The sequence below is a fragment of the Gammaproteobacteria bacterium genome (assembly GCA_022450155.1).
Classification (GTDB): Bacteria; Pseudomonadota; Gammaproteobacteria; order Arenicellales; family UBA868; genus REDSEA-S09-B13.
The window spans coordinates 1-57,671 of record JAKUQR010000019.1; the positions used below are offsets into that span (position 1 = coordinate 1).

Annotated in this window: 57 protein-coding genes and 2 tRNA genes; 15 read left to right on the forward strand and 44 right to left on the reverse strand. The window is 49.2% G+C overall.

Going from position 1 to position 57,671, the window contains the following annotated elements; translation table 11 throughout:
* Both MK323_10765 and MK323_10770 read right to left on the reverse strand, forming a co-directional pair.
* Positions 1–383: alpha-L-glutamate ligase (locus tag MK323_10765; GenBank protein ID MCH2482635.1), on the reverse strand; the 383-nt coding region annotated here is incomplete at its 3' end.
* Positions 380–535: a hypothetical protein gene (locus tag MK323_10770; protein ID MCH2482636.1), complete on the reverse strand. Its 156-nt coding sequence runs from the start codon at positions 533–535 to the stop codon at positions 380–382. The genes MK323_10770 and MK323_10765, both read right to left, overlap by 4 nt.
* A gap of 513 nt (positions 536–1,048) precedes the next feature.
* On the opposite strand from MK323_10770, the gene MK323_10775 reads away from it, so the two are divergent.
* The 4 genes from MK323_10775 (at position 1,049) to MK323_10790 (ending at position 5,587) form a co-directional block, all read left to right on the forward strand.
* Positions 1,049–1,897 carry a universal stress protein gene (locus MK323_10775; protein MCH2482637.1) on the forward strand — a complete coding sequence of 283 codons (849 nt, stop codon included), beginning with the start codon at positions 1,049–1,051 and terminating at the stop codon, positions 1,895–1,897.
* A gap of 10 nt (positions 1,898–1,907) precedes the next feature.
* The gene (locus MK323_10780; protein ID MCH2482638.1) at positions 1,908–2,834 is read left to right on the forward strand and encodes a HisA/HisF-related TIM barrel protein; all 927 of its coding nucleotides are present in this window, start codon (positions 1,908–1,910) and stop codon (positions 2,832–2,834) included.
* Between the two features lie 589 nt (positions 2,835–3,423).
* The gene (locus MK323_10785) at positions 3,424–4,824 is read left to right on the forward strand and encodes a Glu/Leu/Phe/Val dehydrogenase (GenBank protein ID MCH2482639.1); all 1,401 of its coding nucleotides are present in this window, start codon (positions 3,424–3,426) and stop codon (positions 4,822–4,824) included.
* 358 nt (positions 4,825–5,182) lie between these two features.
* Positions 5,183–5,587, forward strand: coding sequence for a hypothetical protein (locus MK323_10790; protein MCH2482640.1), 405 nt, complete (start codon positions 5,183–5,185; stop codon positions 5,585–5,587).
* Between the two features lie 382 nt (positions 5,588–5,969).
* On the opposite strand, the gene MK323_10795 is transcribed toward MK323_10790, so the two are convergent.
* Together MK323_10795 and MK323_10800 are read right to left on the reverse strand one after the other, a co-directional pair.
* Positions 5,970–7,004 carry an inorganic phosphate transporter gene (locus MK323_10795; protein ID MCH2482641.1) on the reverse strand — a complete coding sequence of 345 codons (1,035 nt, stop codon included), beginning with the start codon at positions 7,002–7,004 and terminating at the stop codon, positions 5,970–5,972.
* Positions 7,005–7,015: 11 nt separating this feature from the next.
* Positions 7,016–7,651 carry a DUF47 family protein gene (locus MK323_10800; protein MCH2482642.1) on the reverse strand — a complete coding sequence of 212 codons (636 nt, stop codon included), beginning with the start codon at positions 7,649–7,651 and terminating at the stop codon, positions 7,016–7,018.
* A 522-nt stretch (positions 7,652–8,173) separates the two neighbouring features.
* Between MK323_10800 and MK323_10805 the strand changes: the two genes are divergently transcribed.
* Positions 8,174–9,178, forward strand: a complete 1,005-nt coding sequence (locus tag MK323_10805; GenBank protein MCH2482643.1) for a TIGR03842 family LLM class F420-dependent oxidoreductase — start codon at positions 8,174–8,176, stop codon at positions 9,176–9,178.
* Between the two features lie 373 nt (positions 9,179–9,551).
* On the opposite strand, the gene MK323_10810 is transcribed toward MK323_10805, so the two are convergent.
* Positions 9,552–10,961 carry an MFS transporter gene (locus MK323_10810; protein MCH2482644.1) on the reverse strand — a complete coding sequence of 470 codons (1,410 nt, stop codon included), beginning with the start codon at positions 10,959–10,961 and terminating at the stop codon, positions 9,552–9,554.
* Between the two features lie 41 nt (positions 10,962–11,002).
* Here MK323_10810 and MK323_10815 point away from each other — a divergent pair, with 41 nt between their 5' ends.
* Entirely contained in the window at positions 11,003–11,548 is a 546-nt protein-coding gene (locus MK323_10815; GenBank protein MCH2482645.1) for a gamma-glutamylcyclotransferase, read from the forward strand.
* Between the two features lie 36 nt (positions 11,549–11,584).
* On the opposite strand, the gene MK323_10820 is transcribed toward MK323_10815, so the two are convergent.
* The 3 genes from MK323_10820 to MK323_10830 form a co-directional block, all read right to left on the reverse strand.
* Entirely contained in the window at positions 11,585–11,890 is a 306-nt protein-coding gene (locus MK323_10820) for an antibiotic biosynthesis monooxygenase (protein MCH2482646.1), read from the reverse strand.
* Between the two features lie 58 nt (positions 11,891–11,948).
* Positions 11,949–12,725: an SDR family oxidoreductase gene (locus tag MK323_10825; GenBank protein MCH2482647.1), complete on the reverse strand. Its 777-nt coding sequence runs from the start codon at positions 12,723–12,725 to the stop codon at positions 11,949–11,951.
* A gap of 98 nt (positions 12,726–12,823) precedes the next feature.
* On the reverse strand, positions 12,824–14,266 hold the full coding sequence (locus MK323_10830; protein MCH2482648.1) for an amidohydrolase family protein: 1,443 nt from the start codon (positions 14,264–14,266) through the stop codon (positions 12,824–12,826).
* A 199-nt stretch (positions 14,267–14,465) separates the two neighbouring features.
* On the opposite strand from MK323_10830, the gene MK323_10835 reads away from it, so the two are divergent.
* Positions 14,466–15,347, forward strand: a complete 882-nt coding sequence (locus tag MK323_10835) for a 3-keto-5-aminohexanoate cleavage protein (GenBank protein ID MCH2482649.1) — start codon at positions 14,466–14,468, stop codon at positions 15,345–15,347.
* Positions 15,348–15,776: 429 nt separating this feature from the next.
* Here the strand turns inward: MK323_10835 and MK323_10840 are convergent, their stop codons facing one another.
* Complete coding sequence (locus MK323_10840) at positions 15,777–16,544, reverse strand: SDR family oxidoreductase (protein ID MCH2482650.1); 768 nt, start codon at positions 16,542–16,544, stop codon at positions 15,777–15,779.
* A gap of 268 nt (positions 16,545–16,812) precedes the next feature.
* Between MK323_10840 and MK323_10845 the strand changes: the two genes are divergently transcribed.
* Both MK323_10845 and MK323_10850 read left to right on the forward strand, forming a co-directional pair.
* The gene (locus MK323_10845; GenBank protein ID MCH2482651.1) at positions 16,813–17,724 is read left to right on the forward strand and encodes a polysaccharide lyase; all 912 of its coding nucleotides are present in this window, start codon (positions 16,813–16,815) and stop codon (positions 17,722–17,724) included.
* A gap of 36 nt (positions 17,725–17,760) precedes the next feature.
* Entirely contained in the window at positions 17,761–18,342 is a 582-nt protein-coding gene (locus MK323_10850; protein ID MCH2482652.1) for a hypoxanthine phosphoribosyltransferase, read from the forward strand.
* Between the two features lie 13 nt (positions 18,343–18,355).
* Here the strand turns inward: MK323_10850 and MK323_10855 are convergent, their stop codons facing one another.
* Together MK323_10855 and MK323_10860 are read right to left on the reverse strand one after the other, a co-directional pair.
* Positions 18,356–20,614, reverse strand: a complete 2,259-nt coding sequence (locus tag MK323_10855) for an ATP-binding protein (GenBank protein ID MCH2482653.1) — start codon at positions 20,612–20,614, stop codon at positions 18,356–18,358.
* Positions 20,599–21,291, reverse strand: a complete 693-nt coding sequence (locus tag MK323_10860) for a response regulator (GenBank protein MCH2482654.1) — start codon at positions 21,289–21,291, stop codon at positions 20,599–20,601. The genes MK323_10855 and MK323_10860 overlap by 16 nt, the downstream gene beginning before the upstream one ends.
* A 197-nt stretch (positions 21,292–21,488) precedes the next feature.
* On the opposite strand from MK323_10860, the gene MK323_10865 reads away from it, so the two are divergent.
* On the forward strand, positions 21,489–21,719 hold the full coding sequence (locus MK323_10865; protein MCH2482655.1) for a hypothetical protein: 231 nt from the start codon (positions 21,489–21,491) through the stop codon (positions 21,717–21,719).
* Positions 21,720–21,753: 34 nt separating this feature from the next.
* Here MK323_10865 and MK323_10870 read toward each other — a convergent pair whose 3' ends face one another.
* The 10 genes from MK323_10870 to rpmF form a co-directional block, all read right to left on the reverse strand.
* Entirely contained in the window at positions 21,754–22,278 is a 525-nt protein-coding gene (locus MK323_10870) for a polymer-forming cytoskeletal protein (GenBank protein MCH2482656.1), read from the reverse strand.
* A 217-nt stretch (positions 22,279–22,495) separates the two neighbouring features.
* The gene (locus tag MK323_10875) at positions 22,496–23,281 is read right to left on the reverse strand and encodes a TatD family hydrolase (GenBank protein MCH2482657.1); all 786 of its coding nucleotides are present in this window, start codon (positions 23,279–23,281) and stop codon (positions 22,496–22,498) included.
* 6 nt (positions 23,282–23,287) lie between these two features.
* On the reverse strand, positions 23,288–24,340 hold the full coding sequence (locus tag MK323_10880) for a hypothetical protein (protein ID MCH2482658.1): 1,053 nt from the start codon (positions 24,338–24,340) through the stop codon (positions 23,288–23,290).
* Complete coding sequence (gene tmk, locus MK323_10885) at positions 24,330–24,995, reverse strand: dTMP kinase (protein MCH2482659.1); 666 nt, start codon at positions 24,993–24,995, stop codon at positions 24,330–24,332. The genes MK323_10880 and tmk overlap by 11 nt, the downstream gene beginning before the upstream one ends.
* Entirely contained in the window at positions 24,976–25,980 is a 1,005-nt protein-coding gene (gene mltG / locus MK323_10890; protein ID MCH2482660.1) for an endolytic transglycosylase MltG, read from the reverse strand. The genes tmk and mltG overlap by 20 nt, the downstream gene beginning before the upstream one ends.
* 96 nt (positions 25,981–26,076) lie before the next feature.
* Complete coding sequence (fabF, locus tag MK323_10895; protein MCH2482661.1) at positions 26,077–27,318, reverse strand: beta-ketoacyl-ACP synthase II; 1,242 nt, start codon at positions 27,316–27,318, stop codon at positions 26,077–26,079.
* A gap of 80 nt (positions 27,319–27,398) precedes the next feature.
* Positions 27,399–27,638: an acyl carrier protein gene (acpP, locus tag MK323_10900; GenBank protein MCH2482662.1), complete on the reverse strand. Its 240-nt coding sequence runs from the start codon at positions 27,636–27,638 to the stop codon at positions 27,399–27,401.
* Positions 27,639–27,881: 243 nt separating this feature from the next.
* Entirely contained in the window at positions 27,882–28,616 is a 735-nt protein-coding gene (fabG, locus tag MK323_10905) for a 3-oxoacyl-ACP reductase FabG (protein ID MCH2482663.1), read from the reverse strand.
* An 82-nt stretch (positions 28,617–28,698) separates the two neighbouring features.
* A complete protein-coding gene (gene plsX, locus MK323_10910; GenBank protein ID MCH2482664.1) occupies positions 28,699–29,715 on the reverse strand; it encodes a phosphate acyltransferase PlsX in 1,017 nt (338 codons plus the stop codon).
* Positions 29,716–29,785: 70 nt separating this feature from the next.
* Positions 29,786–29,971, reverse strand: a complete 186-nt coding sequence (gene rpmF, locus MK323_10915; protein ID MCH2482665.1) for a 50S ribosomal protein L32 — start codon at positions 29,969–29,971, stop codon at positions 29,786–29,788.
* 184 nt (positions 29,972–30,155) lie between these two features.
* On the opposite strand from rpmF, the gene MK323_10920 reads away from it, so the two are divergent.
* Positions 30,156–30,704 (forward strand): Maf family nucleotide pyrophosphatase, encoded by a 549-nt coding sequence (locus MK323_10920; protein MCH2482666.1) that lies wholly within the window; start codon positions 30,156–30,158, stop codon positions 30,702–30,704.
* On the opposite strand, the gene MK323_10925 is transcribed toward MK323_10920, so the two are convergent.
* Both MK323_10925 and MK323_10930 read right to left on the reverse strand, forming a co-directional pair.
* Positions 30,696–31,115 (reverse strand): Rieske 2Fe-2S domain-containing protein, encoded by a 420-nt coding sequence (locus tag MK323_10925; GenBank protein MCH2482667.1) that lies wholly within the window; start codon positions 31,113–31,115, stop codon positions 30,696–30,698. The genes MK323_10920 and MK323_10925 overlap by 9 nt on opposite strands.
* A 74-nt stretch (positions 31,116–31,189) precedes the next feature.
* Positions 31,190–32,161, reverse strand: a complete 972-nt coding sequence (locus MK323_10930; GenBank protein MCH2482668.1) for an RluA family pseudouridine synthase — start codon at positions 32,159–32,161, stop codon at positions 31,190–31,192.
* Between the two features lie 563 nt (positions 32,162–32,724).
* Between MK323_10930 and MK323_10935 the strand changes: the two genes are divergently transcribed.
* Positions 32,725–34,872 carry an Rne/Rng family ribonuclease gene (locus MK323_10935; protein MCH2482669.1) on the forward strand — a complete coding sequence of 716 codons (2,148 nt, stop codon included), beginning with the start codon at positions 32,725–32,727 and terminating at the stop codon, positions 34,870–34,872.
* Positions 34,873–34,901: 29 nt separating this feature from the next.
* Here the strand turns inward: MK323_10935 and rlmD are convergent, their stop codons facing one another.
* The 4 genes from rlmD to MK323_10955 form a co-directional block, all read right to left on the reverse strand.
* Positions 34,902–36,203: a 23S rRNA (uracil(1939)-C(5))-methyltransferase RlmD gene (gene rlmD, locus MK323_10940; protein MCH2482670.1), complete on the reverse strand. Its 1,302-nt coding sequence runs from the start codon at positions 36,201–36,203 to the stop codon at positions 34,902–34,904.
* On the reverse strand, positions 36,200–37,006 hold the full coding sequence (locus tag MK323_10945) for a 3'-5' exonuclease (GenBank protein MCH2482671.1): 807 nt from the start codon (positions 37,004–37,006) through the stop codon (positions 36,200–36,202). The genes rlmD and MK323_10945 overlap by 4 nt, the downstream gene beginning before the upstream one ends.
* A gap of 67 nt (positions 37,007–37,073) precedes the next feature.
* On the reverse strand, positions 37,074–38,147 hold the full coding sequence (gene thrC / locus MK323_10950) for a threonine synthase (protein ID MCH2482672.1): 1,074 nt from the start codon (positions 38,145–38,147) through the stop codon (positions 37,074–37,076).
* Positions 38,144–39,472 (reverse strand): homoserine dehydrogenase, encoded by a 1,329-nt coding sequence (locus MK323_10955; protein ID MCH2482673.1) that lies wholly within the window; start codon positions 39,470–39,472, stop codon positions 38,144–38,146. The genes thrC and MK323_10955 overlap by 4 nt, the downstream gene beginning before the upstream one ends.
* Positions 39,473–39,678: 206 nt before the next feature.
* On the opposite strand from MK323_10955, the gene MK323_10960 reads away from it, so the two are divergent.
* Entirely contained in the window at positions 39,679–40,020 is a 342-nt protein-coding gene (locus tag MK323_10960) for an MTH938/NDUFAF3 family protein (protein MCH2482674.1), read from the forward strand.
* A gap of 18 nt (positions 40,021–40,038) precedes the next feature.
* Here MK323_10960 and MK323_10965 read toward each other — a convergent pair whose 3' ends face one another.
* From MK323_10965 to surE, 3 genes are read right to left on the reverse strand one after another with little or no spacing between them, the layout of a single operon-like run.
* Positions 40,039–40,815 (reverse strand): peptidoglycan DD-metalloendopeptidase family protein, encoded by a 777-nt coding sequence (locus MK323_10965; GenBank protein MCH2482675.1) that lies wholly within the window; start codon positions 40,813–40,815, stop codon positions 40,039–40,041.
* A 7-nt stretch (positions 40,816–40,822) separates the two neighbouring features.
* Complete coding sequence (locus tag MK323_10970) at positions 40,823–41,398, reverse strand: DedA family protein (protein MCH2482676.1); 576 nt, start codon at positions 41,396–41,398, stop codon at positions 40,823–40,825.
* Positions 41,399–41,411: 13 nt separating this feature from the next.
* Entirely contained in the window at positions 41,412–42,170 is a 759-nt protein-coding gene (gene surE, locus MK323_10975) for a 5'/3'-nucleotidase SurE (GenBank protein MCH2482677.1), read from the reverse strand.
* 153 nt (positions 42,171–42,323) lie between these two features.
* On the opposite strand from surE, the gene MK323_10980 reads away from it, so the two are divergent.
* A complete protein-coding gene (locus tag MK323_10980; protein MCH2482678.1) occupies positions 42,324–43,508 on the forward strand; it encodes a cation diffusion facilitator family transporter in 1,185 nt (394 codons plus the stop codon).
* Positions 43,509–43,556: 48 nt separating this feature from the next.
* Here the strand turns inward: MK323_10980 and MK323_10985 are convergent, their stop codons facing one another.
* Entirely contained in the window at positions 43,557–44,786 is a 1,230-nt protein-coding gene (locus tag MK323_10985) for a hemolysin family protein (GenBank protein ID MCH2482679.1), read from the reverse strand.
* Here MK323_10985 and MK323_10990 point away from each other — a divergent pair.
* The gene (locus MK323_10990) at positions 44,671–44,952 is read left to right on the forward strand and encodes a hypothetical protein (GenBank protein ID MCH2482680.1); all 282 of its coding nucleotides are present in this window, start codon (positions 44,671–44,673) and stop codon (positions 44,950–44,952) included. The two genes, MK323_10985 and MK323_10990, sit on opposite strands and share 116 nt — an antisense overlap.
* A gap of 496 nt (positions 44,953–45,448) precedes the next feature.
* On the opposite strand, the gene MK323_10995 is transcribed toward MK323_10990, so the two are convergent.
* The 13 genes from MK323_10995 to uvrB all read right to left on the reverse strand — a co-directional run bounded on the left by MK323_10995 (position 45,449) and on the right by uvrB (position 57,303).
* Entirely contained in the window at positions 45,449–46,510 is a 1,062-nt protein-coding gene (locus tag MK323_10995; protein ID MCH2482681.1) for a branched-chain amino acid aminotransferase, read from the reverse strand.
* A 44-nt stretch (positions 46,511–46,554) separates the two neighbouring features.
* Complete coding sequence (locus MK323_11000) at positions 46,555–47,064, reverse strand: YtfJ family protein (protein MCH2482682.1); 510 nt, start codon at positions 47,062–47,064, stop codon at positions 46,555–46,557.
* Between the two features lie 558 nt (positions 47,065–47,622).
* Positions 47,623–47,699 (reverse strand) — tRNA-Pro (locus MK323_11005).
* Positions 47,700–47,719: 20 nt separating this feature from the next.
* Positions 47,720–48,073, reverse strand: coding sequence for a MerR family transcriptional regulator (locus MK323_11010; GenBank protein ID MCH2482683.1), 354 nt, complete (start codon positions 48,071–48,073; stop codon positions 47,720–47,722).
* 2 nt (positions 48,074–48,075) lie between these two features.
* A complete protein-coding gene (locus tag MK323_11015; protein MCH2482684.1) occupies positions 48,076–48,402 on the reverse strand; it encodes an integration host factor subunit alpha in 327 nt (108 codons plus the stop codon).
* 24 nt (positions 48,403–48,426) lie between these two features.
* A complete protein-coding gene (gene pheT, locus MK323_11020) occupies positions 48,427–50,817 on the reverse strand; it encodes a phenylalanine--tRNA ligase subunit beta (protein MCH2482685.1) in 2,391 nt (796 codons plus the stop codon).
* A gap of 19 nt (positions 50,818–50,836) precedes the next feature.
* Positions 50,837–51,838 carry a phenylalanine--tRNA ligase subunit alpha gene (gene pheS / locus MK323_11025; GenBank protein MCH2482686.1) on the reverse strand — a complete coding sequence of 334 codons (1,002 nt, stop codon included), beginning with the start codon at positions 51,836–51,838 and terminating at the stop codon, positions 50,837–50,839.
* A gap of 120 nt (positions 51,839–51,958) precedes the next feature.
* A complete protein-coding gene (rplT, locus tag MK323_11030) occupies positions 51,959–52,318 on the reverse strand; it encodes a 50S ribosomal protein L20 (GenBank protein ID MCH2482687.1) in 360 nt (119 codons plus the stop codon).
* A 24-nt stretch (positions 52,319–52,342) separates the two neighbouring features.
* On the reverse strand, positions 52,343–52,540 hold the full coding sequence (rpmI, locus tag MK323_11035) for a 50S ribosomal protein L35 (GenBank protein ID MCH2482688.1): 198 nt from the start codon (positions 52,538–52,540) through the stop codon (positions 52,343–52,345).
* Positions 52,541–52,567: 27 nt separating this feature from the next.
* Positions 52,568–53,083, reverse strand: coding sequence for a translation initiation factor IF-3 (infC, locus tag MK323_11040; protein MCH2482689.1), 516 nt, complete (start codon positions 53,081–53,083; stop codon positions 52,568–52,570).
* Positions 53,084–53,111: 28 nt separating this feature from the next.
* Positions 53,112–55,016 (reverse strand): threonine--tRNA ligase, encoded by a 1,905-nt coding sequence (gene thrS, locus MK323_11045; GenBank protein ID MCH2482690.1) that lies wholly within the window; start codon positions 55,014–55,016, stop codon positions 53,112–53,114.
* A gap of 102 nt (positions 55,017–55,118) precedes the next feature.
* Positions 55,119–55,193, reverse strand: a tRNA-Val gene (locus tag MK323_11050).
* Between the two features lie 58 nt (positions 55,194–55,251).
* Positions 55,252–57,303, reverse strand: a complete 2,052-nt coding sequence (gene uvrB / locus MK323_11055) for an excinuclease ABC subunit UvrB (GenBank protein MCH2482691.1) — start codon at positions 57,301–57,303, stop codon at positions 55,252–55,254.
* Positions 57,304–57,671 lie beyond the last annotated feature (368 nt).

Below are 57,671 nucleotides of genomic sequence, written 5' to 3' on the forward strand. Positions count from 1 at the left end.
CTCAGGCTCAATGCCCGGAGTTCCTCTACATCACGCGCCGCTCGGGTGTGGGGGACCCGGATAGCCGAAGCTTTCAGTGCCTGGTACTGACGCAACTTGCTGAGTTCCAGATCGAGCGCCCGGCTCCCGTTGACTACCCGCCGACCGTGATGCTCCAACCAGCACAGCACACCCGCTGTATATTCAGGGATACTGCGATGTCCTCGTGTATGCGCTGAAGCACTCATGCGGCTATAGAAGACACCTTCCGGTGGGGTGTCTTCCAGATCGAGACTTACCCTCGCCATGTGCCACTCTTCAAATGGCAGTCCTTCGCTCTGGAAAGCCTCCCTAAACGGCGGCATCCAGTCATCGTTCTCGTGAATGACGTAGACCTTATTCACGAATATAACGACCCGTTCGAAATCATGTGAATCTCGTCTTCGGGCAGTTCTTCGCGTAGAAAGCGAGTGACCTGGTCGCGAAACTGTTCGGTACGCTCCGTCAGGAGCGATCTATCTTTCAGGGAATAGGTATACATCGGAATAACAATCATCACTGATAGCTAAAAGAGTCGATATTCTAGCAAATAATTTTTAGAAATCCCTACAATAAAGTAAATAATTATTTTATTCTTACTTTTCTCAGAACTATTAGAATATTTTTCCTATTTAGTTGATTCTCGAGAACCTTTGTTGTTGTTCTATGCGATCGATCAACTCCTTTCCCAGGAGCCCCGGTTGATGGGGAACGTCAACAGGGAGGCAAATATTTCAGGAAGACAGTCGAGCCCGCAGAAGGCTGTGATTGGGGGGGAAACGGGGTAGCGAATTATCTGTAGGTGATCCTGGTTCCTTAGATCGGTGCTGAACGAATTATTTTAAATCAGTGGCTTACAGTTCAATACTTACTTTCCTTCTATAGACCTCTCGCTAAGCGCTATGTTCTTTCGAACCCACTAGACCGTCCTTCACCGACAGAGATTCCGCTAGAGTTTGAATGCCACATAGATCGGTGAGATACTGCTTATCGAGGAATCAACCGGTGTAGTACCGGTCATCAGGAGTCGATGTACAAGACAATTCTGCTACCGTTTTATCACTGTGTTCCTACCGCTGTTGAAATTGACGCAGCGCAGCTAATCGCTCGTCGTTACAGTAGCTACATAGAGGGCTTTTTTGTCCCACACCTGATTCGCACGGTTGTCGGCGTAGGCATTGTGGCGCACAGTGCCCAATCAATAGATACGGATAAGCAAACGGAACAACTGGCGAGTGAGGCGCGTCAATGCTTTTTCAATCTTCTTGACGAACGAGGTATTCCAGTCGGTACGATAGATGATACGGAGACCCGAGTAAGAGGGCATTGGGAGGAGAGCAATCAGGTCTCTGATACGATTATCGGGAAAAACGTACGCTTGTTTAATCTTGCAATCGTACGTCGCAATTTGGACGACAAGGGGTCATTCTGGCAGAGGGCTTCTGAAGCGGTGCTCTTCGAAGGCGGCAGACCACTGCTGCTGGTCAGTGACACCATCCTCGAGACCCTTGGGAAAAATATTGTTTTAGCCTGGAACGGCAGTATTGAAGCGGCCAGAAGCCTCACCGCAAGTGCGCCACTTCTGGAAGAAGCAGAACGGGTTGTTGTCCTGACCGTAGAAGGCGCGACCGTGCAGGGTCCCAGCGGTGCTGAGGTTACCGACCATTTACGGGCTCGGGGTATTGCCGCCTTTGAACAAACTATTGACAGGGAAAACAACACCATCGGTCGAGCAATTCTAGATTTTGCCATAAGTGCGGATGCGGATATGCTGGTCAAAGGCGCATTCACTCATTCGAGGTTGCGACAACTGATATTTGGAGGAGCGACTCGGGAAATCATGCAACACTCGACGCTACCGGTGCTCATGTGTCATTAAATAGTGGCTTATGATTATCTATCCTGATATAGAAATACAAAACGGGCAATCAGTCAGTCTAGCCCGTGGCCGCAAAGAAGAGCCCACGGTTTTTGATATCTCACCGCTTGACGCCGCAGAGGAGTTCCAGAATGCCGGTGCCGAATGGCTTCACGTGGTTGATATTGATGGCGTCTTCCGGGGCAGGGGATACAATTCGGACCTAATCTGCGAAATCATCGACAATGCAGATATACCTGTGCAGGTTGCCGGTGGTATCCGCACTGAACATCATGTCGACTGGTGGTTTGAACACGGGGCCTCCCGTATCGTACTGGGCACCGCGGCGATCAAGGATACTCAATTGCTACGACGTGTCTGCCATCAATATCCCGGCAGAATCGTTGTCAGCATTGATGTGAGAAACGGGTTTGTCTTGATCGATGGCTGGCAGACCCAGACTTCCTTTCAGCCAATTGAGCTGGGAAAAAGCTTTGAGAGTATAGGTGTAGCCGCAGTAATCTATACAGACATTGAACGATTTGAAAATCACCCTGAGAGCAGCTTAGCCGGGACCAGCGAGATGGGGACAGCACTGGAGCTCCCAATTATATCCTCGGGTACGGTTCATTCCCTTGATGATGTCTCCTTCTTGCGCTTCCTACCCAATATCGACGGGGTAATTACCGGCAAGGCGTTGTTTACCGGAGCAGTCAGCCTCAAAGATGCTATCGCTATTGCGGGTGGGCCTGGGGTCGATGCGTCACTGGCCGAGGAAGGTGTGAAACCACCCTCGCTGGCAGACACCACAGGTCAGAAGGAGGGCGATCATCGGAGTGATTACAAGACAATGGGCCAGGAACTGCTGGACCTACATCAGGCCTATTCCAAAGGGGCGATGACTGTTGAGGAATACGAAAGTGCGAAGCTCAGCATCTTGAGAAACTTTGGAGAATAATCTTTATAGGAATGATGAGGTTTGATTGAATAATGGAATTGCAGATTCGAGACCAATCTACCCTTATCCGTCGTGCCGTTTCCCTCGATTTTCGATATAGAGTTGGCCAAATAAGAGTTGGAAAGCGCTCGCTCATCCGTACTCCAGTCAGAAACTCCGCTCATAGGAAGTTGCCTTATCTCGATACCTGTGAGTTCAATCTTTCCACCAAATTCTCCGCCCTTAAATCCATGTCATGGATCTCGCAGACCTGGCAGAAAAGGCTGCATGATCTGCGGTTTTAGGGGGCCATTGCGAGTAGGATATAGATCCGTACTTGTAAGAGTTTCTACGAGTCAGAAAGTGTGGCCCGGTAGAATCAGTGGGACTGAAAATTCCTCGGCCAAATGGCTGTGCCGATTCGGCTCCGGTCCCGGACACCAGTCAATACACTGACAATAAATTAGAAATATAATGACTAGTCCTAATGAAGGGGGCGAGTTCTTCACTTGTGGTGCAATATTAACAATGAGTCTACTCATTCCGACTCAAATTCACACTCACCTAACAGGTTGGTGACATCGGCACAGCTCGTCGAGCAAGGATAAATATGAGCAAAGAATCCTTTCTTTCTTCGGTGGAGACGAATTTTGACCACGCAGCGGGCCTGCTTGGACTTTCAGACGATCTGGCCGAAAAGATTAAGATTGCTAATTCGACCTATGTCGTGCGCTTTGGAGTGAGACTGCGGGGCGGACTGCAAAGCCTAACGGGATACCGCACTGTCCATTCTGAACATTTTGAACCGGTTAAGGGCGGTATTCGCTACGCACCTTTTGTCGATCAAAACGAGGTGGAAGCACTGGCAGCGTTGATGACTTATAAATGCGCGCTGATGGAGATTCCTTTTGGCGGTGCGAAGGGTGCGCTTGTGATTGATCCAAGGAAATGGGAAACACAGGAATTAGAGCAGATCACCCGGCGCTTCACCCAGGAGTTGGCGAAACGTGATCTGATCAGTCCCTCCCAGAACGTGCCTGCCCCGGATGTGGGTACAGGTGAGCGTGAGATGGCCTGGATAGCGGATGAATATAAAAGACTGAACCCCGCTGATTTGAACGCATGGGCTTGTGTTACAGGCAAGCCCCTTGGCAAGGGCGGTATCGCCGGTCGGACTGAGGCAACCGGGCGCGGCGTGCAATACACTCTGCAGGAGTTTTTTCGTCATACCGGAGATGTAAAGAAAACTGGTCTCTCTGCAGGGCTTGGCGGTAAGCGAGTGATTGTTCAAGGACTCGGAAACGTTGGTTACCATGCAGCGCTCTTTCTAAGCCAACAGGATGGCTGTCGCATCACTCATGTTTTAGAAAGAGATGGCACGATCGTGGATTCTGAAGGGATAGATATCGCTGCACTACACGAACACATGATTGAGATAGGCAGTATTGAGAGTTATCCCGGCTTTATCGATAGTGGCCCCGAAATGCTGGAGGCAGAAGCCGATATTTTAATTCCAGCTGCAATGGAAGGTGTAATTGACGAAACCAACGCCTCACGAATTCGAACGCCGCTGATTATTGAGGCGGCCAATGGTCCGATTACAGCTGGCGGCGATGCGATCTTAAGAAATAACGGTGTGGTCATCATTCCTGATTTCTGTGCCAATGCCGGGGGAGTAACGGTCAGTTATTTCGAATGGATCAAGAACCTCACCCATATTCGCTTTGGCCGAATGCAGCGACGTCAACAAGAAAGTCAGTTCGAGAGGTTGATTGCGGGAGTAGAGTCGATGACCGGCAAACCGTTCCCGGAGACTGATCGCAATGCAGTACTGAGCGGGGCCACGGAGATCAATCTCGTCCGCTCAGGATTGGAAGATACGATGCGTGGAGCCTACGACGCAATTAGTGAGACCTGGAACCATAAAGACAATGTTCCTGATCTTCGAACCGCAGCGATGATGATCGCGGTTAAGCGAATTGCCCACAGTTATATTTCAATCGGGATTTGATTGGGGAATGCAGTAGATAGCTTCAACTTTGTCCTAACACATTTCAAAATTAACTTGCTTTAATTGGCCGATGTGTAGATGTATTCGGGCATTGTTTCATGCAAGTTCGATGTATCTGTATAGCCCCTCAAGGCGTCCAGGTCGACATCACCAAAATCTAACAAGCCCATTAACTATGGTAGCTGAAACCTTTGTCCCGTGGCCATTGACTTCTATATATGATAGTCCTGCTGTGAGTTTTGGCTAGTACATTATTTTGTAGCCGTAAAACATCTGTTAATTTGACGGCAACACGTCAATGACCATGACGAGTTTTCAGTTCACAACTAGCAAGTTGCTACTTAAAGGAGGAAGAATCATGTTGGGCGAGAAAGTTGGATCTATTCAAGCGACTACGACCGTAAAGACACTACCCGCGGTGGACTCCAGACCCGTATTTGAAGTATCGGCTCAAGGCGCTGGAAAGCTGGGAGATGGTGACGTCACGATGATGGCAACATATTCGGCCAATGTGTTGGCGGATGGTAGTCTTTATGGAGAGTGTCCAAATTCGAGCGCCATAATAGCGCAAGATGGTGTTGGTACATTTCGAGCAACAGGAGCTGGTGCGTTTACTGCGGACGGTGGATCGACATTCAGAGGTATGGCTTATGTTCAATCCGCGGCACCGTCGTTAGCTGGCCTTAACGGTAAAGCGCTTGTTTACGACTGGGATGTCGATGCGAGTGGAAACGCAACGTGGGAACTTTGGGAGTGGAACTAGTTCTCGACCCGTACTACTTTGTAATAATCACCGATTAACCGTACAGGTATTTGCTACCCGGTTAATTTCCAAATAAAGGCGGCCGGTAGGGTGTTTCCTACTGGCCGCTTCGTTCTATAGGCGGTCCAGGATGTCGCTAGATTACAGTGCCTAGTCCAGGTGGGTGATTATGGATTGTAATGACTTAATTGCACAGATCCTGAAAAAAGAAGGCGTCGAGTGGTTGGCTTGCTTTCCGAGCAACCCTTTAATTGAGGCTGTGGCAAAGCACAACGTTTGAATCAGGAAGGCAGGACGGTTCTAATCGATGTGCACTCGGATATGGAGAGCCGTCGTTCCCGCTGGGACTAACGCCGAAGGGGTTTGGCTACACAGAGTCACTTCAAAGTATCGATTGGACAGATATCAGGACAGCAAGGCACAACATTCCCGCACAGATGGGTGTGACCAGCCAGCCTAAAACAATACCACCAACCAGATGCCAGCGAATGCTGGATGCGCCACGCAATAAACCAATCCCTATGACAGCGCCGACTATGGCCTGAGAGCTGGATACTGGAACGAGCGGGATCTGGGGTAATCCTGCAGCATCAAGCCAGGAGGCTAAACTTTTAGAGGTAAACAAGATAAGCACGATGGCATGCGAGACGACCGCAACCCAGGCGGTTAACGGTGAAAGCTGAAATAAGTTCCTACCTACCGTGAGCATGACACGGCGGCCATACGTAACCACGCCGACTACGATAGCCAAAGCCCCGATCAGAAACAGAACCTGAGTTGAGTCCAATAAGAGCACGGAACCAAATCCAATGGATGGTGGTTGAACAACATGAATGAACGGACCCATTACATTTGCAATGTTGTTTGCACCCAGGCTGTATGCGCCAAACGCCCCAGCGACCAGCAAAGCCCAACGAATAGTGGCATCCTGTACAAAAAGCCGTAAGTTCAGAATCCGCATGGTGGCAGCTAAAGGCGGCAGCAAGGCGGCAGCGATCAGCCCCGCAAGCAAGGGACAGAATATCCATGATGCGATGATTGTTTTGAGAATATCGGAGTCGGTCTCAATACCTTGAAAAATATTCCAGCCAACCAATGCGCCAACAATCGCTTGGCTTGTCGAAACAGGTAACCCGAACCGGGTCATGATGAACACCGTAAAACCAGCGGAGACTACGGCTATGAATGCATGTAACGATTGATCAATCTCAGACAGCTTGCTGAGCGTCTCAGCAGGTCCAGCTCCACTAATTACCGAACCCAGAACTACAAACAAACTGCATACCAACGCCGCCGTGGCAAACCGTACCATTTTGGTACCGACAGCCGTGCCGAACACATTAGCTGCGTCATTCGCACCCAACGCCCAGCCCAGAAACAAACCACCGGAGAGTATTACAAATGTGGAAATGTCCACAGGATAAGGTGTCAGATGCGACGTTTAATGGCGCTTATAGCCAGCTGGTCAGCGATATCCTCCGACTGATTGGCAAGTTCGTCGAAGTGTTCGACAAAATAGCGTAGTTGCATTTTCTGACTGAGATCCAGATCACTATCGAATATTCTACGTTGCAAAGGACTACTGACTTCATCGGCTTTCGTTTCCAGCAGAGCGACTTCTCTTGCAAGATCAGCTACGGATTCATGATCTTCGAAAAAGTTACGAGCTGTGAAGACCACCTTATCAACGCAATCAATGGTTATGTCGATAAGTTCAATGTAGGTTGCCCTGAGCTTATCTGGGATTTCAGGTTGTTGAATTGATAATCGAAAAAGGTTTGCTTTGCAGGTGTTAGTCAGTTTATCCATATTTTCAATCAGCCAGATTACGTCACTCCGAAGGTCAGGAATCAAGGTGCGCTCGTAAAGCTCCGTTTCAATTTGTCGGCGCAGTTCATCACCTTCGCGCTCGGTAGTCTGAATCTTATTCATAAATTCTTCGAATTGGGTATCGACGCCTTCGGCCAGGTAGACCTTAAAAGCAATCGAAAAAAGCTCTGTTGATTCGGTGACTTTATCCAGAAACTCTTCGATCTGAATCTCCAGTCTCTTTGTTCGACTCAATAACTTTGTGTTTTTAAAAAACATTTAATCATCAATGCCATGAATTATTTTTGTCCATCTTACCCCTGTAGTGGAAAAGTGACAGCAGTTTAGAGAAAGATCAAAGTACCTTAGGGAAAAGGAATGAGTACATCTTTAGTCGCTATAGCGACTAAATTTATGCCGACCCATTGCAGTGTCCATGTTATTGAGTCACCGCACGGGTTGGCAGAGCATGATGAATTACGGTCTATATATCGCAAACCATCGTATTCTAAGCCTTAGGGGCCGCTGTAGGCGCTCTGTAGAGTGTTTAAGTTCAGGAGGTTTATATATATTTCATGAATCGGGCTATTCGATCATACAGGAGAACCAGTGGTGGTTATCCTTTATAGATTGGTTGCGTTTTTGTAGGATTATACCGCACCATTTATACCTGACTGGATTGAACTTGTATTGGAATAGTTCCGAAGAGGCGATTAGGTGCCGTTCGCGCCACTTATCGATAGTTGGCTATTCGGGATTGTAGGGGGAGGACAGATTATGCAGTTTGGCATTACGTTCAAAGGCGAGGGTTCCCCGGAACGTACGCGTTATCTCGTAAGGCAAGCAGAAGAGGCTGGATTCGGGTACAGCTGGTTTTTTGACTCGCATATCCTCTGGCGTGACAGTTATGTAACCATCGCCATGTGTATCGAGCACACGCAGACTATGCGGTTTGGGCCGTGTGTGACCAACCCCGGGGTAAGGGACTGGTCGGTAGCAGCCAGTCTTTTCGGAAGTCTTGCCGTCCAGAGTAAAGGTCGATTTGATATCGGAGTAGGTCGCGGGGACAGTTCACTTCGGGTCATGGGCAAAAAGCCATCGAATCTCAGCGAAGTGGTCGATTTCTGTGACAAAGTCAGATCGATGGTTCGCGGCAATCAAACACATTATGCGGACTGCCTGGCTCCAGTAGAGTTTCCATGGGCCAATGGTTACGAACTTCCAATATGGATCGCGGCTTATGGACCTAAAGCAATCAAAGTCGCCGGTGCACACGGGGATGGTGTTGTACTTCAGATCGCTGAGCCCATGATCTGCAAATGGCTGGCTGACCAGACAATCAATGCAGGCTTTGAAAAGGGTCGAGATATGGGTACTTATCAGGTCATGGCTGCTGCGCCGGCCTACATCGGTTCAATGGATCATTGCGTGGAACGAACCAAATGGTTCCCAGCTATGGTTGGGAACCATGTTGCCGATATAGTGGAGCGATACGGATCTGACAGTTCGGCAATACCCGCGAGCCTGGCCGGCTATATCGAAAAACGTCGTGGCTACGACTATCAGAAACACGGTCAGAGCGATAATCCATTCTTGGATTTTATAACCCCAGATGTTGTCGAAGATTTCGCGGTGCTTGGTTCAGTGGAACAGCACATTGAAAAACTATACAGGCTAAAAGAAGCTGGAATCACACAATTTAATATTTATATCGACAACGGAGAAGAAGAAAATCTCATTGCTGAATATGGAAAGACAATAATCCCCGAACTCAGAAACTGAATAGAGGTTTACTATGGGTAATCAACCCATCTTGTATTCAACCGATCGTGCAATAGCAAGAAACTTTGTAGAAAAACGATTGGTTATCGAATATTTACGGATGTTCAGGGCCGGTTCAACCTGGATGTCCGTCAGGCCAAAGGAGAAGTTCTAATCGTCTCACAGTTTACGTTGAGTGCAGACACGACGAAAGGATTACGACCGAGCTTGCGTGCGGCTGATACCGGAACTGCTGAACCGTTATACGAGCTTTTTGTCGAGCAAATATGTGCTGTCGGTATACCCACGCAAACAGGTGTGTTCGGAGCCCATATGGACGTGACCCTCGTTAATGATAGTCCAACGACTATTTGTTTTGCAAAGCCAATGAAAACTACTTTTTTCGATTTTGCCACAACCAGGCGTTGAGAAGAAAGCCCAATAAGGCGACAACTGCGGCAATTGCATAGACAAATTTGAATGCTGCGATGTACGTTGCCTGAGCTTCCCGCGCATGCGGTGATGTGAGTTCTACGGATTCTTGTCCGGATGTTTTCAATGCCACGAATATTGCGCCTAGCAATACAACACTGATGACCGTCCCGAGGTTGCGTGAGAGTCCAGACAACCCACCGGCTATACCCAACTCCCGAGTACCTACGTTGCCCATAATGAGGCTGAGATTGCTGCTCTGAAAAATCCCCATACCTATTCCTAAACCGGCCATTCGCACAGCAATTGCAAAACCGGTTGAATGATTGTCAACCGTTTGGAAAGAAGTTAAAAAGGCAACGATGATAAACATACCGACAGTACTCGCAAAAGCAGGATGAGTATGGTCTGCAAAGGCGCCACCAAGTGGTGAAGAGACCAGCAGGCACGCGGCGGGTATGGTGAGCAGAACGCCAATACTGGCCGGTCCCATGCCGATAAATTCAGCTGCAAAAAACGGTAGGACAAACCAGTTCACAAAGATGGCGAAATACATTAGAAAATTACAGACCAGTCCAAGTGACACCTCACTCTGGCGTAACAGGTAGCTCGGTATAAACGGCGTTGATATCGTCATCTGTCGTCTAATCAAGCAATAGACCGCTACTATCGATATGGCAAGGTAAAGATTCGTGTTTAGTGAAAGCCATCCTGTTGCCTGCGTTTGATGGAGGTATAGCATCAGAAATAAAATACTCGCGACAATCAGCAATGCCGAGGGCGAATCCAGATCCGCTTCCGAAGCTTTCCTGATCGTGGGTAGAAACCAGATCGCCATTCCCAACGCAATAATTGTCAGTGGCACGCGCGCCAGGAATATCCAACGCCAACCGTAATGGTCGATAACGAAGCCAGCCCCCAGCGAACCGAGTATCATTCCACTCATACCAATGGCTGTCATCCATCCCAGAGCCTGACCGCGATAAGCATCGGGGGCACTTGCCGTGACTATAGCGGGTGACAAGGCCAGAAAGACTGCGTTTCCCATGGCCTGAAGAATCCTGATCATGATTACGCTATCTAGCGTCGCTGCAATTCCAATCAATAACACAGCAATTCCATAAGCAAGCAATCCAACGATGTAGGTTAGTTTCAGGCCATAAACATCAGCGATTCGGCCGAGGATCAACTGAACCGTGGCAGTGGCCCCCAGATAAACAGTAATAATCTGGTAGATTGCCGTAACATTGGCATCGAGGCTTCTTGCAATATCCGGCAGACCGACGTTCACGCTAAAATCCAAGCTCGCCAGAAACATGCCTGATGATGCAGTCGCGAGTATCAGCCAATACGTTTTATTTATTACGGGCATAATTCAGTCGAATCGAAAACCTGGAGCTAGCGCCTCATATCATGTGGATTTTTGGCTATGGTTCATTAATTTGGAATCCGAGCTTTTCCTATCATCATCGTCGTTTAGCCCGAATCGACCACTGGGTACGACGTTTCTGGCAGGGATCGACCGATCATAGGGGTGTGCCTGGCTACCCTGGTCGCGTTGTAACATTGGTTCCCAAGCCAGCGGGTGATTGCTGGGGCGTTGCGTACAAATGTGGAAAATCCGACAACGGGCAGGTTCTCAAGGGCCTGGACCACCGGGAAAAGGGGGGCTACCACCGCGAATGGGTAAAACTGAATTTCACCGACGGCAGTACTAGCCGGGGCCTGGTGTACATGGCAGGTCCGGATAATCCAGACTACCTTGGTCCAGCAGACAAAGATGATATTGCCAGCCAGATTCTTTCTGCCCGAGGACCGAGTGGTTCTAACCGCGAGTATCTCAGAAACCTGACCCGGGCTCTGCGAACCCTGGGTGTATCAGATTCACACGTGTTTTCTATCGAGTCCAAGCTTGAAACACAAATTGACAAAGAAAGATTGCCGTTAGATCCGTCGTAATCGTAACCGCCCAAAACCCCTCCCGTGACCTCGATATTAGGCAACTGTCAGAACCTTCAAGGAAACACTTTCGACAGTGTCCTTTACTTTCTCGCGGTATTTCAGCATATGTGGCGCCGTTGCATGGGCATTCAGATTCGCCATGGTTTCCCATTTTTCAACCATAGTCACAATATTTTCATCCAGTACCTGTGCGCCGAGTGAAGACTCGGTGTCTATCATGGGCTGATATTCGATACAACCTTCCTCGGCGTGCACGTTGGGCAGGTTATCTGCAATATGTTCCAATAGTGCTTCGCGCCCGCCTGCCTTGGCTTTTATCGTTGCTATAACACAAATCATAATCATCTCTCCTTACCTTTGATTTAGTGGAATCCTGCAATGACAGGATCTGGAGCACCTAACTGGGGGGTCCTGGAAACCAGTCCGACCCTCCCATATGTGATCGGTTCCAGGTCGGACTGATCAGTACTTCATTCAAACAGACATGTGCAGGCATCTCTGCAATGAAACGAATGGTCTCCCCTAGATCATCGGGCTGCAACATGCGGGCTCGTTCTATATCAGCTACGGGAATAGGGCGTCTATCAAGGATCTCTGTCGCAACTTCGGCAGGCTCAAGGGAGCAGCAACGGATACCATTACGTCCTTCCTCAAGATTTATGGTTGCGGTCATAGACGACATTGCATGTTTTGAGGCACCGTAGGCCGGGCCCGCGACATAGGAATCATGTCGCCCCGCCCATGAGGAAACATTGATAATAAGGCCGTCACCCCGATCTCTCATGTGTGGCAACACCGCGTATATACAGTTATATGCCCCATTTAAATTTACGTCGATGACCATCTGCCAGTCACCTACCCCCATTTCACTATAGCGTCGTTTAGGAAGGTTAAGCCCCGCACTGTTCACGAGAATATCGATTTCACCCAATTCAGCTCGAATCTTCTCAGCAGCAGCTACAACAGCCTCGCTGTCGGCAACATTGACAGGCGCCAAAATCCCTTCGCCATTGAGAGATTGAATCGCGGCTAAGGTTTCTTTAAGTGGTTCGTGCCTGCGTCCCGATAACCCAACCTTTACGCCAGCTTTTACTAATGCAGTTACAGCAGCCCGTCCAATACCGCTTCCGGCGCCTGTGATCCACGCAGTTTTTCCTTCGAGTGAAATTTTCATAACCTGGAACCTCTGTTGCGATCGTGGCTGAAAGGTCAGCTGACTTCAATACACTTTCAGTTCAATCAAGTGCAAGTGAAACGTTCGTTTGTAGTCTTCTAGATAGATTCAACCGTTGTCAACATTAACGGCGCCAGTTCTACGGCGGAACGGTTATCCCAGTCCTTTTCGGATACTACGTTCAACATGTTCTGTTGAGCAACCTGCAAGCGTGTCAGCTCGAGCTCAAAATCTATGTTCAACACATCCCCATTGCTGACCACCTGTTCCCCATGCACAAAAACATCTGTAACCGGTCGACTGCCCGCAACAGTGATAAGACTTCTAAGTGGTTCTCGAACGGGGCGCATACTTGGGGAGGTTAAATCGATAGTTGAAAAATCGGCCTTACAACCCACGGCTAATCTTCCAATGTCACTACGATTGAGGGCATCTGCTCCAGCGACAGTGGCCGCATTGAATACATCGATACAGTCGAGATCAGTAACACTCTGGCCGATGACTCTAGCGACCATGACTGCTGTCCGACACTCGTCCAGCATATTGTGGGGGTAGGTGTCCGTGCCGACGGACATCCGTATGCCGTGATCTAAATACGCACCAAAAGTGTTTAGGGCGATACCACGCCGTGAAAACACGGTTGGGCAGTGCGCAACCGTTGACTCGCAATCGGCCAGCAGTTCAAGGTCTTTTCTACTCGTCCAGTGCAGCCACGGATGATGATCAAGGAATATGCAATGTGCGATCACTGACCGTTCATTTAGGACACCTAGGCTGTCAAGCCACTGAACAGAGGTCATGCCATGTCTATGTTGCATTTCTTGAAATTCAGTAACTGACTGTGCTGCATGTATCGTCCAACTGAGGTTATGATCTTGGGCGAATGCATGACTGTCCCGGAGTAAAGCTTCGGAGCAGGTGTCAACCTGGGATGGTGAAACCACAGCGGACAACCGCCCGGAGGGATGGCGTACTGCAGACTCGACTATCTCCCGAGCAGTGCTAAAAGCTCTCTGTCCAGCCTCATAATTCCAATCGTATTCAAGCGAGTGTCCGTTGGTTGTAAACCAGCGTGCGTCGCGGAAGCAAGGTGCTACAAAGGCCCGGATTCCACTGTCCAGAAGTGTTTCCTCCCAGCCCTCAAAAGGCGAAGAAAGGTCAACCAGTGTTGTGACGCCAGACAACAATAATTCAGCCAAGGCAACCTTGAGACATGCTAAACGACCTTGGTCGTCGACAGGATCGAATACCGGCAAATGCTCGTAGAGCGAACTGTGCCAAAAACCGGGAGATACTGTCTCATCAGTAATCCCCTTTCGGATCGGTTCAGTGGTCGGGTGGGCGTGGGTGTCAACCAGGCCCGGAATTATCATACGATCTTTGCCAGAAAGTTCGATATCGACGCAATCGACGTAGTGATCACCGACATAAATGATATCCGGGCCCTTGAATACAAAATCACTGTTGCGTAGGTAAACGTGTTGCCGGCCATCCCAGCCAACCAGCCATTCGACACCACGGATGCAGGTGGTCTGGCTCATTTAATCTCTTGCACGATATCTTCTGTGTCTTGGAATAGGCCCAACTTTGCTCAGGATATTTATACCGCTCGCCAAAGGCAAGTCCTAGGATTCAACCAAATCCTGATTCTGGGTTTTCGTTACCGGTTTAAGTCGGTATTATTGGTCTTGGACTACGGAATCGGACGTCGGGATCGGAACAACACAACGGACAATTGATATGAAACCAACCATCTTGAGTTGCGCTGTAACGGGTAGCTTTACGACACGGGAACACAATCCCAATTTACCTGTTACGCCAGAGGAAATAGCCAACGAATGTTTTGCTGCGGCCCAGAGCGGTGCTGCGATCTGTCATATCCATGTTCGCGAGCCTGAAACGGGGACTCCCAGTATGAATATCGAATACTACCGGGAGGTTGTAAAACGGATTCGCGAAAGTAGTACCGACCTAATTATCAATCTTACAACCGGCCCTGGGGGTCGTTATGTACCTTCGGAGGAGGATCCTGCAAAGGCGGCTCCAGCGACGACACTGGTTTCGCCGATTGTTAGAACAGAACATGTCGTTGAACTTAAGCCCGAGATCTGTAGTTTGGACCTCAACACCATGTGGTTCGGTGGTGGTGCAGTGATCAATCATCCGCCAGCGGTAAAAGCGATGGCAGAAAGAATTTATGCCTCTGGTGTCAAGCCTGAATTGGAAGTATTTGACACTGGCGACATTCGTCTTGCCCGAGACCTAATACACGATGGCACGCTCAAGCCGCCTATGCTTTTTCAACTGGTCATGGGTGTAAGTTATGGAATGGATGCAACTCCTCAATCGCTCACCTACGCGCGGTCAATGGTTCCGGAGGGATCCGAATGGGCTGCCTTCGGGGCAAGTCGCCACGCGTATCCAATGCTGGCACAGGCGTTTCTTTTAGGTGGCCATTGTCGGATCGGTATGGAAGATACAGTTTATCTGGCAAGGGGCGTTAAAACGCCCGGAAATGGTGCACTAGTGGAAAAAGCCGTTCAGCTAATACAAAGTCTTGGCGGACAAGTTGCGACGGTCAGTGAGGCCCGGCAAATACTGGGACTCACATCCAGCAATTGAGCGTTACTTCGAACTGATTCGCCCAATCCGACTGGTCGGAATTGAAGATCAAACTTAACACACCAGTCCATGTATAAAACAATCGAAAAAGTCAAACGCTATATCAGGGAAAATATAACAGCACTACTCTGGGTGATTGTTATCGTGATGTCTATGTACTACTACGTATCACTGATGTTCAGTGGCTAACGCACCTGTTCTCCCATCATAAACCACCGACTTCGTACGCACTAATAGCGATTATCAGTCAGTCGTATTCGTCAAACCTTTCACGTAGGTCCAACCACTCCGTCTGATTTGGATCTGGAAAGGGCAATGGTATCTGCTTGTTGTAGCGATCGAAATTAAATCGCCTGCGTCTCCGGTAGACAATTAGTCGTCTACGCGTAGTCCAACGTTTGGTGTTCATGGCTGCTGGACGCCAGACAGTCAGGCAGCCGTGTAGCCACCGTCAACTGTCCAGGCCGCCCCTGTGACAAAGGAGGTTTCATCGGATGCTAAAAACGTTACCACACTGGCGATCTCTGCAGGTTCCCCTAAACGACCTATGGGATGTTTAGCCACCAAAGCCGCATGCGTCTCTGGAGAATCTGTGACGGCTTTTGTCAAATTAGTGTAGACGAATCCCGGGCATACTGCGTTAACTCGAATCTTTTTGTTTGCCACTTGCAACGCGAGGTCTCGTGTCAGCTGTAATACACCCCCCTTACTTGGGGGGTAGGGGGAAAATCCATCCGACAAAAACATCGCTGGGTCGTAGCCTACAAATGACATTATTGAAGCTAGATTAACGATGGCTCCACCGCCGGATTGGAGCAGGGCTGGTACCGCGGCATGGCACATCAGCATCGTGCCCTTCAGGTTTACACTTATCACTTCGTCCCATCTCTGCTCAAAGTCAACATTGTCGCCCACTGATCTAGCACTTATACCCGCCGCGTTGACCACGATGTCAAGATGGCCAAATAGGCCTACGGCAGCCCCCACCCATCTGATGCAGTCGTTTCTAACGCGCACATCCCCTCGATCCGTTTCCAATTGATTCGGCGCATGGGAGAGTTCGGGAAAAGTAATAATTTCACGGTCGACTGCCAATACTCGGGCGCCTTCTGACATAAACCGTTCGACAGTGGATCGGCCAATTCCCGACGCAGCACCGGTAATGATTGCGACTTTGTCGTTCAGACGATTAGACATATATATGAATTAATTACACTACTTACTTCACGTAGACACGTAAGTATAAATTTGAAACCCTTCGCACTGCCGTGATTGAACCTGGGTTGGGTGAAAGAGATCTATTGTGACACATTCACCCCCGCGTTCAGTATTTCTCACTCGCTCTGATTCGGGATATAGTTGAATGACGATACACGTAAATCCCCTGGCGCGACAAATAGTCGTCAGGCGGACATTGCCTTGAATAGCACTCGGTATGCCTGTGACTTCCAAGTTAGTGGCAGTAATGGTAACTGTGAACTCGTTTCTGGCAGGGCTGGTCGCGTTACCGGTTCGCGCAGACAGTCACCTCCCATTTGATTGGGTACGAAATCTGAATAGCACGGCCTGGGGCTATAGTCAGGTTGAAGATCCCAGCGAATACGGATCAAATCGCCTGGTAGAAAGGTTTGAGCTCCGCATGGGGGATTGTGGCAAAAACGAGACCGAAAATGACTGTAAATCCAATCAGGAACGCATAGAATTAGTCGAACTTGAACGACCTGCCGTAGCCCTCAGCGGTGAAATCTGGTACCGCTGGAAGGTGTACTTTCCTGAGGATTACAAAAACATCTATCCGGCCAAAACACATCACACCCGATTTATTGAGAAGGGCGACAAGGTAATTTGGTCATTCGCAATCGGGAGTACCGGCGTTTTCTGGCTGGGTAGCCACGTCTCGGATGAATACACCTACTATCCGCTAATCGACGAGGAGGAACTCTTGTCTCAGTGGCATGAATTGAGTGTCCACGCGAAGTGGGCGTCGGATAGTGGATTTTTTAAGATATGGGTCAACAATGTCCAGAAAGTCGACTATAAGGGTACAACTTGCCGGGACTGTCGCCTGCGTCTCAGTTACGGAATCGTACGCACTGGACTAGATCAATTTCATAAATCGTATCCAGAAAATGATCTGCCAACACAGGTGATCTACTATACGGGACTTGAAAGAAGTGCCACTGGCATTGACTACCCGGGTTATGTTCCACCTCAAACTACTAACACCACCACTGCAAGCGAACAGCCCCAAACGTTTAAGCCAGTGTTGATTATCGAACCCAACAGAAAGAAGACACTGAAGGAGATCACACAGGGCGCAGACCAACTCGAACTGGATAAAGGCGCTGCAGAGATCCCTGACAGCGATAGAGATTGACGGTCTGAAAAACAAACAAATTCCACGAAAAGGATAATGAAGGACGAAAAAATATTTATTACTGCCGAAGAACTGCACCGGGACTCATTTTTGCTGGCAAACAACATTCTTCAAAGTGGATTCCGGCCTGACTATATCGTTGGAATATGGCGTGGTGGCACGCCGGTAGGCATTGCGGTACAGGAATTTCTCGACTACTCTGGTATCGAAACCGATCACATTGCAATTCGAACGTCTCACTACACAGGCATAGACCAGACAACACCAAATGTACAGGTGCACGGACTAGGTTATCTAATACGTAAAGTAAATAAGCAGGATTCACTTCTCATTGTGGATGACGTGTTTGATACGGGAATGAGCGCTGAAACTGTAATCGTTGAGCTTTCAAAGCGTGCTCGCCTGAATACACCCGGCGACATCCGTATTGCGACACCCTGGTATAAGCCCTCGAAGAATAAAACGGGGCGGGCGCCTGACTATTTTATTCATGAAACCGCCCAGTGGCTTGTTTTCCCTCACGAACTCACAGGACTGACACCTGAAGAGGTTTGCCGTGGAAAGCCGGAAATCGCTGATATTATTGCTTCGGTACACACACCAAAGCTCACCAGGTGACTAACCCTGATTCCTATAGCGATGGGGAACGAATCAGTGTTACCGTAACAATAACGCCAGAGAGATCCTGTCGATTCTCCGCCTTAACCGACCCGCCATGAAACTCGGCGATGAGGCGCACGACGTATAGCCCAAGTCCCAGGTGTGCCTCACGAGCGTCTTTAGCACTGGAAACCATCGGATCGAATAATCTATGTTCGATGTCCTGGGGAAGGGCGGGCCCCCGATTAAGAACAGATAGGGAAATTAGTTCATGAGCGAGGCCGATCTGAACAACAATATCGCCAATAGTGCTGAAACGTATCGCGTTATCAACGAGCTTGTCCAAAAGCTGGGCCATTCGATCGGGGACTCCTTCGGTGTGGAATGGACCAGGCAAGGCGTCGATCCTGATTGTCCGATCCGTATAAACCTGTTGATACCCCTCTACACAAGAAGTAACGAGTTGCTTGAGATCGAACCTTTCGAACTGGTCTGATTCTTGTTCCAAGGCTTCTTTTAGGCTTGCAGCCTCTGTCAAACTGGTCAGTATCGAGCGAAGTCGGTGTACACCCTTTTGTGCGCGCAGAAGATACTTGTTATCGCGAAGGTCCTGGTTGGTATATTGAAGGTTTTCGAGTGAAGAATTCACGACGTTAAGGGGGTTGTGCATCTCGTGGGCCAGTGTGTCGGGCAGTTTTTCAAGATACCTGGTGTACTGACCAAGATTCTGCAACATGGCAGAAATACTTCGCGTCAGACTGCCAAGTTCATCGGCAGCACGCGTGCCGGATCTGATGTTGTCTCGAAGCAGCCGGCCTTCGGTTGTGGTTGCCTGTTCGGTTTCTCTCTGCAGCCGTCCGACTCGGTAAGTCAGTCTACTGGCAAACACAAGGATTATGATCGTCAAAAATAGAAATACGCCAAGGAAAAGGAGCATAAAGCGCCGTAGGGTTTCATATTGAAGCGCCAGCAACCGGTTTCCGCTCTGCTTCACCAGAATAGCCCCTTGTATTTCTCCTTTTGCCCATATAGGCAGGGCACTGACTATCAGTTTGGCATCACCATGTCGCCGACGTTCACTGACCTGAGAGCCGCTGTTTATTACATTCAAAAGGATACGAAGGTCTTCCTTAGATGAATCGACTGGCATGTCTTTGAGCCCGCCTAGGGGTTGGCGCAGCACCCAGTCGTACAAGGCCAGGGTCGCGGACTCGATACGATTCAACCATGTTTTATCGGCCATACGCGTCCGCTGTATTGTCAGCCGCCCGGGATAGAGACTCCCCAACTCTGCACGTAACCGAAAATCCTTGTCCCATATCCGTATGTTGGCCTCAGAAAGGTAGATGGGTTCGACCAGCTTGGCCAGTGCGGGGGTCATCAGTCGCACCCGACCAAGATTGTGAGCAAAAGGATCGGGGTCGGTAGAAATGCGCCCAGTTATCTCACGTGCCACCGGGTCGTCCACATCAATAATCTCAAATTTGACCCTCGCTCTTTGGCCGATAATATCTTTAGGAATTCTCACTTTAATGAAGTAACCGTCGTCGCCGGGTTGAATCACTGCAGTTATGTCTTTAAGCGCGTCGCCGGTTTCCAGCTCATGCCAGCCAGTCTTCATTGAATAGACACTCATCCGTCCTTCCTCTCTCGCAACTAAAAGGTACCGCCTGAGTTCAATCCCAAATGCCTGAATTGTGACTCGCAGCTGATCGCTGTTATCCAGGCTGACTAACTCCGGGTCTCTGAACACGACGTAATCGTCTGTAACTTCAAACATCGCATAAACGAACGAGCCATGAGTGCCTAGAGCGTGACGAACAGACAGAGAATGCGGCCTGTAGTCTATCGTGCATTCGAAAAACCCGGTCCCCGTGTATTCACGGATATCCTGAAAAGACGATCTCCAATCGTCTGCTTTGGAATCGATCGAAAGAGAGTTACTCAGTTCAGTTGGTAATACTTCGAATGACTGTCCAAGGACTTCCGGCACACCAACATCAGGGTCGAATAAGTCTTCTCGGTTCGAAAGCAAACTTGCGATCCCTTCAGAAGTTAGTTCGAGCACCTGTTGCTGTCCCTCCAGCAAAAAGTTTTCCATTTCGCGGACCGATTTATAGCCCATCCATGGAATAGTCAACAGTGAGAGCACCAACAGCAACAACTTGGTTCTAATCTTGAGCCCGGTTCGGATGGATTGACGCTTTGGCTTACCCTTTCCAGGTTGTCGATGGGTGAAGGACTTATCGATTGTCTGTATCGTGGTCACGGCATCTAGTCGTGGGCCCATTTATAGCCGGTGCCATGAACAGTTTGTATTCGATCAAAAGTGGGATCAATGAGCCTGAACTTGTTTCTGACACGACGGATATAGCCGTTGATCGTGTTTCTTTCCACCAGGCCTTGGCGCGTGACATCGTTCAGTGCCTCGTATGTCTTGACATGGCCAGGTCGACGAGCCAGTGACTCAACCAACCAGAACTCCGTCAATGTCAGATTCACGATTTCATTTCGCCACACAACCGACATACTTCTTTCATCTATTTCTAGATGATCTACCTTTATTGACGCTTCGGAATCTACCGGTTGTTGAAGCTGTTCAGCTATTCGAAGCAGGGCATGAACTCTGGCAACCAAGAATTCAAGGCTAACCGGTTTGGTGATGTAGTCCCAGGCTGTCATCCGCTGGGACGAGATGCGATCGGCATCACTATCCCGAGCGGTCAGAAAAATAACAGGGAGGTGAGGGCTCATGTTCCTGAGTTCCATACACAACTCAAAACCACCGTCCATATCCTCACCCAACATGATGTCCAGGATAGCAAGATCTGGAAGTGACTTTTGGAATCCAGCCTGCGCTTCTGGTTTACTGCCATATTCTTGGATCTCGTAGCCCTGCGCTGCGAGAACATCCGCGTAGTTTTCGCGTTGATCAGAATCGTCTTCAACAACGGCTACTATTTTCATGTTGTAGCTCTCAGTTGGTTGGTTGCAGCATCAAATATTCAAGATTACGTACCGATCGTCTCAGCGGTGAACTTACTCAAATGTACTCCAAAAAACAATAAAACCAGGATTACCCTGCGATTACCATCAATCCGACGCCTGGAAACCAGTTCAAATTACTACAGTTTTGGTTGGCGAAGAACCCTGTCGAGCAAGAAATGTCGAAGATAGTATTTGTACCGCTAACAGACGAAATGGTATTTGAGCACCCGGAAATGATTACGGGGCCCATCACGACCTATAAAGCGACCACTCTAACAGCGGACGATCGTTCTTTAAACACGAAGAAATCGCTTCATGCCCCTGGTGCCTACCTGAAAGGCGATATGGTCAGCGGTTTCGACGTTGTCTATCTATCCGATGAGCCAATAAAGGGATATCAGGGGTAAAAAACCGCGGTTAGAGCCGCGGTTTTTTGCTTGGCTAAGTATTCCGCAGGGGTGGGGGTGTATCCTGCTTTTCTCGTCCAGGTCGCACTGGACGGGTCGCACTGGGCCTGAGGCGAGGAGCCGAAGAGCGATCGCCGCCGATAGCCAATTTGTCGACAGACATATCGATAGAGCCTTTAAATTGGCAACCATCTTCGAGAACAACTCTCGGTGCTCGAATGTCACCCGCGACCTGACCAGTGGGGGTTACCAGAACTTGTTCTGTACCGCGAAGTTCCCCTTTGACTTCGCCTTCAACTCGGATCACACGAGCATTGATGTTCGCAGTGACACGACCATTTTTACTGACAACAAGTGAGTTTTCCTTGAAATTAACAGTACCTTCGATCGTACCATCAACAATCAGGTCCTCTTCGCCCGCAACATCACCATGGATGATGATAGAGGAGCCTATGGTTGCTGCTTTCTTGGCCGATGAACTCTGCGCCTTGGGCGCAGTAGTGGACGGCTTGGCGGTGGTGTCTGTTTTTTCGGTATCCGGTAGTTGGTTTTGACTCATGGTGATGTCCTTTGGGTATCAAATAGGTAATTGCCTCATAGGCCTTAGGGGCAGTAATCAGTAAATCCCCGATAGGGGAGACATTGTCTACTGAGCGACCGTCTAGCGTCAATTGGCTGAGGTGGTAAATTCGTGCATATATCTTACTTAACATAACATACATTATGCGTAGTGACTACATCGAATACAGCTGACATTGTAACTATTTAATCCGTCATCAGTGATTTTGCCGCGTGGCCAGAGGAAACAGTTGGAAAAAGTTATCTGTGGTCTGTTGTGCCAATAAATCAAGCTCAACACCTCTGAGTTCTGCCAGGAAACTCGCCGTATCCGCGACAAACGCGGGCTCGTTCGTGCGACCACGATGAGGTACAGGTGCAAGATATGGCGCGTCCGTCTCGACCAGTAGTCGGTCATCCGGTACTTTGCGAGCGACCTCCCTGACTGAGTCAGCATTCTTGAAGGTCACAATTCCGGATATAGACACATAAAAGCCCATGTCCAGAGCTGCTTTGGCAGTCGCCCAGTCTTCGGAAAAGCAATGCATGACACCACCCGCCTCTGAAGCATTTTCTTCCCGCATTATGGAAATCGTGTCTTCGTTTGCACCTCTTGTATGGACGACGAGTGGTTTGCCGAGTTCCCTCGAAACCGTGATATGTTTTCGGAACCGATCCGATTGCCATTTAAGATCACCCTTTGACCGGTAGTAATCCAGACCGGTTTCTCCTACGGCGACAACAATGGGGTCCGCGGCCGCTTCTCGGAGCTTCACATATTCAGGCGAGTCAAGTATTCCTGGATCGTGGTTTGGGTGTACACCGGCAGTCGCGAACACATGGGCATATCTATGGGATATTTGTTTAATATTCTCCAGATCTTCTAGATTTACCGCTATGCAAAGCAGGTAACTTACACCGACTGCCTTTGCCCGCTCCAGTACCCCGTCCAGATCCTCGGACAGTTCAGGAAAATCGATATGACAATGTGAATCGACCAGTATCAACGGCTAAGCCCCCGACGGTTCGCGAAAAGACAATTTGAATGCGATGTCTTCCAGGAATAACTGCTCGTCGACTGACTTCTTGGGCCAACTGAGAAACCTGCCGATCTCGAAATAAACTGAGAATAGTACTTCCCTAAACTCCAGGGCAACATTCGGGGAAATCAGAACCGGGACATCAGCATCATGGTCGGGTCTGACCGACTCCTTCAAGCCGCGATATATCTCCGATTGAATCACCTTCAGGGTACACCCTATGTCGTACATGCCTCTCTGGCGCGTAAAAGCACCCGCGCTGAGCTTGCCGGAGACTAGATTAGCCAGTCCTTCGATCAACTCTTGGTGAGCATCTAACTGTTCTCTTGTATTCATTTGGAGCACTTGATAAGGGCCCAGCCCGTGTGTAATCAGTTGCTGTGCGACGCTAAAATCTACCTTATGTTCGGTCGTCAGCCATTCGATAGATTCTTCGCTAGTAGGGTCGTCAAGATCGAGTCGACTGCAGCGACTACGTATTGTCGGCGGTAAACTGCCTGGGAACGAAGACAACAACAGAAAATAGGTCCCACTAGTCGGCTCCTCTAGTGATTTTAGAAGTGCATTCGCCGCATTCAGGTTAAGCGCGTTGGCTGGATAGATCAGACAGACTTTGCTTGACCCTAAACCAGGGGTTTTGTTCAGAGCATCGGTGACTGCCCGTATTTGATCTACGGTGATGATGCTTCTGACAGTCGTCCTTCGTGCCCTTTTTGTGGAATCCTCTTCGGCGTATCTGATCGAGTGACTTCTGAATCTAAGATCACCGGTTTCCTCCGCTTCTTCGGTTGAAACAACATGCAGATCCGGATGTGCCGCTCGTTCGAACATCTGACATGAAGTGCATGTCGTACAGGGTCCGTCACTGCCCCCCGCATCGCATAACAACAGTCTGGCAAGTTCCATGCCAAGATTCAGTACACCCGTACCCTGTTTGCCGACAAGTAAGGTTGAAGAAGGTATACCCTGGGGTCTTAACTGCAACGAGCGCCACAGGGCCTGATGCCACGGGCTAACCGCCATTTTCCTGCTCTGAAGGGCTCATCATATTTTCAACTTCAGTCCTGATGGCCTGGTGTACCTGGGCAATAGTACCTGACGCGTCAACCAGGGCAATACGTGAACGACACTGACGATATCTTTCCAGATAAGCTTCCCGGACCCGCCGCTTAAACGCGAGATCCTGCTGTTCTATCCGGTCATGGGCTTCGCCGCGACGTGTTAACCGAAGAATGCCCTGCTCCACTGGCAAGTCCAACAAAATCGTTTTATCCGACGTAAAGTCACCCTGAACAAAAATCTGCAAGCCTTCTATATCTTTTATTGCGACCTGACGACCACCACCTTGGTAAGCAAAAGTCGCATCTGTAAATCGATCTGACAATACCCATTGTCCGCTGGCTAAGCGTGGCTTGATCACCTCAGTGATGTGCTGTGAACGCGCCGCAAACATCAGCAACAATTCAACTTTGTCATCAATAGGGTCGGAGCTGTGAAGAATGATGTCCCTTAACGCCTCGCCGAGCCGGGTGCCACCAGGTTCGCGGGTCATGTATGCATCAATACCCCTTCCTCTCAAATAGTCTGATAACAGTTCAATCTGAGTCGTTTTGCCGGAGCCATCTCCACCTTCTAACGTAATAAAGTGCCCCTTGTTGTTACTGGCTTTTAGATTCATTCCTTCGCCGGTAGGTTTTTACGGCTTGTTGATGTTCCTCAAATGTCTTTGAAAATTGGTGCGTGCCATCACCTTTGGCGACGAAATAGAAGAAGTTATGTTCTTCAGGATGCGCAGCCGCAAAGAGTGAAGCCCAACCTGGGCAGCTGATCGGTGTTGGTGGGAGTCCATTCCTTGTATAGGTATTGTAAGGGGTGTCTTTAGCCAGATGTTCTCTGGTCAGAGCACCGGTAAATTCATCGCCCAGGCCATAAATTACGGTAGGGTCGGTCTGCAATCGCATGTTTTCTCGCAGTCGATTGATGAATACCCCACTTATTCGTGGTTTCTCATGCGCAACAACTGCTTCTTTTTCTATGATCGAAGCAAGAATCAGCAGTTCATACGTGCTTTTTAGCAAAAAGCCATTCGCTTTTCCTGACCAGGCCTCCTGAAGTTTCACCGTCAAATTCTTGTTTGCGCGCTGCAAGATGCTAACAGGAGTGTCGGACCTAACGTAACGATAGGTATCTGGGAAAAACAATCCCTCGAGCACTTTATGGTCGGTGTCGATCGCTTGTTTGATCAGTTCTGATGTCAAGTCACGCTCTTCTCTGTAGAGCGATGTGACAGAATCCAACCGGCCAATCATGTCGCTAAGTGTGAAGCCTTCCGGAAAGGTGATTGAGTGTTCGATTACTTTACCAGCGACCACCTGAGTGATGATCTCTTCCACGCTGTCCCCTGTGCTGATCGCATATTCCCCGGCTTTCAGACTCGTTGACCGCCCAGTTGCCATTACCCAGACCATGATGGGTAAAGGCCATTCAAGATCACTTAGCTGTGTCATCATTTCTGCAAAGTCGCGCAGACTGCTGCCGGTCTCAAGGAGAAGTACGTTGCTGCGTAAAACACGCGGTTCGTTCGCCGCCTGCTGAAGGTAGGTCATCGCAATCACAAGAATAAAAACCACACCTGCTATGCTTATGAGAACGTGTTTTGACACGTTATGTCACCCTGACAGATTCTTAGCCGTCTTTTATGCCCTGCTATAGTTCGAGCGGGTAGCCATAATCACCTAGTCCAGATCAGGCGCCATGATTCAGCCTAGGTAACGCCTGAACACGAGAGTGCCATTGGTTCCACCGAACCCAAATGAGTTGCTCAATGCCGTACTGATGCCAACTTCCCTAGCTGTACCCGGTACATAATCCAGGTCGCAGTCCGGATCGGGTGTCTCAAGATTGATTGTTGGCGGGATCACACCATGATAAAGCGATAAAACTGTCGCCACCGCTTCAACACCGCCCGCCGCACCGAGTAGATGCCCTAGCATAGATTTGTTTGAACTGATCATCAGCTCGTAGGCGGCTGGACCGAAAGTCCTCTTTATTGCGAGAGTCTCACCCAGGTCACCCTGGGGTGTAGAAGTGCCGTGAGCATTGATGTAGTCGATTTCACTGGAATCAATGCAACCGTCGCTCAGCGCTTTTGCCATACATCTAGACGCGCCCTCCCCTCCAGTCGAAGGCTGCGTCATGTGGTGCGCATCTCCGCTCATACCAAACCCTGTCAGTTCCGCATAGATTCTCGCGCCCCTGGCTTTCGCATGCTCCAGTTCTTCCAAGACCATCGTGCCGGCACCTTCACCAAGGACGAACCCGTCTCGCTCGATGTCCCAAGGACGACTCGCCCTGGTGGGATCATGATTTCTTCGACTGAGTGCCTTAGCCGCACCAAAACCGGCCATAGACGTTGGGGTGATACTCGATTCAGTACCCCCGGCAATCATGACTGTTGCCTCACCGTATTGAATCAATCGAGCCGCCATCCCTATGCTATGAGTTCCGGTTGTACAGGCTGTTGCAATGGCCAGATTTGGACCTTGCGCATCCAGCATAATGGATAAATTTCCGGAGACCATATTGATGATACTGCTGGGAATATAGAATGGAGAAACCCTTCTGGGTCCTTTTTCTAGCAACGTGCTCGTAGTTTTTTCAATCGTCTCCAGGCCACCTATTCCCGCCCCAATCAAGATACCAAAGCGGTCTTTATCGAGTCCACCATTCAGGCCCGCATCATCGTAGGCCTCCAGGCCCGCGACCACACCCAGTTGTACAAATCGATCCATCTTCCGCGCATCTTTGCTAGAAAGGCGTACCAGTGGATCAAAATCCTGAGCTTCACCAGCAATGGAAGATGGATAACCGGTCGCGTCAAAAAAGCTGATAGGGGTAATACCTGCCCGACCTTCAATCAGAGCTGACCAGGTTTCCGGCATGCCACAACCTACTGGCGTGATACAACCTAGACCGGTGACCGCAACTCTGTGTCTAGCCATTTAATCGATGCTATAACTAGAAAAGCCGCGCTTAGCGTTTCGCTAAGGCGGCTTCTTGATTCAGGTCAGTAAGTCTGCTATCAACCGCTAGCGCTCGCATTAATAAAATCTATCGCCTGCTTGACCGTAGTGATCTTCTCAGCCTCGTCATCGGGTATCTCGGCGTCAAATTCTTCTTCCAAGGCCATTACAAGCTCCACTGTATCCAGGGAGTCCGCACCCAGGTCATCAACAAACGAAGCGTCAGGTGTTACCTGGTCTTCAGCTACACCAAGCTGTTCGACGACGATTTTTTTTACTCGATCTTCTATGGTGCTCATTGGTTTACTAGTCTCCCTAGGTATTGCAGCTGCAGGTCATGGCGACATTATGGGCCAGACTCCGATGCGACAGGGTTTCCCATTGGCGCGCATTAAACAATATTACCCAACTGAAGTCCATCACAGGGTGTGCGAAACGTTCATTGTATCAATCTTAAACAAGCCGGCTATTGAGCCCAGCCAGAGTCGATATTATAGATCAATACATGCCACTATGTGACTGAATATCATCCGATAAAATGCTTAACCCATATACATCCCGCCGTTGACATGTAGAACCTGTCCAGTGATGTAGGCGCCCGCATCAGAGGCCAGAAATGCCACCAGCGCGGCAACCTCATGGGGGTAGCCGAGTCGCCCCAACGGCACGGACTCAATCAGGCGTTCACGCTGGCTTTCCGGCAACCTTGTCGTCATATCTGTATCGATAAAGCCGGGTGCGACCGTATTAACGGTGATGTTCCGGCTTGCAACTTCTCGCGCTAATGCGCGGGTGAATCCGATCATGCCGGCTTTTGCCGCTGCATAGTTCGATTGTCCCGCGTTACCGGCGCTGCCAACCACAGAGCCAATGTTAATTATTCGGCCATGACGTGCTTTGGTCATTTTGCGTAACACAGCTTTTGAAAGTCTATATAACGACTTTAAATTCGTGTCTATGATGTCATCCCAGTCTTGTTCCTTCATTCTGAGTAGCAGGCTATCTCCCGTTACACCGGCGTTGTTTACGAGCACGCTTACAGAGCCATACTCAGTCTCTATTTCGCCCAGCAGTTTATCCACTGATTCTTGATCCCTGACATCTAATCGACACCCTTTGCCAGGGATTTCTATTTTTTTGAAAGATTCGGTAATGGTATGAGCACCCTCTGCAGTGGTGGCTGTTCCAACGACAAGACAACCCGCACTTCCGAGTGCTTCACATATAGCTTTGCCTATACCTCGACTACCACCCGTCACCAGGCAAATTTCAGCCATGAGTTCTTTTTTTACAATGTCGAACCGAACCTACGCTCATGATCTAAAGCCTATTCAGCCAAATTTCTCAAGCTGGTCCAGATTACGCAGGGATCTGTTGTTCATTCAACTGGCCAAGATCGTCACGTATCTGAGCAACCAGGTTATTGGTGACAGCTGTTTGAGCCACCTTAATAGCGTGCGCAAACCCTACTTGATCAGTGCCTCCGTGACTCTTAACAACCGTACCACTCAAACCCACTAAAACTGCACCATCGTAGCGTCTATGATCTATTCGAGTACGAATTGCTTTGAGTACCGGTGCGGACAAAGCCCCTAAAAACCGTGACCACAATGATCGCATATATTCCTCCCTTACGGCCTTTGTCAGCATCTGCGCCAAGCCTTCGCTGGTTTTGAGTGCAACATTGCCGGCAAAACCATCACAAACAATGATATCGACTTCACCACTGAAAATATCATCTCCTTCTACATAGCCGATAAAGTTGATCGGACTGCTCTGGAACAACTGATACGCTGCTTTGACGGTCACGTTTCCTTTGACCTGTTCAGTTCCGATATTGAGAAGCCCTACCGTGGGATGAGGGTTGTTTTCGAGTGTCCGAACTAAACTGGCACCCATCATGCCGAATTGCAGAAGGTGCTCAGGCAAACTTTCTACATTGGCGCCAAGATCCAGTATGTGTACGTGGCCATTGGCTCGTGGGAGTGCGCTAACAATAGCAGGTCGATCTATTCCAGGTAGTGTTTTCAGCACAAACCGAGCGGTAGCCATGAGAGCGCCTGTGTTCCCTGCGCTGACACACGCATCAGCTTTTCCAGCTTTTACGAGATCAATTGATATCCGTAGAGAGGAATTCTTTTTGTTCTTAAGCGCCGAGACAGGGGATTCGTCCATTTCAACGACTTCTGTCGATCCAACTATCTCCAGCCTGGGGTGAGACTTATTCGAACCCAGTGCTTTCTCAATTGAGTCGATTGCACCCACCAGGGTGATTGAAAGATCTGGGTTTTCTTGTACCATCGAGCATGCCGCAGGTACGGTAACGGATATGCCGTAATCACCCCCCATCGTGTCGACGGCGAGAGTAGTATTCACCTCAGTAGCTATCTCGCTTTTCTGCCTGTTTACGCCCGAGCTGCGCGAACCGAGTGTGGCGATTCAAACACTACTCAGATACGTCTCGGTCGCTGACGACCTTTCGTCCGCAATAATAGCCGTCAGCTGTCACGTGGTGTCTACGATGCAGTTCCCCAGAAACTGGGTCAGTTGACAATGTCGTGCCGGTCAGCGCGTCATGTGATCGCCGCATACCTCTTTTCGATGGGGTTTTCCTGTTTTTTTGAACAGCCATAAGTAATCTCTTGTTCTAGAATCTAATTCTTGGAGAACCCAGAATACGGGCCAAGCCACTCTGGGCAGATTGATGGATAAACGAGCACGAATTTTATTCTTTGCAGCTTAAAGTGTCAAAAAACTCAAAAAATCAGGAACTTGTTCTTGCGTCTTCTTCCCGATACCGGCGCGAGCTTCTAGAAATGCTATTCATGCCCTTCCGGGTTGTGCCTCCTGACATTGATGAATCGGCGAAAAAAGGTGAGGACGCAACTACGCTTGTCGAACGACTTGCGAGTGAGAAGGCCCAAGTTGTGGGTCAACAAGAAGCGCGTGCTTTGATCATCGGGTCAGATCAGGTGGCTGTATACGCCGGTCAGATCGTCGGCAAACCAATCGACCGAGAAGATGCAATCTCCCAGCTTGAACTCATTTCTGGAGGCAAGGCAGAACTGCTGACCAGCGTAGCAGTGATAAACACACTCACGGGGCACACCCAGGTTCAAACAGTGCCAACGTTGATCCAGTTTAAAGAACTGAGTCGCACAGCAATCGAATACTATCTCGATATTGATAAGCCTTACGACTGCTGTGGAAGTGTCCGCATTGAAGGACTGGGTATCACATTACTGAAAAGTATTCGGTCCGAGGATCCTACCGCGGTGATGGGACTGCCTATGATCACGTTGGTATCGATGCTTGAAAAAGAAGGGATAGACCCATTGACGATGGGACCTGTGAAACTAGGTTGAGCCGATATTTGTCTCCGAACTGACCTCTAACGAGTCGCCTATCAATCGATAGGTGTCGTCCTCCAAATATATCCCCCCATCGGACTCGATGATGCTTAACGCTTGAAGCGGTTTGCCTCTGCAGGGACCGCCGGCACATGCCCCCGTTTTTGGATCATAAAGCGCACCGTGGGTCGCGCAAACCAGATACTGGCCATCATTGTCAAAATATTCGCCCAGGCTCCAGTCCAGTTCCAGCGCCATATGTGCACATTGGTTGAGAAAACCTGTAACACCCTCAGCAGATCGAACCACAAAAGCCGGGTAAGTTCTTGCCTGATCTGTGACCTTGAAGCGAAGTCCTCTGCCCCCAGTTGTCAAAGAATCGGATCGACAAACCAGCTTATCGTTGATTGTAACGTTCGACGCCATAACCTAATTTGTTAGCTCGAAACACGGTAGTTTCTTGAAAGAAGTCCGGCCTCGGGTCGTCGCAAATCCTTTTGTTACAACTTTGGCTTCGCCGGCATGAGTTGTTCAAAGTCATCTGGGAATGGGGCCTCTACTTTTAACAAAGCATCGGTTTCAGGATGTTGAAGTACAATTCTAGTCGCATGCAGCAGTTGTCTCTTTATTCCCAACTGCGCCAAATTCTGGTTGTGCGAAACGTTGCCATATTTACGATCAGCCGCAACCGGATATCCAACTGATGCTGCATGGACACGTATCTGGTGCATCCGCCCTGTCATTAGCTTAACCTCGACCAGGGTATATCCATTTATGCTTCTAAGTGGTTGAAAAATCGTCCGAGCGGGGCTCCCGCTCGAAGATAGTACGACTCGATTAACTACGTTGCCTCGGGTTTTCTTTAAAGGTGCTTTAACCTCGTGAACACCACCTTCCCACTCCCCCACCACAATAATATGATAGGTTTTGTAGACATGTGCCGATTCCTTCTGTCTGCGCAGGCTGGCATGAAGAGATCTGAGACAGTCTGGTGTTTTACACAGAATCAGACAGCCCGATGTATCTTTATCCAGTCGGTGGGCTAACTCAAGAAAGCTGTCGGCGTAACGCTCTGCTCTTAGTAGATCGATAATACCACCGGCAAGACCTGTGCCCCCATGCACCGCAATTCCAGGGGGCTTGTTCACCACCAAAAGTGATTGATCTTCATAGAGTGTTTGGATCAGATCGACCTTTGACAAATCCAGCACACCAACCGAGTCACGACTCGCCGTTCTAACTGGGGGAATCCGCACCTTATCTTTGTACCGGAGCCGATAATCGGGTTTGACTCTTCCGCTATTGACCCGCACCTGGCCATCTCTGATGATTCTATAGATGTGACTCTTGGGGACACCCTTGAGTATTTTGCGTAAATAGTTGTCCAACCGCCGGGTTGCAGACCTTTCATCGACCTCCAAGAGTGTCGGGCGACCAGCCTGGGGACTGGCTATTTCATCTGAGCTAACCATCACTTTGTTTGCCTGGAAAAGAGGCGAATGCTATAATCTTTTGAGTTGTAGAGGAAAAATACCGTGTAAGCGCGTGCTATAGCAAGCATTGTAAGCGCCCGGTTTGAGAGATTTTCGGCACTGTGGGAAGCATGATCGGCCCAATTTGGTCCTCCCAGAGTGCCCGGAGAGCACAGTCAGTCGCCAGGTAGTTACCTGGCAAATATCTGACTTACTGACAACAGGCAGTTCGGTAAATGATACACTGGCGAAACGCCAGCTGGAATATGCCAAGACACAGTGTCAAAACTGCTGACCGTTTAAACAATGCATAACAGGAATTGTAGTATAGCAACCGGGGTAACATAAGCTCGCCAATCTAGCGAGTCGTTTCCCATAGTCTACACCTGAAGCACTCTTCAATCAGTTATCTCTCAGGCCATCGGCCTTACGGTTTACGGATGCCCCGTAACCGCTTAGTTTGGCTTACCACGGGTACGACTTAATAACCGTCGCCATGTTGCCGTATTGCACATGAGTGGTGCACGTCACGGGACTTGGCGACCTGAAGGTGAGAGAAAACAATGAAAAGAATGCTATTTAATGCAACCCACTCAGAAGAGCTCCGGGTAGCGATTGTCGATGGTCAGAAATTGCTTGATCTAGACATCGAATCAGCCGTACGAACACAGCGCAAAGGGAATATCTACAAAAGTATTGTAACTCGCGTAGAGCCTAGCCTAGAAGCTGCCTTCGTAGATTACGGTGCCGACAGGCAAGGGTTTTTGCCCCTGAAAGAAATCTCCCGGTCGCACTTTGAGAACTATTCTCCATCGACACCTATGGCACAAGTCAAAATACAAGATGTTGTGTCTGTCGGTCAAGAATTCCTGGTTCAAGTGGAAAAAGACGAACGTGGTACTAAAGGCGCGGCGTTGACAACTTTTATTAGCCTGGCTGGTCGCTATCTCGTGCTCATGCCCAACAATCCTAAAGGCGGTGGAATTTCACGCCAAATTGAAGGTGATGAACGCACAGAACTCAGAGATGTAATGGCACAGTTGACTGTCCCAACTGCCCATTCGTTGATAGCCAGAACGGCCGGGATAGGCAAATCAACAGAGGAGCTTCAATGGGACCTGGACTTTCTGCTGCAGTTGTGGAATGCGATAGAAAAAGCCAGCGATGAAAAATCTGCTCCCTTTCTCGTTTATCAGGAAAGCAACTTGATCGTCCGAGCGATACGAGACTATCTGCGCGGTGACATCCAGGAAATTGTCATCGATCAGCAGGATATTTTTGAGCGTGCCAGTCGATTTATGCAGCAGGTTATGCCGCACAACATGGTTCGTCTCAAGCACTACCAGGACACCATTCCTCTGTTTTCGAGATTTCAGATAGAGCATCAAATCGAAAGTGCCTATTCTCGAAAAGTAACCCTAACTTCGGGTGGTTCATTAGTTATAGATCACACTGAGGCACTGGTGAGCATCGACGTCAACTCAGCACGCGCGACCAAGGGCTCAGATATTGAGGAGACAGCCCTACAGACTAATCTGGAAGCTGTGGACGAACTCGCCCGTCAGTTGAGAATACGTGATCTTGGTGGATTGATTGTAATCGACCTGATAGATATGACGTCGTCCTATAACAAGAAAACGGTAGAAGCAAGGTTGCATGATGCTGTTAAGAACGATCGCGCAAGGATTCAGCTGGGACATATTTCGCGCTTTGGCTTGCTTGAAATGTCAAGACAGCGCCTCAGATCTTCGATTAGCGAATCAAATTATAAATCCTGTGTGCTGTGCAAAGGTACTGGACAAATCCGAAATGTGACTTCATCGGCATTGAGCCTGCTTCGTATACTCGAGGAAGAAGCGCTAAAGGAAAATACAGAAGCGATCATAGCTGAGCTGCCCATTGATACAGCAACTTTTCTGATGAATGAAAAGCGTTACGAAGTCAGCCAGATCGAGAATAGACTGGGCACCCGTCTCGTTATAATACCTTCAGCACATCTGCAAGGGCCGCAACTGAACATCAGAAGATTGCGTAGTGAGGATATTGATGAGATGGGCTACCAGGCGAGCCACGAGCTTAAATCAGACCATACTTCCAATGACTCTCTGGAACAGTATTCTCCAGAGCAAAGACCACCCGAAGCAGCCGTTAAGCTGGAGCAACTCTCAACCAAGCCGCCCCCTATATCTCCGGCCGTTGCAAAACCATCCAAGGAACCATCCGCCAGTGGATTCTTTGCCAGGATACGCAATCTATTCTCCAAATCGATCGCATTATTGGAAGAAGAACCAGATACAACTGAAAAGTCGAAAACTCACTCTCGCAATCGTCGCCGTAATTCAGGACAGCATCGAGGGGGGTCGAACCGTCGCAGCCAGAAAAGCCGTGCTAATGCTGATAAAGGTTCAAGAGCTCCCGATTCCGATAATCCCAGGGGCCAAAACAGACAGGCCCGGGGCGGCTCACAACCTAATCGCCACCGCAGACCCCGTAATGATCGAAAAACAACGGACCAGGGAAACAGTCAACCCGCCAACCCAAATAGGTCCTCAAGCACTGCGACAAGTCAAAAGCCCAGTGCTCAGCAGGAAAGCAAGACGGGCACGGACCAGGGAAACAGTCAACCCGCCAACCCAAATAGGCCCTCAAGCACTGCGACAAGTCAAAAGCCCAGTGCTCAGCAGGAAAGCAAGACGGGCACGGAGGGCTAACGCCACTATGTCTTCTCGTTTGCCTTTAGTTAGCTGAGCTCAAGCTCGGCGATGCTCTCGATATGTGGCGTCTGAGGAAACATGTCGATGAGCCCGATGCGTTTCAGTATATAGCCATGTTCATTAACGAGGAGATTAAGATCCCTTGCCAAGGTCGCTGGATTACAAGATATATATATGACCCGTTCGGGTTTAAGCGATCCAACCAGCCACTTGCACACATTTAAAGCACCGGAGCGTGGAGGATCGATCAGTACCTTATTGAATGGGCCCGGGTCCCAGGTTTCTATGGAATCGGAATAGAGGTCAAAGTGCTCTACTTTGGCATTGCCAATCTTGTTCAACCGAACATTAGACCGTGCTCTTTGTACAAGACCGGGGTCCCCTTCTACGCCCAGTACACTACTGGCCGCACTGGCTAACGTTAACGTCAAATTTCCGACACCACAGAACAAGTCCAGAACGTTGTCCGCCGGTTTAAGTTCAAGCAATTCGACAGCCCGCTGAACCATCAACTCGTTTGTTGATGAATTTACTTGAATAAAATCGGTTGGAGAAAACTGAACTCTTATGCCGTTTTTAGAGAACCGATACTCAAGCATTGGTGGTTCCTCAGGGTATAGTGGTTTTACAGTACCTACCCCACCTGATTGCAGATAGACACAAGCATCGTGTGATCGTGCAAATTCTTCCAGCAATGTGCAATCATTGCCGCTAAGCGCCTCCAAATGTCGGAAGACCAGCGCAATTTGATTATCCCCCGCCGCAACCTCAACTTGTGGAATTCGATCGGGGCGGCTTAATTGAGTAATCAGTCTCTTGAGTGAGGGCAATAAATGTGAGATACGCTGATCCAGGGTCAGGCACCTGTCCAGATTGGTAACGTAGTTTTTATTCTTTTCTCGAAACCCAACCAAAACCCCACCCTTTTTCGGCACCAGTCTGACACCAAGGCGAGCTTTGCGTCTATAACCCCACGGGGATCCCCCAAGCGGCGGTAAAACTTGTTGGGGCACTATCCCCGAATCACGCTCCAACTGATCGAGCAATACTTGTTGTTTGATGACGTTCTGGTAACTGGCTTCAATGTGCTGCAGGGCGCAACCTCCGCAGATGCCGAAATATTCACAGTGCGGTTCGGTCCTCGATGGGCTCCTCTTGAGCACCTCTTCCACAACACCGAAACCATGAGAGTTCTTATTTTTGATCACGCGAAATCGCACCACTTCGGTAGGGAGAGCGAAATCTACAAACCAGACCTTGCCGTCCTGCCTGGCGATGCCCCGACAGTCACTGGATAATGAAAGTATTTCTGCCTCGATGACTTTCACGATTGTGAAGGCTTATCGTGTGGAAGGCTCCATTCCGATAGGAAATCAGCTATGTGAGGGCGTCCATCCTGAACCAAAGTAGACCGGACTCTGTCGATTTCCAGCTCATAGCTATCGGGTGTCAGATGACCTCGGATGTATTGGAAACGAAGGTAGATCAGATAAGTATTTAGCACATCCGTCTCACAATAATTGCGAATCGTTTCGATATGGCCCGCGTTGTATTGACGCCATACATCAGCGCCACTCATGCCCATTTTTCCAGGCAGCCCCAAAAGTTGCGCAATCTCGTCTAGGGGCGCTGTCGCTCTGGCCTGGAAACCCGACAGAACATCCATAAGATCAATATGACGCCAGTGATAACGGTTTACATAATTATTCCATCTGAATTCCCTGTCAGTATCGCCGGTTTCCCAGTAACGTGTTGAGATGGCACCGTTATACAGAGCCCGATAATGTATAACAGGGAGATCGAATCCCGAGCCATTCCAGGAAACAAGGATTGGATCGTATCGCTCAACACCACTGAAAAACCGCTCCAACAGCTCTTTTTCAGTTGAATCTGCGCTACCCAAACTCCAGACGCGGAAACCGTCATCCTCCTTCAGAGCAACAGCGATCGCGACTATACGATGGTAGTGAAGAGCCAGAAAATCGGAACCGCCAGTTTTTTGTCGTCGTCGGTGTGACATTGCACGAACGACCTCTTGATCATCAATGCCGTCTAACTCCAGCGCCTTCCTTCCAGATACGACGTCTGGTACTGTTTCTACATCAAAGACAAGGACTGGTGAGTTAAACACTGCTTCTCTTAGACAGTCTCAACTTCTATATCAACAGCATTACGGTATTGCTTTGGATGCCACATCGTCAATCTATCGACGACAAAATCAAATCTCTCAAGCCCTCGCCCCCTTTGGGTATAGATATCGGTTCAGGTGATTGTCTGATCGCGACATCCGGATCTTTCAATCCATGCCCGGTCAGAGTACAGACCACGACTGAGTTATCTTGAATATTTCCTTTTTCCATCTCGTCACAGAAACCCGCTATTGCAACCGCGGATGCCGGTTCACAAAAAACACCACTACGATCCGCTAGCGTTTTCTGAGCTCCGAGAATGTTCGCATCATCGGAACTCCTGAACCACCCGTTTGATTCAATCACGGCGGTTTTAGCTAGATTCCATGACTGTGGATTACCGATACGGATGGCAGTGGCGATTGTCTCTGGCTCCTCGATCGGACTACCAGACAAAAATGGCGCAGCTCCGGCGGCCTGACAACCAACCATACGCGGCCTGGCTGCAATGATTCCTGCTTCTGCATACTCGACATACCCCATCCAGTATGCGCTGATATTCCCAGCATTACCGACCGGAAGAAAATGATAATCCGGTGCGGAACCGAGTTCATCCACCACCTCAAAAGCAGCTGTTTTTTGGCCCTGCAGGCGGAAAGGATTGACTGAGTTGACCAGTGTGACGTCTGCTTCCTCGGGCATTCGTTTGACGATTTCCATCGCATCGTCGAAATTCCCTCCGATCTGGACGACCGTGGCACCGTGCATCATAGCCTGGGCAAGTTTGCCCACTGAAATCTTACCCGTTGGAATAACTACAAAGGCTTGAATGCCGGCGCGCGCAGCGTATGCTGCAGCGGATGCCGAAGTATTACCAGTCGACGCACAGATGACTGCCTTACTGCCGCTGTGTAATGCCATCGATAAGGCGACCGTCATCCCACGATCTTTAAAAGAACCTGTGGGATTAAGGCCTTCGCATTTGGCATATACCTCAATATTCCGTTTCCGATCTGACACAGCTGGCAGATGAACCAGCGGGGTACCACCCTCGTTGATATGTACTGCTTCAACATCAGGGGGGATCGGTAACCTATCTCGATAGGCTGCAACAATACCGCCATTAAGTTTTGGAATCGTCAACTCGACCGCACCTCGCTATCCATTGCTTCGATTCGAATTCGAACGACCTTTTCCTTGATCGTCTTCAAGTTCTCCAGTTCCGGTATGGCATGTGACATTCGGTTTTCGATCGTTTTGTGCGTGAGAATAACAATAGATACCGGTTTATCTCCAGAACTGGTCCCCTTCTGCCTTATAGATTCAATACTAATTTGATGCTCGCCAAGAATTCTGGCGATGTCTGCCAGAACCCCCGGTCTGTCCAGCGCCAGCAAACGAAGATAATAAGCAGTTTCAATATCTCCGATCGAACCACATTTAATTTGAGAAAGCTGCTCCGGTTGAAATGCCAGATGAGGCACCCTGTTCTCTGGATCTGTAGTCAAGGTTCTAACGACGTCAACAATATCTGCCACTACAGATGAAGCGGTTGGCTTAGCTCCCGCACCGGCGCCATAATGCAGCGTCGGGCCAACTGCATCACCATAAACAAGAATTGCGTTCATTACGCCATCAACGTTTGCCAGCAGGTGATCCGCCGGTACCAGACAGGGGTGGACTCTGAGTTCTATTTTTCCTTTGTGTTGCTTTGCTATTCCAAGATGTTTGATGCTATATCCGAATTCCTTGGCGTATGCTATGTCTTGCTGATGTATATCTGTTATCCCCTCAACGAAAACTGAATCAAAGTCTAGCGGGATGCCGAAGGCAACAGAGGACAATATAGTCAATTTATGTGCCGCGTCGATCCCCTCGACATCAAAAGAAGGGTCCGATTCAGCATATCCCAGTCGCTGAGCCTCTACCAGTACCCCACTGAAGGGAGTCGCTTTCTTATGCATTTCTGAGAGTATGAAGTTTGTCGTGCCATTTATGATTCCGATGACTCGCTCAATTCGATTGCCAGCAAGTCCTTCCCGCAGAACCTTGATGATAGAAATGCCGCCCGCAACCGCGGCTTCGAATGCGACCACCAACCCCTTTCCCAGAGCAACATCAAAAATCTCATTGCCATGAATGGCAATAAGAGCCTTGTTGGCCGTAACTACATGCTTGCCATGTTCCAGGGCTCTTAGAACAACTTCTCTTGCTGTTGATTCACCGCCCACTAACTCAACAATAAGGTCGATCTGCGGATCGTCAGTCACCTCGAACGGGTCATCAGTCAGTTGAAATTCACTGATTTCGCAAGCTCGTTGTTTGGCTATATCATTAACTGCCACGGCCCTGATATTGATCTGGCGACCTGCTCTACGAGTGATTTCCTCAGCATTTTCTTTGAGCAAATTGACCGTTCCAGCACCAACTGTGCCTAGGCCAATAATGCCGATTTGTACAGGTTTCATGTAGTAAGTGTAATGAACTCAGAGGTCGACTAAGAAACGTAGAGTCGAAGCTAAGCGCCCCTAATCGAGTTGGATTATCTGGCTATTTTATCGTATGTTGTGGAGATCTACGTAGTTGGTATCGACAATTTGTCGCCAAAACAACTGCCAAATGCTCGGCCACGAATAGTATGTCCCCAAGAATGGACAACGAACCCACCACAAATATGATCCGTGAATTCTCCCGCTCCCGCGTGATGATAGGGTCACGATCGTTTGATACCAGTTTCATCGTGACGCCGGACACGGTTATATCCCCGTGGCTAAGAAAGAATAGACAGACACTCAGTAGCTCTGATCTTCTTCCACTGCTTGCCCTTGACGTTGATATTCTGCTGGTGGGTACCGGACCGACCCAGGAAATTCCGAACCCTTCTGTTTACAGAGCTTTTGTAGACCAAGGAATATCCATCGAGTTTATGGATTCGGTGGCTGCGTGCAGGACCTATAATATACTTGCTGGGGAACAACGGCGAGTCGGCGCAGGCATTACGCTACCCGTTGAATAGCAGACAGAGCACAACTTATTATTTTCTTTCGGGCAGATACTTTAGCGGATCTACTGGTTTCCCATCTAAACGGATCTCGAAGTGCAGCCTAACCGTTTCTGCACCGGTACTGCCCATGTGTGCAATCAACTGCTCCGCCTGCACTGAATCCCCTTCATCGACCAATAACCGATTGTTGTGAGCATAAGCACTGAGGAAATGTTCGTCGTGCTTGAGTATCAGCAGAAGGCCATAACCCCTTAGACCGGATCCGGCGTAGACTATCTTCCCAGCCGCTGCTGCCAGCACTGGGCTCCCCTCGCTACCCAGTATGTCTATGCCGTTGTCACCGTCTGCCGCTGAAAACCCGCTGATCACACGCCCCGTATTTGGCCATGACCAGGCCTGTACCTGACTTGCGATAGCGCTAGATGAACGTTTTTTGATCGAACTGCCTGAGACTTTCTGGCCTTTCTCGGTAAGCGGCTGTGCACGTATTTCAGAGCTCACCAGCGCTTTGGCGACCGTCTGTGAGCTGTTTCCGTTAGAGCGTCCCTCCCTGTCAGGACCTAGTCGAATCTTCTGGCCAGGGCTCACCTGGTATGGGGATCTTAGCCCGTTCCAAAGCGCGACTTCACGATAGTCGAGTCCGAACTCCCATGAAATGGTATACAGCGAATCTCCTTCAGCCACTATACCTACTGGGTATCCTGATTTTTCCGGTGTCAGGTCACTGACCGGAATCACTGGGTTACCACTACAGGCGCACAGCAACAAGGTCATTGACACAGCAGTGGTTAGTTTGGTCAGCTTCACGATCTGGTCAACGCAGCAGAATAAATAACGTGACCAGCAGAGCGATAATTATCCACCCCAAAAGGTCGATATAGCGCCGGATAGTAATGATTAAATCTTCGTCAGTCGTAAAAAACGTACCTGCAAAGTAGATAAATCCCGCAACAAGAAAAAACCGAGCGCCTCGGCCGATAATTGAAGCTATTACAAACGTGGCCAACGACATCCCCATCATACCCGCACTAATCGTGAAGATTTTATACGGTACGGGTGTAAACCCGGCCACAAGAATTATCCAGATACCATAGTCCGTAAACCACTGCTGTACTTGTGCCAGGGCCGATTGCGCGCCATAAAATATGACCAACCATTCTCCGAACCCTCCTAGGTAATACCCGAAAATACCACCTGCGACCGACGCGACCGTAGTCAAACCCGCCAGACGCCATGCACGTTTACGGTTGCCGAGCACCATAGGTGCCAGCATGACATCAGGAGGAACAGGGAAGAAAGAAGATTCAGCAAAGGAAACAATGGCCAGATATTTTGGTGCGTGGCGATGTCGAGACAACCTGACGACCGAATCGTACAGACCCTTAAACATGGCGAGGCCGAATCTAACTCTTAAGCTTAAGGCTTAGGGCCCAGTCGGCTAAATGCTCACGCTGACTATGGTCCGTACCATCAATACGCAACGGTGTTATGGAGACGTAGCCATCATTTACCGCTGAAAAATCCGTCCCGGGTCCGCCATCAGCTGCTTTACCAATTTTTCCGATACGGTACTGTCTGCAATCCCCGCTAGCGCTAATCCTGACCACAGGGTGGGATTGCTTTCGATAACCAAGCCGGGTGATTTTGTATCCATTAAGATCACCCAGTGCTCTATCCGGCACGTTAACATTCAGGATTGATCGAGCGGGCAAAGGATTGAGCTTGAGTTCAGATATGATTTCAGAGACAACCTGCCCTGCCGTCCAATAGTGCTCAGGCTCACTACCAGCCAGTGAAACCGCCACCCCGGGATATGCCAACCGCCGCCCCTCCAGCGCTGCCGCTACGGTCCCCGAATAAAGTACATCATCACCCAAATTAGCGCCAGAGTTGATTCCAGAAATAACCATATCCGGTTCACTGTCGAGTAACCCGTTTAGTGCCACGTGAACGCAATCAACTGGAGTCCCGTCTACAACAAAGCATCTTTTCCCTGACACCTTGACAGTCAATGGTTGAGTCAAAGTCAAAGAGCCGCTTGCACCGCTTCGGTTTTCGTTAGGTGCAACAATGGTAATCTCGCCATGCGCTTTTACGCTGTCAAAAAGGACCTTGAGACCTGGGGCGTTATGACCATCGTCATTACTCAGCAATATATGCATTCACACGTCTACTTGATCGAGGTTGTGGCTAACTGACGCTAAAACAAAGTCATATGCCAAAGGTGTATTATCTCAACTTCTGGTATCCCTGTGAATAAGGCCTATCCGTGCACTCAATGTCATAGCGAGCCCCATATATAATTCGGCTATCAAGTGAAACCGTTCGAGAATCAAGATCACTATTCCGAGATCCGGCGACTGACACTGATTGGTAGCGTACTTGATCTGTTTCTTGGGTCAATCAAGGTGCTGGTCGGATATATCAGCAACTCACAGGCACTTATCGCAGATGGTATACATTCTTTATCTGACCTGATAACCGACGTCCTGGTACTTGTCGCAGCAAAGCACAGTGCCCAGGAAGCTGACGAGGGACACCCGTATGGGCACGACCGGATCCAGACTCTGGTCAGCCTGGCACTAGCCGGTTCGTTAAGCATCATAGCGATCGCTATTGCCTGGGATGCCGTGACCAGGATCCTGTCTCCTGAATCACTGTTGCAACCGGGATTTTTACCACTGGTGATCGCCGCTATCTCCGTTGTTTCAAAAGAGGGGTATTTTCAGTACATCGTACGACATCCCTCCACTGCCGCTTCGCGGATGTTGTATGCGAACGCATGGCACAGTCGATCAGATGCACTATCCTCACTCGCAGTTATTGTCGGGGTCGGCGGTGTACTGGCCGGATTCCCCTGGGCCGACGCGCTAGCAGCGACCGCGGTCGCGGGCCTGCTACTTGTAGTAGCTTACAGAATCGGCCGGGAAGGCGCTGAGGAGCTCATAGACTCAGCAGCATCTCCGCTTTTGAACGCTAATATGCGAAAGACCATCTTAACAATAGAAGGCGTACGAGATACGCATGAGTTGAGGACCCGTCGGATGGCTGACAAAGTACTGGCCGATGTGCATATACGAGTAGATCCCCTGATCAGTGTTTCTGAGGGTCACCGTATCGGTGACGAGGTGATGGATACCCTGAAGGCACAATTCGTAGAGGTTGGGGACGTAATCGTACACATTGACCCGGAAGACGATATTACAGACGACGATTACTCTAAACTACCTTTGCGATCTGTCATCGAAGCGGAAATCAACACGTGCCTTCAAAATCTGAAACAACATTTGGATAACCGATTTTCCCTACAGCCAAAAAACATAGTCGTACACTACCTTGACGACGGATATCAGGTCGAAATCTGGATGAGCATGCCTGATGAGGCAACTACCAGAGACTGCAGTCTTGTTTCATCCAGAATAAGGGATGAACTCATGAGGATCGATAATATTGGGCACGTCAGCGTCTTGTTTTCCTCAAATCAGTCCGCGTCGAATTAGAACCAAGCCGATAAGAGTCGTGGGTTACCGCACTGCGGTACTGAGTGGTTACATGTCTAATAGGCTCGGACCATGTCCAAGTCGCTCAATTGTGACCTCATGAATTCTTCGCCTGGATGCACTTTTTACCAACACTTCGAAATCATCTAGAGCAAAGGTCTCGCCCGTTATCGGAATTCGCTCTGTGTGGTCAAGAATCCATCGATTGATCGTATCCGTGGATTTACCGGGCAGTTCGGTACCAAAATACTCTTCAATCAGCCTGACTTCCACCGCGCCATCTACGCTTATCTTGTTCAGGCCTAACTCAACAAGCTCAACAGGTTTTTGGTCACTTTCGTCATAGATCTCACCAACGAGTTCCTCGAGAAGATCTTCAAAGGTGACGACACCCTCCATGGTGCCATGTTCATCAACAACAATAGCCATGTGTTGCTGTTCCTTTCTGAATCCACTGATAGTATCGGTTACAGGTTGAGTATCGGGAACAAACTTCGCCTCTCGGCCGATTTCGCCCACTTGCACCTGTGTCTGTTCATCGATTACTGCGACCATCAGGTCCCTCATATAAAGGACCGTCTGTATTTCATCGGGATCTTCAGAGAACAACGGGATCCGACTGTAGGGGGTTTCTTTGAGATCTTCTAAGGCCTTGGAAACAGGTGTCCGGCCATCATAAGTAAAAACCTTATGTCGTGGTGTCATTACATCTGCAACGGTGAGGTCAGATAAAGCAAAAGCCCTCTCGATCAGCACTCTTTCACCCTGGTCAATCGTTCCCTCCTCCTCACCATAGCCGATCATGCTAATAAGCTCCGATTCAGTCACCGTAGGATCGTCTTCACTCGAAATGGCAGCTTTTCCCACAACCTCTGCAATGACTTCAAATAAGCTTATCACGGGGTAAATCGTACGTTGAAACCAGAGCACTATGGGTGAAACGACCAGTGATATTCTTTCCGAATAACGCGTTGCAAGACTCTTCGGCGTGACCTCTCCAAATATCAGCACCAGTACGGTAAGCACGCCAACCGCGACTCCAGGACCAATGCTTCCAAGCATTCGAGTAGCGATCACCGTTGCTATCGCAGATGCACCAATATTAACCAAGTTATTACCGATCAGGATAGCGATCAGCATTTTCTGGGGCTTACTTTTCAATATGAATAACGACCTGGCGCCTCGTCTTCGCTCTTTTAGCAGCGCCTTTGCTCTCCCTTTGGACAGGGCGATCAGAGCCGTTTCCGATGCCGAAAAAAATGCCGAACAAATTAACAGAAGTACCAAACATACCCCGCCTAACATAATACTTGGTCCAAGACAGTACGGAGATATCTCAAAGACGGAGGTTCAGATTCTTCGTTTGCCAATGGTGATGTTTTCATTACGAGTCAAACAACAGAAAATAACTGGTAGTACCACCGTCACCGTGCTCAATAAGTAATGACTGTAACACTACTGTGATTTTTAAGCTAAGAATGCAGCATAGGTCACAATGCGTTCAATTTCCATCAATGTCAACTCAAAAGGCGGGTAATAAGGGTTACTCTCGGACCATTTCTTGTACCCTTACAAACACTGGATACGGTCTGCGGGAGAAAACGAAGAAAACCGTTCCTGCCAGTCAGCATTTTTAACCATGTAAGGAAAAGACGGAGTGTTGCCTATCCCTCCCAGCCGGTTAAATTCACCGATAACATGGCATCTCGCACAGTACTTTTTCGCGAGTTCGAATCCTGCGGCTGCGTTGGTATCGAGTGCTTTAGTTTTGATTGGAGCAAATAGTACAAGCCACAGTCCTACACAGGGTATGAGCCGAAGAATGAATGGCAGGTTTGTCATCTTGACTCATCGCTATATTCAGTAGTAACGGCCACACTTTTTGGCACCAGCCTGCACCCCTATGATCAGTTAACAAGCCTGTTCCATCCCCTGCAGTTTCACTCCAACGGCATCATCCAGTAATGGCGATCCTCGAGTTCACCGTGCTGTATACCGAGAATCTTATTGTATAGTTCCGGACACAAGTTACCTTGTTGCTCATCAGGGAAACGCAGATCACTGTCGTGGTAGCGAATTCGTCCAATGGGAACGACCACCGATGCTGTACCGGCCCCAAAAGCTTCATAGAGTTCGCCATTGGCTTGGGCTAGAAATAATTCGTCCATAGACAAACGACGTTCAGTAGCCGTGACGCCCATATCGTCCAGTAGAGTTAGAACACTTTCACGTGTTACGCCAGGTAGTATCGTGCCACTCAGATCTGGAGTGACTACCGAATCACCCAGTCGGAAAAATATATTCATCTGACCGGCCTCTTCCACATACTTGTGTTCTTGTCCGTCAAGCCACAGGATCTGGTCAAAACCATCCTCAACGCTGTCATTCATCGGTCTCAGTGTCACCGAGTAGTTACTCGCGGTTTTCGCGTAACCCGTACCGCCATGGGGTGCTCTGGTGTACCTTTCCTCTGCTTTGAGATAAAGCGGCGACTTTACCTGTGCAAAATATTCACATACTGGCGACGTGAATATAAGTAATCGATACCGCGATGCCGGTCGCACAGCCAGATGGGGCTCCGTTGCAATGAGCACGGGTCTAACATATAACGCCTCGCCTCTGCGAGATGGGGCCCAGCCCTGATCCAACATTACAAGCTGCTTGATCGAATCTATGACGAGAGATTCATCTGGCGCGGGTATACACAATCTAGTACACGAAGCCGTTAAGCGTGCAGCATTTCGATCAACCCTGAAAAGTCTTATCTTGCGATCATCCGTTCCCCGGAATGCCTTTAATCCTTCAAAAACTGTTTGGCCGTAATGCAGCGCCAACGCAGCCGGGCTCATTTCAATTGGAGAGAACGGCACAATCGAAGGTTCCCCCCACATGCCCCCTGAAAACTCACAGGTAACCATATGATCTGAAAAATAATCGCCAAACCCCAAATTTGCATAATCGACTTCCGCCAGGCGACTTTTTTTAACAGACTCGATCTTCATCGTTTCTCCAGACTCTGCCAGTGCTCCATCTGATTCTCTAATCTTCAATTAGATATTGCTGACCAGACCATGGCTGTCAGATTCTCTACATCTGCCGCCGACAGCGCACCGCTTTTATTGAATAACAAATTCCCACTGGGGCCAAACACCAACACATTATAGCTATGATCAGCCAGTCCCCACTGTTCAACCAGTACCTTACCTTTGTCTGTAACATTGATCGTGCGGGAATATTTCTTTTGTTTTCCTTTAAGAATGTTTTGGATTAGGAACTTTGGTTTCCAGGTTACCGCCAAGTTCGTAATCGCTACGGATCTGATTTGTTCGGTCGGATATTGTTCTTTGGCCAATGCCTCTTCGACATGTTCGTTGATCTTGACTTTGTCAGGATCAACATACATCAGTATGTGCACTACCCCTTTCAGCTCAGAACTGCTCCAGGCAGTACCATCGAGCCTGCCTCCAACTTCGCCTATCAACTTAACTGGCGGCGGTTCCTGATTCAGCTCCAGCCCGGCCTCAACCAGATTACTGGCAACAAACAGTACGACCATTGTTACGAATGTCAGCTTGCGTTTGTGTGTCATTAAACTTGAAAGAGAGGCTGCAATGCCCAATATCTTTTCAATCGCATCGAATGGTCATGCCAATTTATTGTTCTCCGGAAGAATCCGGAATGAGCCTAACGAGCAGAATTCTTTGACCTGGCTGACTATATCCTGGTTCAGCGTAGAGAATTCATTTTCTAACAAACTTTTAGAGTCGACATAGTATTGTAGGGCTGACGCTAGACAATCGGATAGTGCATAGGCGTCACCTTCGGTAGCCTTTTGAAAACTTGGGCAATCGTAACCACCCATCCAGCCCCTCTTTTCAAAGTTCTTTAACTCTTCTAGGCCGAGCCCTGGATCGATCGTCCCACAGGGTTTCCAGCCATGTTGGATGGCGAGGGCTCTTAACTCAATCCACTGATCTTTAGTGACTGCTACAAACCGACCGCGTTGAGAGCGAGACATACTCTTAAGTATCACGATGGGAGTCTGCGGGGAGACCGTTGCTATAAATAAAGGTCAGCCATCGGCACATTCCACCTATTGCTTACCTTCAAAAAATGGTCGGGGCGAGAGGATTCGAACCTCCGACCACCGCAACCCCATTGCGGTGCGCTACCAGACTGCGCTACGCCCCGTACAATAATATACGACCAAGTTACGATCGCAGGAGATCCGAAATATCTGTGAGTTCCTCAATTACCTGATCGTAAAGCTTCTTGTTGAGCCTTTTGCCACTCTTTTGTTTTTCTTCTCTAAGTCGATTACCAGCACCACTTATCGTATAGCCCTCAATATAGAGTAGACGTCGGATCGTTCTAATCAACTCGACCTCATGGCGTTGGTAATAGCGGCGATTACCTCGACGCTTTACAGGCTGCAATTGCTGAAACTCCTGTTCCCAATACCTTAGAACATGAGGTTTCACAGAACAGAGTTCGCTTACCTCACCAATAGTGAAGTATCTTTTTGCAGGTATCGGTGGGAGTTCCCCCGACGAGGGATCGAGCATCATCATAGATCGTTAGTCTCGGGACCAACAACTGGTGCGGACACATTGTTTTTGGCTATCCGATCCTTGACTTTCTGACTCGCCTTGTAGGTGACCACCCGCCGAGGTGTTACAGCCACCTCTTCACCTGTCTTAGGATTACGTCCTGGGCGACTTCGTTTGTCTCGAACACTGAAGCCGCCGAACCCGGAAAGCTTTACAGATTCACCATTTTCTAACGATTCTCGAATTTTCTCGAAGAATAACTCGATAAATTCCTTAGCTTCTCGCTTGTTCAAGCCAAGTTGCTCAAACAATGTATTCGCGAGATCTGCCTTAGTGACAGTCATCGTTTTCACCCTTCCTCTGGCGGTTTATTTATCTCTGAGCTCGCAACCCAGTTTTTTCTTTAGGCTGTCAAGAATCTCCTCCATAACCTTCTCGACATCCTGTTCCGTAAGATTGCGTGAAGTTCCTTTCAACGTCAACCCATAAGACAAAGATTTTTTGCTTTTTTTTATCCCAGCGCCCTGATATAGGTCAAAGAGCTCGATTGAGTTCAGTATCGACCCACCGGCTTCGACGATAACTTCCCTGACCTTATCTGCTGGCGTAGCTATGTCCACTGTAACTGAGAGATCCCGATTAACAGAGGGAAATTTTGACATCGGACTATAAGCCGGCAGGTCACGCGCCGATATGCACTGGGCATCTAATTCGAAAATAAATGCAGCTTGTTCCAGGTCAAACGTTTTCACAATATCTGGGTGCAGTCGTCCAAGCCATCCGACTACTTGTTTGCCGTGGGTTATTCTCGTGCTCTGGCCGGGGTGAAGTGCCGGATGAAGAGCAAGCTTAAATTCCGTTTTTGCAGCCTTAGCAGAAAGTTTCAACATGCCTTCAACATCGCCCTTGATATCATAAAAGTCTACCTCGCGGACATGGCTGTCCCAGCTCCGGCGAGAAGCTGCACCGGTTACCAGCCCGGCAATACGTTTGATCTCAGTCCGATTGTTGACACTACCATGAAATACATTACCGACTTCAAACAATCGGATTCGTCGCCACTGTCGCCGGTAGTTAACAGAAAGCGCCTGCAGCAACCCCGGCCAGAGGCTTGTGCGCATGACCGACATATTTGACGCAATCGGATTTTCCAATGTGATGGCACGCGAGTCTGGATCGATTAGTTCTTGAATCAGAGGATCTCCAAAACTGTACGTCATAATCTCCTGATAATCATTGTCAATCAGAAAATCAGTCAGCCGATCAGTGGTCAGGATCGACTCCCGGTCTGGCGTATAGGCGATAACACTTTTAGGGTCGCGGGTTGGTACATTGTCATAACCATATATCCGAACGACCTCCTCCACCAGATCGTGCTCTTCTTCGACATCTGTTCTCCAACTGGGCGGCAGAACTTTCCAGCCTGATTTTAGATTCCTGACTCTCATCCCCAGGGATTCAAGGGTGGACTTGACCTGCTTGTCCGGTATCGTGTGCCCCAACACCCTGATCAGACGCGATCGGCGTAGTGTGATCGGGTTCTTGGTGGTTATATGGGATTCACTGACTTTCTGGAACACTGGACCTGGTTGCCCTCCCACAGAAGCAGTGATCATCTGAGTTGCGCGTTCTATGGCGGTTCGCTGAAGGCCAGGGTCGACTTTCCTTTCAAACCGAAATGAGGCTTCCGACTGAATCCCGTACGTCCGTGCCTTACGAGCGATAGCGCCAGGTCGGAAATAAGCTGCCTCGAGCATAATAGAAGTAGTCTGCCCATCGATACTCGAGTTCATACCGCCCATGATCCCAGCCATGCCGATGGCTTTGTCGGCATCTGCAATCACCAATGTTTCTGGTGTTAATTGGATAGATTTTCCATCAAGAAGATCAAGATTTTCACCTTTCTCGGAATGTCTGACGACTATCTTTTCTTTTATTTCTTTCAGGTCGAACGCATGCAACGGTTGCCCGAGCTCTAGCATCACATAGTTGGTAATATCGACAATGGCACCGATGCTTCTAAGACCACACCGCCTTAGCCGTTCGCGCATCCAATCTGGTGTCTTTGATTGGGAGACGACACCGTCTATTACTCTTCCGACATATCGTGGCGCATCTCGTGGTGCCTGTATTTCTAATTGAACAATATGCTTACTGGTCGCCCTTACCGGCTTGAGGGAAGGTCCCGCGAGTTTTTCCCCAGTCAAGGCATGCAGCTCCCGCGCTATGCCCTGGATGCTGAGGCAGTCACCCCGATTCGGGGTAAGATCTATATCAATTATATGGTCATCGACCTGCAGGTAGTCGTTGAGTGAGTTACCCACTGGGGCGTTTGAATCGAGAACGAGCAGGCCCGCGGAATTGTCAGTGCTGTAATCCAGTCTCAGATCATCTGCTGAACACAACATTCCTCGTGATTTCTGGCCACCAAAGTCAGCGACACGTATTGTTTTTCCACCTGGCAGGGAACTGCCCGGCATCGCCGCGACTACCCGATGCCCAACTTCAACATTGGCCGCTCCACAAACTATGCCGACGTGTCGGCGTTGACCAACGTCAACCTGACAGATCTTTAAACTGCTGTTTCCAGGAAGGTCGGTAGTAGACACGACTTCAGCAACCCGGATCTTGTTGGAAAACTCCTGGACCCGGGAGATAGAACTGACTTCAAGACCCGCCGTTGTCAGCAGATCGGAAAGATACGGTAGATCGACATCTACCTTGATCCATTCCTTTAACCAGTTGAGGCTGATAATCATAGGACATTCATGGGCAGTACTAACCGAACTGGTTTAAAAACGAAAGTTCGTTATCAAAAAACAACCTAAGATCATCGACACCATATCGAAGCATCGTGACCCGTTCTATACCCATACCAAATGCGTAACCCGTGTATTTCTCGTTATCGATGCCAACCTGGCGAAACACTTCTGGGTGAACCATTCCACAACCAAGTATTTCGAGCCAGCCAGTATGCTGACACACTCTACAGCCAGCACCGGCACAAAAAACGCACCCCATATCGACTTCAGCCGAAGGTTCGGTGAATGGAAAATAAGAAGGTCTGAATCTTACTGGCAAGTCTTGTTCAAAAAATTCCCGAACAAAATGAATCAAGATACCCTTGAGATCGGAAAAGGTTATGTCTAGATCAACTGCTAATCCTTCCACCTGGTTGAACATGGGTGTATGGGTAACATCAGAATCGCACCGGTACACCCTACCCGGAGCTATGACCCTGATTGGGAGTTCTTGATTTTCCATATACCGCACCTGCACAGGCGATGTATGGGTTCGGAGCACCACTCCCGGAGACACATAAAAGGTATCGTGCATAGCCCGAGCTGGGTGATCCTCAGGGATATTCAGCGCACCGAAGTTATGGAAATCGTCTTCGATTTCAGGTCCGTCGGCGACATCAAATCCGAGCCGTCGAAATATGGCTGTAATTCTCCGAATAGAACGGCTTATTGGATGTAATGTGCCATGTTGTACGGCGCGACCAGGCAGTGACACATCAATTACGTCTCGATCTAACGCGTTAGCTTGCGCTTGCTGCTCTAGAAGCTCGGCCTTTTTATCGATGGCGTCTGCCAGCTTTTGTTTTGCGGTATTTAGCGCTTTTCCATACGCTTTTCTTTCATCAACCGGCAGGCTACCGATCTGTTTAAGCTGGAGTGTCAGGTAACCCTTGCGACCGAGGTGAACAACCCGTAGCGACTCCAGGGCAGAGAGCGTCGTTGTGCCCGATACCGCTTCGATCGCTTCAGTGATCTTGATGGATAACTCATCGCCTGCAGATTGTTGACTCACTATAGTGCCTGCCTACAAAAAAAAGGAAAGGCCATAGACCTTTCCTGTTGTCTCCTAACGAATGCCATGGCATTGCCACGGGCTACGTTAAGCTGCCAGTGCTGCCTTGGCTCGTTCTGCCAAAGACTCGAAACCTGGTTTGTCGTTGACAGCCATGTCAGCAAGTACTTTTCGATCTATTTCAACTGCCGCCTTCGAAAGACCATTAATCATCTGACTATAATTGATCCCGCTTAGTCGGGCTGCCGCGTTGATCCTCACAATCCACAGCGCTCGAAATTGACGCTTACGCTGTCTACGGTCTCTGTAGGCATATTGCCCTGCTTTCATCACAGCTTGTTTTGCGACTCGATAGACGTTTTTCCGGGCACCACGATACCCCTTAGCATTCGCCAACACTTTGCGATGTCTGGCTCTTGCTGTTACGCTTCGTTTTACCCTGGGCATCGGTCTACTCCGAAATCTGATGTATTAACTGTAAGGAAGCATCCGCTTCAGTGCGGATTCATTTGACGAGTGAACAATTAACTGGGACCGTAACTGCCGTTTTCGTTTGGTCGATTTTTTTGTCAGGATGTGGTTCATGTATGCTTGCGAACGCTTAAAACGACCACTAGCAGTCGTCTTGAACCGCTTCGCCGCACCCCTATTCGTCTTCATCTTGGGCATCTTGTTTGTCTCTCGAATGACTCTAGTTTATTTCTTGGGTGCAAGGACCATGACCATCTGCCGGCCTTCCATTTTCGGCATTTGCTCGACTACTCCCAATTCATCCAGATCCGCTTCAACCCGTTTTAGCATTTTCATTCCCAGTTCCTGATGGGCCATCTCTCTACCACGGAACCGTAACGTCACCTTAACTTTGTTTCCGGCATCCAGGAACCGCACCAAGTTCCGCACCTTTATGTCATAGTCGCCGATATCGGTCCCAGGCCGGAATTTCACTTCTTTAACGATTATCTGTTTTTGCTTCTTTTTCGATTCCTGCTTTTTCTTTGCGGCTGAATATAAGAATTTGCCGTAGTCCATCAACCGACAAACAGGTGGTTCTGCATAGGGCGAGATCTCAACAAGATCAAGCTGTTTCTCTTCGGCAATCTGGTGGGCTTCAGTAACTGAAACAATACCCAGTTGTTCGCCGCCTTCTCCGATTAGCCGGATATCTCCGGCTGTAATCTCATCGTTGATGCGCTGCTGCTTTGCTGCAACTATGTCGCTACTCCTTAACCTGAATAGATATTTAGTGCTTTAACGAAAGACCCGGTAGCGCTGTTGCTACTCTGTCGAGGTCGATTGACCCCAGATCGGTCCCGTCTTGTGTACGCACGGAAACACTCTCCGCGCCTTTTTCTTTGTCTCCAACAACCAGAATAAAAGGAATTCGGCGCAGAGTCGCTTGGCGAATTTTATAGCCGATCTTCTCGTTTCTCAAGTCACATTGTACTCTCAAGTTATGATTTTTTAGATGTTTTTGCACCGAGAGAGCATATTCACGTTGATTAGGGCCAATGTTGCACACAATCAACTGTACCGGTGAAAGCCAGGCAGGCAATTTTCCTTCAGTATCTTCAATCAAAATTCCAATAAAACGTTCGAGCGAACCCAGTATTGCCCTATGAATCATGACCGGCACCCTTTTTGTTCCGTCTGCAGCGACGTATTCGGCCCCCAGTCGCCCCGGCATCGAGAAATCCAGTTGTATGGTTCCGCATTGCCAGCGTCTGCCTATAGAATCACGGAGTACGAATTCGTGCTTGGGTCCGTAAAATGCACCCTCGCCCGCCTGCACTGTAAAGGGTATCGACTTTTCTTCAAGCGCAGCCGCCAGCGCTTTCTCTGAACGATCCCACAGCAGGTCATCTCCCACCCGATTTTCAGGTCGAGTCGATAGTACGACCTCAATATCTTCGAACCCAAAATCGTTATACATACGATAGGTCAGGTCGATCAATGTCGACACCTCACTGCCTATCTGCTCTTCTGTGCAGAAAACATGGGCGTCATCCTGGGTAAAACGCCGACCGCGCAGCAGCCCATGCAAGGTGCCTGAAGGTTCATTTCTGTGACAGATGCCGAATTCCGATATTCTCAGCGGCAGGTCCCGATAACTCTTAAGCCCTTGATTAAAAATCATGACATGACCGGGACAGTTCATGGGTTTAATGGCGTAGTCCTGATCCTCGACATGCGTCGTAAACATGTTTTCTCTGAACTTTTCCCAGTGCCCCGAACGCTCCCACAATCGCCTATTAAGCACTTGCGGTGTGTGTACCTCCTGATAGTCATATTCCTCCAGCAACGTTCGAACATAGGTCTCTATCAGTCGGAACAATGTCCATCCCTGCTCATGCCAGAAAGCCATACCCGGTGCTTCTTCCTGAAAATGAAAATAGTCCAGCTGTCTCCCCAACTTTCTGTGGTCTCTTTTTTCAGCTTCTACCAAGCGGGTTAGATAGGCTCCGAGCTGCTTTTTGTCTGGCCACGCCGTACCATAAATTCGCTGCAGCATTTCGTTCGTCGAATCCCCACGCCAATACGCACCAGCCAGTTTTGTTAGCTTGAAAGCTTTCAGATGGCCTGTAGATGGAACGTGAGGCCCACGACACAGATCGGTAAATTCTCCTTGTGTATACAACGAAATCATCTCATCTTCCGGTATGCCGCCGATAATTTCCGCTTTGTAGTTCTCGCCACTGGCTGTGAATAACGCGACCGCTGCATCGCGTGGCATAGTTGAACGACTGATTGGCAGGTTCGCTTTGGCAAGCTCATGCATTTTCTTTTCGATTTTCTCCAGATCAGCTTCTCCAAAACCTGAGGCATAGGAAAAATCGTAGTAAAACCCGTCTTCAATAACAGGGCCAATCGTTACCTGGGCTGTCGGATACAGAGTCTTAACGGCATGTGCCATAAGGTGTGCACAGGAATGCCGCAGGATCTCCACTCCACTGGGGTCTTCAGACGTAACAATGCGCACAGCTTGATCACTGTCGATACGGTAATCTATATCGACCAAATTGCCGCCAACCTCACCTGCCAAAGCCCGTTTCGCAAGTTTTGGGTGTATATCGGCTGCAATTTCCATAACCGAAACGGGCCGTTCATAAGTACGGATAGCACCGTCAGGTAGTTGGATTTCGGGCACTTTGAGTTTCCCTGGAAGCTGTCGAGTCTGGCATCTAGGCCATAGATGTTTTAAGCGAGAATGCCACATGGACTCAATGTGGCATTCGATTGATTCGGTATCTGGTAGGCGCGAGTGGGATCGAACCACCGACCACTTGCGTGTCGAGCAAGTGCTCTACCGCTGAGCTACGCGCCTTTATAACTGCAATACCGCTATTCTACATCCAATTATCAGCAATGGGCAGGCTGGGCAATTAGCTGACTACCGACGCGGGGTCAGTCATGAAACCGGCTGTGAAGTGCCTCTTTTTTAATTCACTGATGCTGTCCCGCAGCTGTGCCGCCTGCTCAAATTCAAGTGCACGTGCGTGATCGTACATCTGCTTTTCCAGTCCATCAATCAGGCGTCCCAGGTCGCCTGCTGATTTGATTTCAATGTCTGCAGTAATGTGTCCAATTGTGCCAGCTCTATCGAATCTGGTTCGGCCGGCTTTTTGCGGTTTCTCATAAACACCATCAATGAATTCTGTAATTCGTTTTTCTATAGTCGCCGGCAAAATACCATGGCGAATATTGTGGGCCTCCTGTTTTTCCCTTCTCCTTTCCGTCTCGTCGATCGCCCTCTGCATTGATTGCGTCACATTGTCGGCATAAAGAACCGCTTTTCCGTTAATATTTCGAGCAGCGCGGCCAATTGTCTGAATCAAAGCGCGTGTGGATCGAAGAAACCCCTCTTTGTCGGCATCCAGAATAGCCACCAGAGACACTTCCGGGAGATCAAGGCCTTCACGCAATAAATTGATACCCACCAGTACGTCGAAAACACCCAGACGCAGATCCCGGAGAATCTCAACTCGTTCGACAGTATCTATATCGGAGTGAAGGTATCTTACTCGAACTCCATGATCTGCCAGATAATCGCAGAGATCTTCAGACATTCGCTTGGTCAGTGTGGTTACCAATACCCTTTCAGACGCATTTGCCCGAAGTTGTATCTCAGACATCAAGTCATCCACCTGAGTAGCGGCCGGCCTGATCTCAAGCACAGGGTCTACCAGTCCTGTCGGTCGCACAACCTGATCTACGGTACTTGAACTGTGTTCCGCCTCGTAAGGCCCTGGCGTTGCCGATACGAACACGGTCTGAGGTATCTTTCGTTCAAACTCATCGAATCTCAACGGCCGGTTGTCCAACGCCGACGGCAGTCGAAATCCATATTCAACCAGTGTTTCTTTTCTCGAACGATCGCCTCGATACATCGCACCCAGTTGGGGTACCGTCACATGACTTTCGTCTATAAAAAGCAACGCTTTGTCCGGCAGATAGTCGATCAGTGTTGGGGGTGATTCACCCACCTTGCGACCAGAGAGAAATCTCGAATAGTTTTCGATCCCGTTGCAGTAACCCAGTTCCTCAATCATTTCAAGATCATAGTGGGTCCGCTGTTCAAGCCGCTGCGCCTCCAATAATCGCTCCTGGCTTCGCAGAACCGAAAGTCGATCGGTCAATTCGTCTCTGATAGCGCCTGTTGCCGCCAACAGAGTCTCGCGTGGGGTCACGTAGTGACTCTTAGGATAGATAGTAAAACGGGTCAACCTTTCATCGACTTCGCCGGTCAGCGGATCAAATCGCGCCAGGCGTTCGATCTGGTCACCGAACAGTTCGATACGTACGGCAAAACGATCCGATTCTGCCGGATAAATATCAATTACATCACCCCGAACTCGGAAAGTACCTCGTCGAAGATCCATTTCGTTGCGGGTATATTGAAGCTCAGAAAGGCGCCGCAGAATGTCACGTTGTTCTGCCAGCCCGCCCTGCCTCAGATGAAGGATCATCCCATGATAAGCTGCCGGATCTCCAAGACCATAAATTGCGGAAACCGTGGCAACAATGATTGTGTCTTCACGTTCCAGAAGGGCCTTTGTGGCCGACAGACGCATCTGGTCAATGTGATCGTTGATAGACGCATCTTTTTCAATATAGGTATCACTGCTCGGTACATATGCTTCGGGCTGGTAGTAATCGTAGTAGGACACGAAATATTCAACCGCATTGCTCGGGAAAAAGTCACGCATTTCCGCATAGAGCTGCGCAGCAAGTGTTTTGTTCGGAGCAAGGATCAACGTCGTTCTGCCCGTCCTGGCGATCAGATGGGCCATTGTGAATGTCTTGCCGGACCCCGTAACACCGAGGAGAGTCTGGTACAACTCCCCGACCTCAATGCCGTTCAGCAATGCCTCGATCGCTTCAGGCTGGTCTCCAGCGGGATGGAATTCACTTTCTAACTGAAACTGACGCATCATTTCTAGTTATGTTAAGTGACCCAATCGTTCTAGATATCTTATCGTCATCTGACCCGCGACCTCGGTGCAGAGAACTACTCAGCCAAACGGATCTGTGAACTGCGACACAGCCTGACCCGCACAAAACGCCTACCGTTCACAGGTATGGTGCAAGTTCTTTATCAATTCTACAACCATGCAACACCAATTCCGGCATTCAATCGACCCCACCAAACCGGTGTAAGTCTGATTGAACTCCTTGTCGCCTGTTTGGTTATTGCCGTCCTTTCCGGATTGGCCATACCCAGTTATCAAGCGCTTGCAGAGCGATCGCAACGGAATGCAACAGCGCGATTGCTTATTGCAGATCTTAATTGGTCCCGGACCGA

Bases quoted from the DNA above. Each gene is read 5' to 3' on its own strand.
- MK323_10815 (MCH2482645.1), top strand. From the start codon at position 11,003: ATGTGGATTTTTGGCTATGGTTCATTAATTTGGAATCCGAGCTTTTCC.
- rpmI (MCH2482688.1), bottom strand. From the start codon at position 52,540: ATGCCCAAGATGAAGACGAATAGGGGTGCGGCGAAGCGGTTCAAGACG.
- MK323_10830 (MCH2482648.1), bottom strand. From the start codon at position 14,266: ATGAGCCAGACCACCTGCATCCGTGGTGTCGAATGGCTGGTTGGCTGG.
- MK323_10845 (MCH2482651.1), top strand. From the start codon at position 16,813: ATGGTAACTGTGAACTCGTTTCTGGCAGGGCTGGTCGCGTTACCGGTT.
- MK323_10825 (MCH2482647.1), bottom strand. From the start codon at position 12,725: ATGAAAATTTCACTCGAAGGAAAAACTGCGTGGATCACAGGCGCCGGA.
- fabF (MCH2482661.1), bottom strand. From the start codon at position 27,318: ATGGCTAGACACAGAGTTGCGGTCACCGGTCTAGGTTGTATCACGCCA.
- MK323_10930 (MCH2482668.1), bottom strand. From the start codon at position 32,161: ATGGTTAGCTCAGATGAAATAGCCAGTCCCCAGGCTGGTCGCCCGACA.
- surE (MCH2482677.1), bottom strand. From the start codon at position 42,170: ATGCATATATTGCTGAGTAATGACGATGGTCATAACGCCCCAGGTCTC.
- MK323_10955 (MCH2482673.1), bottom strand. From the start codon at position 39,472: ATGAAACCTGTACAAATCGGCATTATTGGCCTAGGCACAGTTGGTGCT.
- pheT (MCH2482685.1), bottom strand. From the start codon at position 50,817: ATGATTATCAGCCTCAACTGGTTAAAGGAATGGATCAAGGTAGATGTC.
- MK323_10960 (MCH2482674.1), top strand. From the start codon at position 39,679: ATGATCCGTGAATTCTCCCGCTCCCGCGTGATGATAGGGTCACGATCG.
- MK323_10810 (MCH2482644.1), bottom strand. From the start codon at position 10,961: ATGCCCGTAATAAATAAAACGTATTGGCTGATACTCGCGACTGCATCA.
- MK323_10805 (MCH2482643.1), top strand. From the start codon at position 8,174: ATGCAGTTTGGCATTACGTTCAAAGGCGAGGGTTCCCCGGAACGTACG.
- MK323_10855 (MCH2482653.1), bottom strand. From the start codon at position 20,614: ATGGGCCCACGACTAGATGCCGTGACCACGATACAGACAATCGATAAG.
- MK323_10785 (MCH2482639.1), top strand. From the start codon at position 3,424: ATGAGCAAAGAATCCTTTCTTTCTTCGGTGGAGACGAATTTTGACCAC.
- MK323_11000 (MCH2482682.1), bottom strand. From the start codon at position 47,064: ATGGTCGTACTGTTTGTTGCCAGTAATCTGGTTGAGGCCGGGCTGGAG.
- MK323_10850 (MCH2482652.1), top strand. From the start codon at position 17,761: ATGAAGGACGAAAAAATATTTATTACTGCCGAAGAACTGCACCGGGAC.
- MK323_10860 (MCH2482654.1), bottom strand. From the start codon at position 21,291: ATGAAAATAGTAGCCGTTGTTGAAGACGATTCTGATCAACGCGAAAAC.
- MK323_10995 (MCH2482681.1), bottom strand. From the start codon at position 46,510: ATGAAGATCGAGTCTGTTAAAAAAAGTCGCCTGGCGGAAGTCGATTAT.
- MK323_10880 (MCH2482658.1), bottom strand. From the start codon at position 24,340: ATGGCGGTTAGCCCGTGGCATCAGGCCCTGTGGCGCTCGTTGCAGTTA.
- rpmF (MCH2482665.1), bottom strand. From the start codon at position 29,971: ATGGCTGTTCAAAAAAACAGGAAAACCCCATCGAAAAGAGGTATGCGG.
- MK323_10835 (MCH2482649.1), top strand. From the start codon at position 14,466: ATGAAACCAACCATCTTGAGTTGCGCTGTAACGGGTAGCTTTACGACA.
- MK323_10925 (MCH2482667.1), bottom strand. From the start codon at position 31,115: ATGGCGTCGAACGTTACAATCAACGATAAGCTGGTTTGTCGATCCGAT.
- MK323_10780 (MCH2482638.1), top strand. From the start codon at position 1,908: ATGATTATCTATCCTGATATAGAAATACAAAACGGGCAATCAGTCAGT.
- MK323_11015 (MCH2482684.1), bottom strand. From the start codon at position 48,402: ATGACTGTCACTAAGGCAGATCTCGCGAATACATTGTTTGAGCAACTT.
- tmk (MCH2482659.1), bottom strand. From the start codon at position 24,995: ATGAATCTAAAAGCCAGTAACAACAAGGGGCACTTTATTACGTTAGAA.
- MK323_11010 (MCH2482683.1), bottom strand. From the start codon at position 48,073: ATGCTCGATCCCTCGTCGGGGGAACTCCCACCGATACCTGCAAAAAGA.
- MK323_10970 (MCH2482676.1), bottom strand. From the start codon at position 41,398: ATGTTTAAGGGTCTGTACGATTCGGTCGTCAGGTTGTCTCGACATCGC.
- uvrB (MCH2482691.1), bottom strand. From the start codon at position 57,303: ATGATGCGTCAGTTTCAGTTAGAAAGTGAATTCCATCCCGCTGGAGAC.
- acpP (MCH2482662.1), bottom strand. From the start codon at position 27,638: ATGAGCACCATAGAAGATCGAGTAAAAAAAATCGTCGTCGAACAGCTT.
- MK323_10790 (MCH2482640.1), top strand. From the start codon at position 5,183: ATGTTGGGCGAGAAAGTTGGATCTATTCAAGCGACTACGACCGTAAAG.
- MK323_10870 (MCH2482656.1), bottom strand. From the start codon at position 22,278: ATGAGTCAAAACCAACTACCGGATACCGAAAAAACAGACACCACCGCC.
- MK323_10935 (MCH2482669.1), top strand. From the start codon at position 32,725: ATGAAAAGAATGCTATTTAATGCAACCCACTCAGAAGAGCTCCGGGTA.
- MK323_10990 (MCH2482680.1), top strand. From the start codon at position 44,671: ATGAATAACGACCTGGCGCCTCGTCTTCGCTCTTTTAGCAGCGCCTTT.
- MK323_10865 (MCH2482655.1), top strand. From the start codon at position 21,489: ATGTCGAAGATAGTATTTGTACCGCTAACAGACGAAATGGTATTTGAG.
- MK323_10770 (MCH2482636.1), bottom strand. From the start codon at position 535: ATGATTGTTATTCCGATGTATACCTATTCCCTGAAAGATAGATCGCTC.
- MK323_10920 (MCH2482666.1), top strand. From the start codon at position 30,156: ATGCTATTCATGCCCTTCCGGGTTGTGCCTCCTGACATTGATGAATCG.
- MK323_10775 (MCH2482637.1), top strand. From the start codon at position 1,049: ATGTACAAGACAATTCTGCTACCGTTTTATCACTGTGTTCCTACCGCT.
- MK323_10820 (MCH2482646.1), bottom strand. From the start codon at position 11,890: ATGATTTGTGTTATAGCAACGATAAAAGCCAAGGCAGGCGGGCGCGAA.
- fabG (MCH2482663.1), bottom strand. From the start codon at position 28,616: ATGGCTGAAATTTGCCTGGTGACGGGTGGTAGTCGAGGTATAGGCAAA.
- rplT (MCH2482687.1), bottom strand. From the start codon at position 52,318: ATGCCCAGGGTAAAACGAAGCGTAACAGCAAGAGCCAGACATCGCAAA.
- MK323_10840 (MCH2482650.1), bottom strand. From the start codon at position 16,544: ATGTCTAATCGTCTGAACGACAAAGTCGCAATCATTACCGGTGCTGCG.